The sequence below is a fragment of the Bradyrhizobium sp. WSM4873 genome (assembly GCF_055811355.1).
This window is the reverse complement of record NZ_JBVVPS010000019.1, coordinates 57,672-114,513: the sequence shown is the minus strand read 5'-3', so window position 1 is coordinate 114,513 and position 56,842 is coordinate 57,672. Positions and strand designations below refer to the sequence as shown.

50 protein-coding genes, 1 tRNA gene and 1 pseudogene (2 of these 52 only partly in view) are annotated in these 56,842 nt (G+C 64.3%); 23 read left to right on the top strand and 29 right to left on the bottom strand.

The window, feature by feature from the left end:
• The 3 genes from AC0L21_RS23925 to AC0L21_RS23915 all read right to left on the bottom strand — a co-directional run.
• Positions 1-103, bottom strand: the 5' end (the start) of a protein-coding gene (locus AC0L21_RS23925) for an EamA family transporter (RefSeq protein ID WP_473264234.1). It extends 797 nt beyond the left edge of the window; 103 of the gene's 900 nt are visible here — the first part of the coding sequence; its start codon is at positions 101-103; its stop codon lies beyond the left edge, outside the window.
• Between the two features lie 262 nt (positions 104-365).
• Positions 366-1,139, bottom strand: a complete 774-nt coding sequence (gene ubiG, locus AC0L21_RS23920) for a bifunctional 2-polyprenyl-6-hydroxyphenol methylase/3-demethylubiquinol 3-O-methyltransferase UbiG (protein ID WP_007599179.1) — start codon at positions 1,137-1,139, stop codon at positions 366-368.
• 14 nt (positions 1,140-1,153) lie between these two features.
• Positions 1,154-1,621 (bottom strand): PH domain-containing protein, encoded by a 468-nt coding sequence (locus AC0L21_RS23915; protein ID WP_035973495.1) that lies wholly within the window; start codon positions 1,619-1,621, stop codon positions 1,154-1,156.
• Between the two features lie 149 nt (positions 1,622-1,770).
• Here AC0L21_RS23915 and AC0L21_RS23910 point away from each other — a divergent pair, with 149 nt between their 5' ends.
• The 3 genes from AC0L21_RS23910 to prfA all read left to right on the top strand — a co-directional run bounded on the left by AC0L21_RS23910 (position 1,771) and on the right by prfA (position 6,710).
• On the top strand, positions 1,771-3,027 hold the full coding sequence (locus AC0L21_RS23910; RefSeq protein WP_473264233.1) for an aspartate kinase: 1,257 nt from the start codon (positions 1,771-1,773) through the stop codon (positions 3,025-3,027).
• 269 nt (positions 3,028-3,296) lie between these two features.
• Positions 3,297-5,564 (top strand): phosphoenolpyruvate--protein phosphotransferase, encoded by a 2,268-nt coding sequence (gene ptsP / locus AC0L21_RS23905; protein WP_473264232.1) that lies wholly within the window; start codon positions 3,297-3,299, stop codon positions 5,562-5,564.
• A 60-nt stretch (positions 5,565-5,624) separates the two neighbouring features.
• Positions 5,625-6,710 carry a peptide chain release factor 1 gene (gene prfA, locus AC0L21_RS23900; protein WP_473264231.1) on the top strand — a complete coding sequence of 362 codons (1,086 nt, stop codon included), beginning with the start codon at positions 5,625-5,627 and terminating at the stop codon, positions 6,708-6,710.
• A 15-nt stretch (positions 6,711-6,725) separates the two neighbouring features.
• Here the strand turns inward: prfA and AC0L21_RS23895 are convergent, their stop codons facing one another.
• Both AC0L21_RS23895 and AC0L21_RS23890 read right to left on the bottom strand, forming a co-directional pair.
• Positions 6,726-7,208, bottom strand: coding sequence for a MarR family winged helix-turn-helix transcriptional regulator (locus AC0L21_RS23895; RefSeq protein WP_027515133.1), 483 nt, complete (start codon positions 7,206-7,208; stop codon positions 6,726-6,728).
• A gap of 112 nt (positions 7,209-7,320) precedes the next feature.
• On the bottom strand, positions 7,321-7,938 hold the full coding sequence (locus tag AC0L21_RS23890; protein WP_473264230.1) for a hypothetical protein: 618 nt from the start codon (positions 7,936-7,938) through the stop codon (positions 7,321-7,323).
• A gap of 251 nt (positions 7,939-8,189) precedes the next feature.
• Between AC0L21_RS23890 and AC0L21_RS23885 the strand changes: the two genes are divergently transcribed.
• From AC0L21_RS23885 to AC0L21_RS23870, 4 genes are all read left to right on the top strand, one after another.
• Positions 8,190-9,524: a substrate-binding protein gene (locus AC0L21_RS23885; RefSeq protein ID WP_473264229.1), complete on the top strand. Its 1,335-nt coding sequence runs from the start codon at positions 8,190-8,192 to the stop codon at positions 9,522-9,524.
• Positions 9,525-9,624: 100 nt separating this feature from the next.
• Positions 9,625-10,500: a branched-chain amino acid ABC transporter permease gene (locus AC0L21_RS23880; protein WP_085348400.1), complete on the top strand. Its 876-nt coding sequence runs from the start codon at positions 9,625-9,627 to the stop codon at positions 10,498-10,500.
• 11 nt (positions 10,501-10,511) lie between these two features.
• Entirely contained in the window at positions 10,512-12,359 is a 1,848-nt protein-coding gene (locus AC0L21_RS23875) for a branched-chain amino acid ABC transporter ATP-binding protein/permease (protein ID WP_473264228.1), read from the top strand.
• Positions 12,356-13,054, top strand: coding sequence for an ABC transporter ATP-binding protein (locus AC0L21_RS23870; RefSeq protein ID WP_473264227.1), 699 nt, complete (start codon positions 12,356-12,358; stop codon positions 13,052-13,054). Before AC0L21_RS23875 ends, AC0L21_RS23870 begins: the two co-directional genes overlap by 4 nt.
• Here the strand turns inward: AC0L21_RS23870 and AC0L21_RS23865 are convergent.
• On the bottom strand, positions 13,051-13,470 hold the full coding sequence (locus AC0L21_RS23865) for an HIT family protein (RefSeq protein WP_473264226.1): 420 nt from the start codon (positions 13,468-13,470) through the stop codon (positions 13,051-13,053). The genes AC0L21_RS23870 and AC0L21_RS23865 overlap by 4 nt on opposite strands.
• A gap of 90 nt (positions 13,471-13,560) precedes the next feature.
• On the opposite strand from AC0L21_RS23865, the gene prmC reads away from it, so the two are divergent.
• Together prmC and AC0L21_RS23855 are read left to right on the top strand one after the other, a co-directional pair.
• Complete coding sequence (gene prmC / locus AC0L21_RS23860; protein ID WP_473264225.1) at positions 13,561-14,454, top strand: peptide chain release factor N(5)-glutamine methyltransferase; 894 nt, start codon at positions 13,561-13,563, stop codon at positions 14,452-14,454.
• Positions 14,455-14,916: 462 nt separating this feature from the next.
• Positions 14,917-15,708 (top strand): DUF4167 domain-containing protein, encoded by a 792-nt coding sequence (locus AC0L21_RS23855; RefSeq protein ID WP_473264224.1) that lies wholly within the window; start codon positions 14,917-14,919, stop codon positions 15,706-15,708.
• A 74-nt stretch (positions 15,709-15,782) separates the two neighbouring features.
• Here AC0L21_RS23855 and AC0L21_RS23850 read toward each other — a convergent pair whose 3' ends face one another.
• Entirely contained in the window at positions 15,783-16,529 is a 747-nt protein-coding gene (locus AC0L21_RS23850; RefSeq protein ID WP_027515124.1) for a class I SAM-dependent methyltransferase, read from the bottom strand.
• Between the two features lie 108 nt (positions 16,530-16,637).
• Between AC0L21_RS23850 and gloB the strand changes: the two genes are divergently transcribed.
• Positions 16,638-17,405, top strand: a complete 768-nt coding sequence (gene gloB / locus AC0L21_RS23845) for a hydroxyacylglutathione hydrolase (protein WP_473264223.1) — start codon at positions 16,638-16,640, stop codon at positions 17,403-17,405.
• A 37-nt stretch (positions 17,406-17,442) separates the two neighbouring features.
• On the top strand, positions 17,443-17,865 hold the full coding sequence (locus AC0L21_RS23840; RefSeq protein ID WP_473264222.1) for a cupin domain-containing protein: 423 nt from the start codon (positions 17,443-17,445) through the stop codon (positions 17,863-17,865).
• A 34-nt stretch (positions 17,866-17,899) separates the two neighbouring features.
• On the opposite strand, the gene yddG is transcribed toward AC0L21_RS23840, so the two are convergent.
• The 3 genes from yddG to AC0L21_RS23825 form a co-directional block, all read right to left on the bottom strand.
• Positions 17,900-18,769, bottom strand: a complete 870-nt coding sequence (gene yddG / locus AC0L21_RS23835; RefSeq protein ID WP_473264221.1) for an aromatic amino acid exporter YddG — start codon at positions 18,767-18,769, stop codon at positions 17,900-17,902.
• Between the two features lie 181 nt (positions 18,770-18,950).
• Complete coding sequence (gene phbB / locus AC0L21_RS23830; protein ID WP_473264220.1) at positions 18,951-19,676, bottom strand: acetoacetyl-CoA reductase; 726 nt, start codon at positions 19,674-19,676, stop codon at positions 18,951-18,953.
• Between the two features lie 241 nt (positions 19,677-19,917).
• Positions 19,918-21,096 carry an acetyl-CoA C-acetyltransferase gene (locus AC0L21_RS23825; RefSeq protein ID WP_275172698.1) on the bottom strand — a complete coding sequence of 393 codons (1,179 nt, stop codon included), beginning with the start codon at positions 21,094-21,096 and terminating at the stop codon, positions 19,918-19,920.
• A 304-nt stretch (positions 21,097-21,400) separates the two neighbouring features.
• Here AC0L21_RS23825 and phaR point away from each other — a divergent pair, with 304 nt between their 5' ends.
• Positions 21,401-21,997 carry a polyhydroxyalkanoate synthesis repressor PhaR gene (gene phaR, locus AC0L21_RS23820; protein WP_027515118.1) on the top strand — a complete coding sequence of 199 codons (597 nt, stop codon included), beginning with the start codon at positions 21,401-21,403 and terminating at the stop codon, positions 21,995-21,997.
• Positions 21,998-22,201: 204 nt separating this feature from the next.
• Here phaR and AC0L21_RS23815 read toward each other — a convergent pair whose 3' ends face one another.
• Complete coding sequence (locus AC0L21_RS23815; protein ID WP_473264219.1) at positions 22,202-23,089, bottom strand: branched-chain amino acid aminotransferase; 888 nt, start codon at positions 23,087-23,089, stop codon at positions 22,202-22,204.
• Positions 23,090-23,206: 117 nt separating this feature from the next.
• On the opposite strand from AC0L21_RS23815, the gene AC0L21_RS23810 reads away from it, so the two are divergent.
• Positions 23,207-24,142, top strand: a complete 936-nt coding sequence (locus AC0L21_RS23810; RefSeq protein WP_473264218.1) for an alpha/beta hydrolase — start codon at positions 23,207-23,209, stop codon at positions 24,140-24,142.
• Between the two features lie 48 nt (positions 24,143-24,190).
• On the opposite strand, the gene AC0L21_RS23805 is transcribed toward AC0L21_RS23810, so the two are convergent.
• Complete coding sequence (locus AC0L21_RS23805) at positions 24,191-24,436, bottom strand: hypothetical protein (RefSeq protein WP_473264217.1); 246 nt, start codon at positions 24,434-24,436, stop codon at positions 24,191-24,193.
• 277 nt (positions 24,437-24,713) lie between these two features.
• Here AC0L21_RS23805 and AC0L21_RS23800 point away from each other — a divergent pair, with 277 nt between their 5' ends.
• Complete coding sequence (locus AC0L21_RS23800) at positions 24,714-26,297, top strand: sensor domain-containing diguanylate cyclase (RefSeq protein ID WP_473264216.1); 1,584 nt, start codon at positions 24,714-24,716, stop codon at positions 26,295-26,297.
• A 13-nt stretch (positions 26,298-26,310) separates the two neighbouring features.
• On the opposite strand, the gene AC0L21_RS23795 is transcribed toward AC0L21_RS23800, so the two are convergent.
• From AC0L21_RS23795 to AC0L21_RS23785, 3 genes are all read right to left on the bottom strand, one after another.
• On the bottom strand, positions 26,311-26,871 hold the full coding sequence (locus AC0L21_RS23795) for a carboxymuconolactone decarboxylase family protein (protein ID WP_354063357.1): 561 nt from the start codon (positions 26,869-26,871) through the stop codon (positions 26,311-26,313).
• A 111-nt stretch (positions 26,872-26,982) separates the two neighbouring features.
• Positions 26,983-28,143 (bottom strand): PLP-dependent cysteine synthase family protein, encoded by a 1,161-nt coding sequence (locus AC0L21_RS23790; protein ID WP_473264259.1) that lies wholly within the window; start codon positions 28,141-28,143, stop codon positions 26,983-26,985.
• 45 nt (positions 28,144-28,188) lie between these two features.
• The gene (locus AC0L21_RS23785) at positions 28,189-28,653 is read right to left on the bottom strand and encodes an Lrp/AsnC family transcriptional regulator (protein ID WP_473264215.1); all 465 of its coding nucleotides are present in this window, start codon (positions 28,651-28,653) and stop codon (positions 28,189-28,191) included.
• Positions 28,654-28,816: 163 nt separating this feature from the next.
• Here AC0L21_RS23785 and AC0L21_RS23780 point away from each other — a divergent pair, with 163 nt between their 5' ends.
• A complete protein-coding gene (locus AC0L21_RS23780; RefSeq protein ID WP_007599136.1) occupies positions 28,817-29,830 on the top strand; it encodes a 1-aminocyclopropane-1-carboxylate deaminase in 1,014 nt (337 codons plus the stop codon).
• Positions 29,831-30,036: 206 nt separating this feature from the next.
• Here the strand turns inward: AC0L21_RS23780 and recQ are convergent, their stop codons facing one another.
• From recQ to AC0L21_RS23750, 6 genes are all read right to left on the bottom strand, one after another.
• Positions 30,037-31,902, bottom strand: a complete 1,866-nt coding sequence (recQ, locus tag AC0L21_RS23775) for a DNA helicase RecQ (protein ID WP_473264214.1) — start codon at positions 31,900-31,902, stop codon at positions 30,037-30,039.
• 122 nt (positions 31,903-32,024) lie between these two features.
• Complete coding sequence (locus AC0L21_RS23770) at positions 32,025-32,768, bottom strand: polysaccharide deacetylase family protein (protein ID WP_473264213.1); 744 nt, start codon at positions 32,766-32,768, stop codon at positions 32,025-32,027.
• 104 nt (positions 32,769-32,872) lie between these two features.
• Positions 32,873-33,874, bottom strand: coding sequence for a homoserine O-succinyltransferase MetA (gene metA / locus AC0L21_RS23765; RefSeq protein WP_473264212.1), 1,002 nt, complete (start codon positions 33,872-33,874; stop codon positions 32,873-32,875).
• A 12-nt stretch (positions 33,875-33,886) separates the two neighbouring features.
• Positions 33,887-35,188 carry an O-acetylhomoserine aminocarboxypropyltransferase/cysteine synthase family protein gene (locus AC0L21_RS23760; RefSeq protein ID WP_473264210.1) on the bottom strand — a complete coding sequence of 434 codons (1,302 nt, stop codon included), beginning with the start codon at positions 35,186-35,188 and terminating at the stop codon, positions 33,887-33,889.
• Between the two features lie 252 nt (positions 35,189-35,440).
• Complete coding sequence (locus AC0L21_RS23755) at positions 35,441-37,018, bottom strand: amidase family protein (protein WP_473264209.1); 1,578 nt, start codon at positions 37,016-37,018, stop codon at positions 35,441-35,443.
• A 347-nt stretch (positions 37,019-37,365) separates the two neighbouring features.
• A tRNA-Ser gene (locus AC0L21_RS23750) sits at positions 37,366-37,455 on the bottom strand.
• Positions 37,456-37,651: 196 nt separating this feature from the next.
• Here AC0L21_RS23750 and AC0L21_RS23745 point away from each other — a divergent pair.
• Complete coding sequence (locus AC0L21_RS23745) at positions 37,652-37,993, top strand: hypothetical protein (RefSeq protein WP_473264206.1); 342 nt, start codon at positions 37,652-37,654, stop codon at positions 37,991-37,993.
• A 50-nt stretch (positions 37,994-38,043) separates the two neighbouring features.
• On the opposite strand, the gene AC0L21_RS23740 is transcribed toward AC0L21_RS23745, so the two are convergent.
• From AC0L21_RS23740 to AC0L21_RS23730, 3 genes are all read right to left on the bottom strand, one after another.
• A complete protein-coding gene (locus AC0L21_RS23740; protein ID WP_473264204.1) occupies positions 38,044-39,507 on the bottom strand; it encodes a trehalose-6-phosphate synthase in 1,464 nt (487 codons plus the stop codon).
• A gap of 238 nt (positions 39,508-39,745) precedes the next feature.
• Positions 39,746-40,567 carry a trehalose-phosphatase gene (gene otsB / locus AC0L21_RS23735; protein ID WP_473264201.1) on the bottom strand — a complete coding sequence of 274 codons (822 nt, stop codon included), beginning with the start codon at positions 40,565-40,567 and terminating at the stop codon, positions 39,746-39,748.
• Positions 40,568-40,570: 3 nt separating this feature from the next.
• Entirely contained in the window at positions 40,571-42,070 is a 1,500-nt protein-coding gene (locus AC0L21_RS23730; RefSeq protein WP_473264199.1) for an MFS transporter, read from the bottom strand.
• A gap of 182 nt (positions 42,071-42,252) precedes the next feature.
• Here AC0L21_RS23730 and AC0L21_RS23725 point away from each other — a divergent pair.
• Positions 42,253-42,591, top strand: a pseudogene (locus tag AC0L21_RS23725) (DUF3175 domain-containing protein).
• 154 nt (positions 42,592-42,745) lie between these two features.
• On the opposite strand, the gene AC0L21_RS23720 reads toward AC0L21_RS23725, so the two are convergent.
• Together AC0L21_RS23720 and AC0L21_RS23715 are read right to left on the bottom strand one after the other, a co-directional pair.
• Positions 42,746-44,779 (bottom strand): methyl-accepting chemotaxis protein, encoded by a 2,034-nt coding sequence (locus AC0L21_RS23720; RefSeq protein WP_473264197.1) that lies wholly within the window; start codon positions 44,777-44,779, stop codon positions 42,746-42,748.
• 184 nt (positions 44,780-44,963) lie between these two features.
• Positions 44,964-47,003, bottom strand: a complete 2,040-nt coding sequence (locus tag AC0L21_RS23715; protein ID WP_473264195.1) for a methyl-accepting chemotaxis protein — start codon at positions 47,001-47,003, stop codon at positions 44,964-44,966.
• Between the two features lie 356 nt (positions 47,004-47,359).
• Between AC0L21_RS23715 and AC0L21_RS23710 the strand changes: the two genes are divergently transcribed.
• The 4 genes from AC0L21_RS23710 (at position 47,360) to AC0L21_RS23695 (ending at position 52,404) form a co-directional block, all read left to right on the top strand.
• Entirely contained in the window at positions 47,360-47,845 is a 486-nt protein-coding gene (locus AC0L21_RS23710) for a (2Fe-2S)-binding protein (RefSeq protein WP_007599059.1), read from the top strand.
• Between the two features lie 84 nt (positions 47,846-47,929).
• A complete protein-coding gene (locus tag AC0L21_RS23705) occupies positions 47,930-50,272 on the top strand; it encodes a xanthine dehydrogenase family protein molybdopterin-binding subunit (protein WP_473264194.1) in 2,343 nt (780 codons plus the stop codon).
• A 13-nt stretch (positions 50,273-50,285) separates the two neighbouring features.
• Entirely contained in the window at positions 50,286-51,086 is an 801-nt protein-coding gene (locus AC0L21_RS23700) for an FAD binding domain-containing protein (protein WP_473264193.1), read from the top strand.
• Between the two features lie 208 nt (positions 51,087-51,294).
• Entirely contained in the window at positions 51,295-52,404 is a 1,110-nt protein-coding gene (locus AC0L21_RS23695; RefSeq protein WP_473264191.1) for a CaiB/BaiF CoA transferase family protein, read from the top strand.
• Positions 52,405-52,600: 196 nt separating this feature from the next.
• On the opposite strand, the gene hppD is transcribed toward AC0L21_RS23695, so the two are convergent.
• Positions 52,601-53,716 carry a 4-hydroxyphenylpyruvate dioxygenase gene (gene hppD / locus AC0L21_RS23690; protein ID WP_473264190.1) on the bottom strand — a complete coding sequence of 372 codons (1,116 nt, stop codon included), beginning with the start codon at positions 53,714-53,716 and terminating at the stop codon, positions 52,601-52,603.
• Between the two features lie 121 nt (positions 53,717-53,837).
• On the opposite strand from hppD, the gene AC0L21_RS23685 reads away from it, so the two are divergent.
• On the top strand, positions 53,838-54,317 hold the full coding sequence (locus tag AC0L21_RS23685; protein ID WP_473264189.1) for an Lrp/AsnC family transcriptional regulator: 480 nt from the start codon (positions 53,838-53,840) through the stop codon (positions 54,315-54,317).
• Positions 54,318-54,391: 74 nt separating this feature from the next.
• Positions 54,392-54,703 carry a DUF1272 domain-containing protein gene (locus AC0L21_RS23680; protein WP_473264188.1) on the top strand — a complete coding sequence of 104 codons (312 nt, stop codon included), beginning with the start codon at positions 54,392-54,394 and terminating at the stop codon, positions 54,701-54,703.
• Between the two features lie 120 nt (positions 54,704-54,823).
• Here AC0L21_RS23680 and fahA read toward each other — a convergent pair whose 3' ends face one another.
• Together fahA and hmgA are read right to left on the bottom strand one after the other, a co-directional pair.
• The gene (gene fahA / locus AC0L21_RS23675) at positions 54,824-56,098 is read right to left on the bottom strand and encodes a fumarylacetoacetase (RefSeq protein ID WP_473264187.1); all 1,275 of its coding nucleotides are present in this window, start codon (positions 56,096-56,098) and stop codon (positions 54,824-54,826) included.
• Between the two features lie 176 nt (positions 56,099-56,274).
• Positions 56,275-56,842, bottom strand: partial view of a homogentisate 1,2-dioxygenase gene (gene hmgA, locus AC0L21_RS23670; RefSeq protein WP_473264186.1) — the final stretch only. The gene runs 779 nt beyond the window's last position; the window shows 568 of its 1,347 coding nt (coding positions 780-1,347); the start codon falls outside the window, past its right edge — the gene reads right to left on this strand; its stop codon occupies positions 56,275-56,277.

Below are 56,842 nucleotides of genomic sequence, written 5' to 3'. Positions count from 1 at the left end.
TCCCCAGCGGCTTCGTCAGCGACCGCTGCATCGCATTGCGCGCGACCTGGCCAAGCGCGGCAATGACTGTGAAGGGAATCCAGAGGCTGGCGATGGTGAACATGGGGAAATGGGTGGGAGGACCAATGATTGCGGCCAAAGTGCCGCCGGGACTCAAGCAGGTCAATCACGCCCACGTCATAGGAGCGATGCTTTCGCCACAAACTCAATCGTCGTCCTGGACAAGCGAAGCGCAGATCCAGGACCCATTACCCCAGGGAGTGATTTGGCGAAGATTCGTGGTTATCAGCCTTCGCCTAACTAGACCCTGGGGTAATGGGTCCTGGCTTTCGCCAGGACGACGAATGTTTGGATGCAGCCCGGCCTCACACCATGCCTTCCGCCACCACCATGTAGTTCACGTCCATGTCTGACGAGAGGGTCCATTTGTCGGCGAAGGGTGAGTAGACCACGCCGGTCTGCTCGGTGATGACCAAGCGGTTGTCGAGCAGGTACTTCGTCAGTTCGTCGGGGGTGACGAACTTGTTCCACTCGTGGGTACCGCGCGGCAGCCAGCGCAGGACATATTCGGCACCGACGATGGCGAGCGCAAAACTCTTCCAGTTCCTGTTCAGCGTCGAGACCACCATCAGGCCGTTCGGCTTCAGCATCGCCGCGCAGCGCTTCAGGAAAACGCCGACGTCGACGACGTGCTCGACCACCTCCATCGCCAGCACGATGTCGAAGCGCTCGCGCGGGTCGATCTCCTCAACCGTGGTGCAGCGATAGTCGATCGCGAGATGCGCCTTGTCGGCATGCAGCTTTGCGGCCGCGATGTTGCTGACCGACGGATCGACGCCGATGACCTGCGCACCCAAGCGCGACAGCGGCTCGCAGAGCAGGCCGGCGCCGCAGCCGATGTCGAGCACGCGCAGACCGCCGAGGCAGTTGAGGCTGCGCAAATTGCGCTCGAACTTGCGGCAGGCGGCATCGCGGATGTAGCCGAGCCGCAGCGGGTTGATCCGGTGCAGCGGCGCCATCTTGCCGTTGGGGTCCCACCACTCGGCTGAAAGTTTTGAGAATTTCGCGATCTCGGCGGCGTCGACGGTCGAGCCCGGCTGCGGGCTTGCGGTAGCGGAAGTATTTTGCTGCATGCTCATTGTTACGCGCGGTCCTACCGCGTGGTGATCGAACTGCGGAAGGCGAGCGGCGAGGCGATGGTCCGGATGGTTTCGCGACCTTCCCCCACGCCATTGATGGTCACGTCGCCGTAGTTGAGAATGCGTCCAAGAATGGTCTGATTCACATCGACGCTCTCGACCTTGTCCAGCGCCATCTCGAAGGTGCGGCGCTTGATGAAGCCGGTCTTGTGCACGATCCGCAAATTGGTGACGTCGGTCTCGGTCGTAAAGCGATGGAACCAGCCCTTCACGGTCCAGTACAGCGCCGCCAGAGCCACCAGGCCGGCCGCGACCAGACAGAGCAGCACGAGCCCCTCGACGATCGTTTGCCGGGACAGGACGAACAGGGCCAGCGCCACGATCCAGGCCAGGATCGCCGGCAAATAGAAGATCCAGTGCGCATTGGTCGAATACAGCACCCGCTCGCCCGGTTGCAGGATCTCGTCGATATAACGCGCCATGACCTCGATTAACCCATTGCCCGGATTGGCCCGGGCAGGAACCCGCTTGCCCCCGGCCCCGCCCCTCTGTATACGCGCGGTCGGTATCGCAGGCACCCGTCCAGCGCGGGTCACCATACTTATCCTTATGAGGGAATGCACGCGTCGTCATGAGCCGCCTCGTGATGAAATTCGGCGGCACATCCGTCGCCAACATCGAACGTATCCGCAACGTCGCACGCCATGTGAAGCGTGAGGTCGACGCCGGCCATGAAGTGGCCGTGGTCGTCTCAGCGATGTCCGGTAAAACCAACGAGCTGGTGGCCTGGTGCACCGAGGCTTCGCCGATGCACGACGCGCGCGAATACGACGCCGTGGTCGCATCGGGCGAACAGGTGACGTCCGGCCTGCTGGCCATCGTGCTTCAGGGCATGGGTATCCAGGCCCGCTCCTGGCAGGGCTGGCAGATCCCGATCACGACCAGCGACGCCCATGCCTCGGCCCGGATCGAGGGTATCGACGGCGGCGAGATCATCAAGCGCTTCAGGGAGCGCAAGGAAGTCGCCGTGATCGCCGGCTTCCAGGGCATCAACCCCGAGACCAACCGCATCACCACGCTCGGCCGCGGCGGCTCCGACACCTCGGCCGTGGCGATCGCCGCCGCCGTCAAGGCGGACCGCTGCGACATCTACACCGATGTCGACGGTGTCTACACAACCGATCCGCGAATCGTGCCGAAAGCGCGCCGGCTCGACAAGATCGCGTTCGAAGACATGCTGGAGCTGGCCTCCCAGGGCGCCAAGGTGCTCCAGGTCCGCTCAGTGGAACTCGGCATGGTCCACAACATGCCGATTTTCGTCCGCTCGAGCTTCGACAAGCCCGAGGATATCGACCCGCATGCCAACCAGCCGCCCGGCACGCTGATCTGCAGCGAGGAGGAGATCATGGAAAGCCACGTCGTCACCGGCATCGCCTTTTCGAAGGACGAGGCCCAGATCTCGGTACGCCAGATCGAGGACAAGCCCGGCGTGGCGGCGTCGATCTTCGGCCCGCTCGCGGATGCCAACATCAACGTCGACATGATCGTGCAGAACGTCTCCGAGGACGGCAAGACCACCGACCTCACCTTCACGGTGCCGGCCGCCGACTACACCAGGGCCAAGGAGACGATCACCGCGGCCAAGGGCCAGATCAATTATGCCCGGCTCGACACCGCGACCGACGTCGCCAAGATCTCGGTGATCGGCAGCGGCATGCGCAGCCATGCCGGCGTTGCCGCCCAGGCGTTCTCGGCCCTTGCAGGACGGAATATCAACATCCGGGCCATTACAACCTCCGAGATCAAATTCTCGGTCCTGATCGACACCGCCTATACCGAGCTTGCGGTGCGCACCCTGCATACGCTCTACGGTCTCGACCAAGCTTAGGCTAATTTTCTCTTAGCGGTCGCAGCAAACGCTGAGGTCTCCACACTTTCGCGTTTGGCAGGCGTTTTGCTTGGCAAAACAAGCCCCAATTCGCTATACGGCGAAGAGGGTGGGCTGCCGGAAACTGTGCCCCAGTTGAGGCGGTGCTGATTCGGCCCAGGCAACCGCCGGGGCTGGCGCCGGACGAGCAAATTTGTTGTTTTTCTGGATTTCTGGGCGAGCCGCCGCGGGTCCTTTCGGCCCCGGCAGACGGAGGAGATTGACGGTTCATGCGGAGCGCGTCGGGAGGTCCCCGCGTCTTGTTGAGACGGCTCCGCGAAACCATGGCGGAGCAGGTCTCGGCCCAGGAGCGGCTCGACAAGATCGTGGTGCTGATCGCGGCCAACATGGTGGCCGAGGTGTGCTCGGTCTATGTGCTGCGCGTCGACAACACACTCGAGCTCTATGCGACCGAAGGCCTCAATCGCGAGGCAGTGCACCACACCGTGCTCAGCGCCCATGAGGGCCTTGTCGGTCTGGTCGCCAGCGAGGCAACGCCTCTCAATTTGAGCGACGCGCAGAGCCATCCGGCCTTCTCGTTCCGCCCGGAGACCGGCGAAGAGATCTACCACTCCTTTCTCGGCGTGCCGATCCTGCGGGCCGGCAACACGCTCGGGGTGCTGGTGGTGCAGAACCGCGCCAAGCGCAACTATGTCGAGGAGGAGCTCGAGGCGCTTCAGACCACCGCGATGGTGCTGGCGGAGCTGATCGCCTCCGGCGAGCTGTCTGCGCTGGCCCAGCCGGGCCATGAGCCCGCGGCGCGTCATTCGGCGCAGAAGGTCGGCGCCATCCTGTCGGAAGGCATCGCACTCGGCCATGTCGTGCTGCACGAGCCGCGCGTCGTCATCAAGGACTACATCGCCGAGGACCTGCCGAAGGAGATCAAGCGGCTCGACACCGCGCTCGCCAAGCTACGGGCCGATCTCGACCGCATGCTGGAGCGCGGCGACGTGGCGGAAGGCGGCGAGCATCGCGAGGTGCTGGAAGCCTACCGCATGTTCGCCAACGACCAGGGCTGGTCGCACAAGCTGCACGAGGCGGTCGCCACCGGCCTCACCGCGGAAGCCGCCGTCGAGCGTGTGCAATCCGACACCCGCGCGCGCATGCTGCGCTCGACCGATCCCTATTTGCGCGACCGGCTGCATGATCTCGAGGATCTCGGCTATCGCCTGATGCGGCAGCTGGTCGGCCAGGATCACGCGCCGTCACGCGAACAATTGCCCGACAATGCCATCGTCATCGCGCGCGCGATGGGCCCGGCGGCGCTGCTCGACTACGACCGCAAGCGCCTGCGCGGCATCATATTGGAGGAAGGCACCGCCAATTCCCACGTTTCGATCGTGGCGCGCGCGCTCGGCATTCCCGCGGTCGGCGAAGTCCCGAACGCGCCCGGTATCGCGGATCCCGGCGACGCCGTCATCGTCGACGGCACCTCCGGCATGATCTATGTGCGCCCATCGCAGGAGGTCGAAGCCGCCTTCGCGGAGCGCGTGCGCTTCCGCGCCCGCCGCCAGGCGCAGTATCTGGCGCTGCGCGACCGGCCCTGCGTCACCAAAGACGGCCAGAAGGTCGAGCTGATGATCAATGCGGGTCTCGCGATCGACCTGCCGCATATCGAAGACACCGGCAGCGCCGGCATCGGCCTGTTCCGCACCGAGCTGCAATTCATGGTCGGCCAGAGCCTGCCGCGCACCAGCGACCAGCTCGCGCTCTATCGCACCGTGCTGGATGCCGCCGGCACCAAGCCCGTCACCTTCCGCACCCTCGACATCGGCGGCGACAAGGCGCTGCCTTATATGGAAGCGGTGATCGAGGAGAATCCAGCGCTCGGATGGCGCGCGATCCGTCTCGGGCTCGACCGTCCCGGCCTGTTGCGCGGCCAGATCCGCGCGCTGCTGCGCGCCGGCGGCGGACGCGCGCTGCGCATCATGTTCCCGATGATCTCGGAGGTCGGTGAATTCGATTCGGCGAAGGCGCTGGTCGAACGCGAGCTCACCTATCTGCGCCAGCACGGCCACACGCTGCCTGAAAGAATCGACATCGGCACCATGGTCGAGGTACCGGCGCTGCTCTATCAGCTCGACGAGCTCCTCAAGAAGGTCGACTTCATCTCGGTCGGCTCCAACGATCTGTTCCAGTTCCTGTTCGCGGTCGACCGCGGCAACGCAAAGGTCTCCGAGCGCTTCGACACCATGTCGGCGCCGATCCTGCGCGCGCTGCGCGACATTGCGCGCAAGTCGCAAGAGGCGAAGAAATCGCTGTCGCTCTGCGGCGAGATGGCGTCGAAGCCGATCGGCGCGCTCGCGCTGATCGCGATGGGCTATCGCTCGCTGTCGCTCTCCGCCACCGCGCTCGGCCCGGTCAAGGCGATGGTGATCGATCTCGACGCCAAGAAGGCCGAAGCGATGCTCGGCCCTTTGCTGGACGCGCCCGCCGGCAGCGTCTCGATCCGGCAGAAGCTGACGGAATTTGCCGAGGCCGAAGGCCTGGCGTTGTAGCGGGCCTGTCGCCCCCTTCCTGCCGCCTTCGCCCCTTTCCCGCATTTTGAGACTGAACCCATGTCGTCACTGCCCGAAGCCAAACTGGACGTCCTGCTCGCGCATCACGCCTCGCTCGAGGCCGAATCGCTCGGTCAGCTCGCCTCCGAACGCTATGTGCAGATCACCCGTGAACTCGCCGAGCTCACGCCGCTGATCGAAGCGGTCAAGGCCTATCGTTCGGCGGTCAAGGAGCTCGCCGACACCGAGGCACTGATCGCCGATCCCGCGACCGATGCGGAGATGCGCGCCATGGCGGAGGCCGAGCGCGGCGAGCTGACGCCGAAGATCGAGGAACTGGTCCAGAAGATCCGCGTCGCGCTGCTGCCGAAGGACGCCATGGACGACCGCAACGTGGTGCTGGAAATCCGCGCCGGCACCGGCGGCGACGAGGCTTCGCTGTTCGCCGGGGATTTGTTCCGGATGTACGAGCGCTTCGCGGCGCTGCAGGGCTGGAAGGTCGAGGTGATCTCGGCCAGCGAAGGCAGCGTCGGCGGCTACAAGGAAATCATCGCGGAGGTGCAGGGCCGCGGCGCGTTCTCCAAGCTGAAATTCGAATCCGGCGTGCACAGGGTGCAGCGCGTGCCGGACACCGAGACGCAAGGGCGCATCCACACATCCGCCGCCACCGTCGCCGTGATGCCCGAGGTCGAGGAGGTCGACGTCGAGATCAGGAACGATGATTTGCGGATCGAGACGATGCGCGCCGGAGGCGCCGGCGGCCAGCACGTCAACAAGACCGAATCGGCGATCCGCATCACCCACATCCCGACCGGCATCGTGGTGATGATGCAGGACAGCCGCTCGCAGCACAAGAATCGCGCTTCCGCCATGAACATCCTGCGTTCACGCATCTACGACGCCGAGCAGCAACGCCTCGACGCGGCGCGCTCGGCCGAGCGCAAGGAGAAGGTCGGCTCCGGCGACCGCAGCGAGCGCATCCGCACCTATAATTTTCCGCAGGGACGCGTCACCGATCACCGCATCAATTTGACGCTCTACAAGCTGCCGCAGGTGATGGCGGGCGAAGCGCTGAGCGAACTGACCGACGCGCTGACCACCGAGCACCAGGCCGCGCAGCTCGCCGCCCAAGGCGCCGCGGCGTGAGGATCTGACGTCGCGTCAGGCCCCGCTGGAGGCGCGGAACGACTTCAGGAGCCGGCTCAATGCCGGGCTCGCGGCGCGGCGGAGCTCCTCGAGGTTCTTCCGAGAAAGCGCCTGGAGCTTCTGCTCACCCTTTTTCGTCAGTTTGAGATGAACGCGTCTGGCATCTTCAGGGTCGGCAATGCGGCTGACCAGCCCGAGCTTCGCCAGGCGGTTGATCAGTTCCACGGCGGAGTGATGCCGGATCAGCAGAAATCGCGCGACATCACCGACGGTCGCAGGACCCGGACGCACAAAGCCCTTAATCCCAAGCAGCGCCTGATGCTGCGTCGGCGTCAATCCCTGCTGTGCTGCGGCTGCCTCGCTGAACGCCAGAAAGCTTCGGATCTGATAGCGGAACTGCGCCAGCCCAGCATAGTCGGAGTCGCGCATTGTGTGGCCGCGTGAAGGCCCCGCAGGCTTCGCCGCCGTGGACGGCTGCGCCTTCTTCGCCCGAACCATGCCGTGCCCCTCCGTTCTTGCCACTCGGCAACGCGGGCAGCCCAGCCAAAGTAGCAAGCAGCAGCGCGGGGACCAACCAGCGGGAACTCCGGATACACAGCTATCCGTCGATCTATTCGAAGGTGGACAGCAGGATCTTCACCAGGATGACCTGAAACGCGATCGGGATGCGAACGCTTTTCCGCCGGATCGAGCGCTGCAGCGCTCCGGCAATCTCGGAGCTGGTCAAGGTACCGGCGGATGCATTGGTAATCATCTCCGCCCACATCTGCGACAGCGAGCCGCCGGGTGGGATCACCGGCTTGATGGTCACGCCGCAGCCCTGCGCCCAGTCGATGATTTCCCTCATCGTGTGAGGACCGCAATTGCGCGCGGTCGCGAGGCGTTCGGCCGTCAGCGCAAGCAGCAATTCGCGCGAGGGCGACCAGTTCCCCTTCGGCGGCTGCTCGGCGGTGAGCTCGACCGCGAGCTCCTTGAGGACGTTCTGGGCGCGCACGCTCAGCTTCTGCATCGGACCGGGTGCGCGCTTCGCCTGAACGGGGCCGACGACGGGCCCGCGCCGGCCGGCCGGCCAGGTGCGCGGATCGGGGATGCGCGAGGCATCGCCGGACTGCGGTGTCGCCCGCTGCCCGTTCGCCTCTTCGACCGGCCACGCCGCTTCTTGCCGCTCCGCACCTTGCGGCCACGACCGTCGCTTCCGGGTACCCGCCACTGTCGTCTGCCGCGCCATTTCTCTCGCCGAACCCGCCACCCTCGTACTCACAAAGGCTAATATATATCGTGTTGCGATATGTTTTCACGAGATAATTTTCGGCGTTCGACCAAAGACGAAATTGACAGAAGGTGTTCACAAGCAATGCTTACGTCCAAGAGCTACACGCGGATGTGACGTGCCCGGCGCGGGCAGGCCCTCGAGGTCGGCTGCCGCCGGACAGGTCGTGCTTTGCCTGCAAACAAGAACGATGTTCGGAGGAAACGATCATGACTGACAATCTCATCCGCCGCGGCCTCTCGCGCCGTGGCCTGCTTCAGACCACCGCGGGCCTGATCGGCGGCGCGGTTCTGCCCGGGATGCCGGCATTTGCCGAGGACAAGCCGGCGATCGGCTCCTACCCCGCGGGGGTCTCGGGTTCCACCGCCTTCATCGGCATCTCGGTGCCGCGCACCGGCACCTATGCCGTGCAGGGTGAAGACGAGCTCAAGGGCTATCAACTCGCGATCGAGCACATCAACAGCGGACACGACCTGATCAAGAAGATCTCGCCCAAGACCAGCAAGGGCGTGCTCGGCAAGGAGCTGAAGTTCGGCGTCGCCGATTCCGCGGCCAAGCCGAACGAGGCGGTGCAGGCGCAGCAGCGCTTCATCAGCGAGAACAAGGCCATCATGATCACCGGCGGCACGTCGAGCGCCGTTGCGGTGGCGCTGAACAAACTCGCCCAGCGCGAACACGTGATTTTCGTGTGCGGCATTTCGGGCTCGAACGACACCACCGGCAAGGACTGCGTTCGCTACGGCTTCCGCCAGAACTTCTACGGCCAGACTGCGGCTGCAGCGATCGGCCCTGTGATGGTACGGGAGTTCGGCAAGGGCAAGAAGGCCGCCTATCTCACGCCTGATTACACCTACGGCCACACCGTCACGAAGTCGATGCAGGATTTCCTGGCGACCGCCGGCTGGACCACCGTGACCAACCAGGTCGCCCCGCTCGGCGCGCCGGACTATTCCTCTTACCTGCTGAACGTCGCGAACTCTGGCGCTGACGTACTCATCAACGTCAACTGGGGCCACGACGCCGTGCTGTCGACCCAGCAGGCCAAGCAGTTCGGCGTGCTCGACAAGATGAAGCTGGTCGTCCCCTACCAGGTACCTTTCATTGCGCGCGAGACCGGCGGCCTGATGCAAGGCGTCTACGCCGCCACCGACTATTGGTGGACCATCGAGGACAAGTTCCCGCTGGCCAAGATGTTCAACGAAGCATTCGAGAAGAAGTACGGCTACAAGCCGGAATGGGGCGCGGAGAACGCCTATGTCAGCTTCGCCCATTGGGCGCACATGTGCGAGCAGGCCGGCAGCTTCAGTCCGCCTGACGTGATCAAGGCCTACGAGAAGGGCGAGACGATTCCTTCTCTGGTCGGCGACGTGCATTACCGCCCCGAGGATCACCAGTGCGTTCGCCCGGTGATCATCGTCAAGGGCAAGCAGCAGAAGGACATGAAGAACAAGGAAGACTGGTACGACGTCGTCGAGATCGTCCCGGGCGAAGGCCTGATGCAGAAGCCCGACGCCTTCGGCTGCCATCTCGGCGACTACAGCTGAGACCTCGCGATCCCGTGTGACGCCGCGGACTGCACTCCGGTCCCGCGGCGTCACCCTTTTTTGGACGCGCACCCTCGCGCGCCACAACAGCGATTGTCGCATGATAAGTTGGCCCAACCTCGTTTCACAGCTTTTCAACGGGCTCGCGCTCGGCGCCCTGCTCGCGCTGATCAGCTCCGGCCTGACCATCATCTACGGCACGCTCGGCGTGCTCAACCTCGCGCACGGCGCGATGTTCATGATCGGCGGCTATGCCGGCTTCGTCGCCTACCAGTACACGGAGTCGTTCATCCTCGCGGTGATCGCGGGCTCCCTGTTCGTGATGCTGCTCGGCGTTCTCATGGAACGCGTCATCATCCGCCATTTCTATCATCGTCCGCACGAGGATCAGCTGCTCGTGACCTTCGGGCTCGGCATCTGTTTCGTCGAGCTCGTGCGCCTGATCTTCTCGAGCCAGTCGCAGCTGGTGCCGCCGCCGGCGCTATTCCAGGGCATCACCAATCTCGGCTTCATGTTCTATCCGACCTACCGCCTCGCCGTGGTCGGCATCGTCGCGATCGCGCTCGGAGCACTGTTCATCGTCCTCTACCGGACCCGGCTGGGCATGATTGTGCGCGCCGGCATCGAGGATTCGGTGATGGTCGATTCGCTCGGCATCAATGTCTATCGCGTCTTCATGGTGGTGTTCGGCATCGGCGCAATGGCCGCCGGCTTTGCCGGCATCGTCAACGCGCCGGTGGTGTCGCTGACACCGGGCATCGGTGATGACATCCTGGTCCAGACTTTCGTGGTGGTGGTGATCGGCGGCGTCGGCTCGTTCCCCGGCGCGATTCTCGGCGGCCTGATCGCCGGCGAGATCATCAGCGTCACCTCCATGTTCAACCCCGGCTATGCCTATGTGATGCTGTTTGCGGCAATGACGCTCGTACTCGTGGTACGACCGCATGGCCTGCTCGGCGTCCAGGGCCGCGAGTAAGCGATCTCCTGATGCTCAAGCAACGCCCCTTCCTGATCGAAGCCCTGACTGCGATCGGCCTGATCGCAGCCCCTTTCTTGCTCCCTCATCTCGGCTTCGCGCCGAACACCGTGAACCGGATCCTGGTATGGGGCCTGTTCGGGCTCGGCTTCGACATCCTGTTCGGCTTCACCGGCCTGCTCTCGTTCGGCCAGTCCGCCTTCTACGGCACCGGCGGCTTCGTCGCCGCCTACCTGCTGACCCGCGCGGGCTTCGGCAACGTGCTGGGCGCGCTGGTCATCGGCATGATCGCGGCCGCCGCGACCGGCTATCTGATCGGCCTGATCGCATTGCGCCGCACCGGCATCTATTTCGCGATGATCACCGTGGCGATCGCAGAGGTGTTCTTCTTCGTCGAATTCAATCCGCTCTCCGATTTCACCGGCGGCGAGAACGGCCTGCCGGGGGTGCCGACGCCGAGCTTCGATTTCGGCTTCACTTCCATTCACTTCACCAATGGCTGGTCGCTCTATCAGTTCATCGCGCTGTGCTACTTCGTCGGCGTCGTCATCGCCCTCAGGATCGTGCGCTCGCCGGTCGGCGCGATTCTGAGTGCGATCCGCGACAATCCGCTGCGCGCCACGGCCGTCGGCCATAACATTCACGGCTACAAGCTGACCGCTTTCGTGATCGCAGCCGCTTACGCGGGCTTCGCCGGCGGACTGCTCGGCGTGCTCCAGGCCTTCATGCCGCCCGACGCCTTCACCTTCGACACCTCGGGCCAGCTCGTGATGCAGACGGCCATCGGCGGCAGGGGCACGCTGTTCGGACCGCTGGTCGGCGCAACCGTTTGGCTCTTCCTTCAGGACTTCCTCCAGTCCGCGCTGGGCCTCGGCGCGGCCTGGAAGCTGGTGCTGGGTGTCGTCTTCGTGCTGCTGGTCTGCTTCCTGCGCGGCGGCATCATCGGCGGTCTTGCCGATCTCTACCGCCTCGTCTCGGGCAAGCGAAAGCGAACGGATGCGGAGATGGAGCAGGAGGCCGCTGACGGCGAGGCCGCGCAGCAACTCCCCCCCGCGCCAATGCAGGCGAAGGAGGTCGCGCATCCCGTCTATTCCGGACCGATCCTCAAAGCCACCGGCCTCACCAAGCGCTATGGCGGGCTCATCGCCAACAGCGACATCGATTTCAGCGTCAACCAGGGCGAATTGCGCGGGATCATCGGCCCCAATGGTGCCGGCAAGTCGACCTTCTTCAAGATGCTGACCTGCGAGATCGCGCCGAGCTCTGGTCAGATCGTGTTCGAGGGGCGCGACATCACGGGATTGAAGGTCACCGAGGTTTGCCAGCTCGGACTGACCAAAAGCTACCAGGTCAACCAGCTCTTCACGGGGCTGACGGTGCGGGAGAACCTGACGATCGCCGCGCTGGCCGAGCTGCGCGGGAAATTCCGGCTCGACCTGTTCCGCACGCTCGCCGGCGTCAAGGGCCTGACGGAGCAGGTGGCGCACACGCTCGCTTTGGTGAACCTGGCTCGTCGTGCCGACACGCCCGTGTCCGAGCTTGCGTATGGCGAGAAGCGCAGGCTGGAAATCGGGCTTGCGCTCGCCACGTCGCCGCGCCTGCTGCTGCTTGACGAGCCGCTCGCCGGCATGAGCCCGCGAGAGCGTGTCGAGACCGTCAAGCTGCTCAAGTCGATCGCGCGCGGCCGTACCATGATCATCATCGACCACGACATGGATTCGCTGTTCGAGTTGGTCGAGCGCGTCACCGTGCTCCAGGAAGGCCGGGTGCTGGTCTCCGGCACGCCGGAGGAAATCAAGGCCAACGCCGCCGTCCAAGAAGCCTATCTCGGCGGCGTGCACGGAGAGATCGCGGCATGAGCCTGATCGAGGTCAACGGCCTGAACAGCTATTACGGGGACTCCCACATCCTGTTCGACGTCGCCATGCACGTCGCGCGTCACGAGGTGGTGGCGCTGCTCGGCCGCAACGGCGCTGGCAAGAGCACCACGCTGAAGAGCCTGATGGGTGTCGTGACGCCGCGTAGCGGCAGCGTGAAATTCGACGGCATCGATATCGCCGGGCGCAAGAGCCACAGAATCGCGCAAGCCGGCATGCAGCTCGTGCACGAGGAGCGCCGCATTTTCGGCAGCCTGTCGGTGGAAGAGAATATCCTGCTCGCCGGGATCACGGCGCCCAAACGCTGGCCGCTCGACCGCATCTACGAGATGTTTCCGCGGCTGAAGGAGCGGCGCAACAACCGCGGCACCGAGCTCTCCGGCGGCGAGCAGCAGATGCTCGCGATCGCACGTGCGCTGGTGCGCGATCCCAAGATCGTGCTGCTGGACGAGCCGTTCGAGGGGCTCGCGCCCGTCATTGTCCACGATCTCGTCAAGGCCTGCCGCGAGCTCGCCGCCGCCGGCCAGACCATCGTGCTGGTCGAGCAGAATTTGGCGGCGACGCTGGCGCTGGCGACGCGGATCTACATCATCAACAACGGACACATCGTGCACGAGGGGCCGGCGCGGGAGCTCAAGGCCCAGCCGGAGCTGCTCCAGCGCTATCTCGGCGTCTAGAGAGCGGCGATCATTCGCCTGGCGTGAGCGGCGAGCACCGCCATGTCCTCCTTGCGTGTCTGCGCCGGTAGCAGCTCGATTCCGGCCCTCACCGGCATGACGTGCATGTGCAGGTGAAAGACCACCTGACCGCTGGCGGGCTCGCTGAACTGCTGAAGGATGATGCCCTCCGCGTCGAACGCCTTCATCGCGGCAATTGCGATGCGCTTGGCGGTTCGGGCGACCGCGGCGAGGTCGTCATCCGCGATGTCGAGGATGCCACGTGCCGGCGCCCGGGGAACGACCAGCGTGTGCCCGGGCGAGCGCGGCATGATATCGAGGAAGGCGAGGCTGTGGTCGTCCCGGAAAACCTCGAAGCAGGGGATCTCGCCACGCAGGATCTTTGCGAAGACGTTCTGATCGTCGTAGGGCGTCATGGACCCTCCTTCGTTTGCGGGGCGGGATCTGACGCGCTCCTTTCCGTTGACGCAAGCAAGCCAGCCGATCTATCCACGATGCCAGGCAGGATGGTTCCATTGGCGACAGATTTCGATCCCGGACATAGCATCGAGAGTGCGCGGCGCGCGCTTGCGGCACGGCTGCAATCGGCCGGCATCGAGCAGCCCGCCCTCGATGCGCGCCTGCTCGTCGGGGCTGCGCTAAGGCTTGATCTGACCGGCATGGTGACGCAGGCGGCCCGGCAACTCGCACCTGAAGAGGCTGCGCGGCTCGAAGCATATGCGCAACGCCGGCTCGCGCATGAGCCGGTCGCCCGCATTCTCGGCGCCCGGGAATTCTGGGGCCTGCCGTTCCAGCTATCCGAGGCGACGCTGGTGCCGCGCCCCGATACCGAGACGGTGGTCGAACTGGCACTCGAAATCTTTCGCGAGCGGCAAGCCCTCCATCGCCCGCGCATCGCCGATATCGGCACCGGCTCCGGCGCCATCCTGCTCGCGCTGCTGCACGAAATTCCCGGCGCCGTCGGCGTCGGCACCGATCTCAGTCTGACCGCGCTCAAGACCGCCAGAGACAACGCCGCGGCTCTGGGCCTCCCCGACCGCGCCAGCTTCGTCGCCTGCTCCTACGCAGCCGCGCTCAGCGGCCCGTTCGACCTCGTCGTGTCGAACCCGCCTTACATCCCGTCGGCCGAAATTCCGAAACTGAGCGTCGAGGTGCGCGAGCACGATCCGCATCTGGCGCTCGACGGCGGCAATGATGGTTACAACGCCTATCGCGCCCTGATCCCGCAGGCGGCTGAACGTCTCGCCCCAGGCGGCGCACTGATCGTCGAGGCCGGACAGGGCCAGGCCCGAAATATTGAAACCTTGATGATTGCTGCCGCGTTGGTCGTGGACAGGTCGCCCAAGGCAGATCTGGCGGGCATCCCACGGGCGGTTTCGGCCCGAAAAATGCCCCCATAAAAGCCGGATTGGGCTGCAAAAAACCTCTTGGAATATCCCTTGGGAACGACTACCTTCCGATCAACACATCGGTGCCGGCCCCGTAGACCTACGGGCGAAAGCCGGGCTCTCGGGCGAGAGCTTACTGATAATGGTTCCAAGCCGCAGGTCCTGTTGAGCGCGATGGCCTTTTGAGCTGCGCTGCTTACCGACCGCAACGTGAACGAAAGCCTGATATTGCGCTTGAAGATTTACGCAACAAAGCAGGGCTTGTTTCGGCAAGCGATATGAATGGGTTCGCTGGCGATGGATGCTGGCGGTGGGGAACGCGTCTTTTGTTGAACGCGACGGTCGACGAACATCGGCAGGGATCAATCCGCTCTTGCGTGCGGTTGCGCGCAAGCGATGTGAACCGCTGTCATCAGGTCACTCTCGGCAATCAGTAATGCGTGCAACCTTTAGGGCTGGAATTAAAGGCAGGACATGAGAAACGGTCAGAACAAGCAGCGGATGCGCAACCGCAACAATAATAATAACAATAACAACAATAATAACCGGCGCGGCCAGAACCCGATGACCCGGGTCTACGAGTCCAACGGACCCGACATCAAGATCCGCGGCACCGCTTCGCATATTGCTGAAAAGTATCTCCAACTCGCGCGCGACGCGCGCTCCTCCGGAGACCCCGTTGCGGCCGAGAACTACTACCAGCATGCCGAGCATTACTTTCGCCTGATCGCGACGGCTCAGGAACAGTTCCGGCAGAACCAGCAGCCGCGCGGCGACGAGCCCATCAGCAACAGCAGCGGTGACGACGGCGAGGACGACGGCGAGAATTTCTCCAACTTCGGCCAGGAGCCGGGTTTTGTCCCACAGCCGCCGCAGCAGCCCTTCACGCGCGACCGCGACGGCCAGCGCGATCATCAGCCGCGTGATCATCAGCCCCGCGACAACCACTATCAGCGCGACAACCAGCAGCCGCGCGAGCATCGCGAACGCGACCATCGTCCGCAGCCGCAATATCAGCCCCAGCCGCAGCCGCTGCCGCTGAACCAGCCCCAGCCCGTCGTCGCCGACGCGGTCAGCGTCGATCGTCTGCCCTCCTTCATCACCGGCCCGCAGCCGCAGGTGAGCGGCGGCGCGCCCGGCCAGGCCGGCTTCGAGGGTGGTGGTGGCGAGCGCTTTCCGCGGCGGCGCCGCCGGCCGAATGGCCCGCGCCCCGAGCGCGAAGCCGCTCCGGCTGCCTCGAGCGACGAAGTGGCCCCCGGCGAGTAAACCTTTCGCCGGACATCCTGCGCCAAATCCTGATCTGAATTGAATCGTCCCGGCATGTCCGGGACGATTTGTTTTTAGCTGCGCGTCGCCGTCGTCGAGGACGGTACCAGCACCGGCTTCGCCAGCGAGGGAATCAGCCGCGCCCGCTCGCGCTTGGCGGGGATCGCGCGGTAGACCTGCTTGGTCGCCTCGACGATGTGCACGCCGGCAAAGGGCAGCGACAGCGCCGCGCCGGCGCGCTCCCACATCTGTGCGGATTTCAGCACCCAGCCGCCGGCATAGGGCGGCATGAACAGCGCCTCGCCCCAGGCGGTCGGGGTGAACCAGGTCTGGCGCAACAGGTCGGTGATCTGCGAGCGCGAATAGGGCCTTCCGTGACCGAACGGCGTGCTGTCGGTGCGGGTCCACACCCCGCGCCGGTTCGGGATGACCGCAATCACGCGACCGGAGGGCGACAGCACACGCCATGCCTCACGGAGCAGCGCGGCCGGATCGTCCGACATTTCCAGTGCGTGGACCAGCAGGATGCGATCGACCGCGGCGTCGGGAAGCGGCAGCGAGAACTCATCCACCAGCGAGGCGAGCGCCGGCCGTCCCGTCGGCCATTTCAGGACGCCTTGGGCCGACGGCATGAAGGCGATGCAGCGCTCCGCGTCCTCGCGGAACAACCCGAGATAGGGCGTGGGATAGCCGAAGCCGAGCACCCGCTGGCCATCGACGCGCGGCCAGCGCTCCCGAATGCCGCGATTGATCATTTGCCGCGCCACAATCCCGAGGCGACGGGAGTAGAACTCGCGGAGGTCGACGACATCAATGGTCATGACCGCAATGTAACATGCACGAGGTGGCCCCCGCGCGCGGAATATTGCATTGCCTGCGCAACGTTAACGCCATATTTGTCTGACGGTGCTGAGCGCGATGGAGATGACATGGCCGCCGAAATTCGTACTTTCACCTGTTTAAACGACAATTTCGGTTATCTGATCCACGATGTGGACACCAAGGCGACCGCGTCGATCGACGCGCCGGAGGCCGGCCCCATCGTGAAGGCGCTCGAGCGCGAGGGCTGGCAGCTCACCGATATCCTGATCACCCATCATCATGGCGATCATGTCGGCGGGGTCGCCGAACTCAAGCAGAAATACAATTGCCGCGTCGTCGCGCCGCATGACAAGACGACCAAAATCGCAGACGTCGACCTGCGCGTCGCCAATGCCGAAATCGTCAAGGTCGGCAGCTTGCTGGGGCGCGTACTGGAGACGCCCGGCCACACGCTCGACCACATCTCCTACGTGTTCGACACCGAGAAAGCGCTGTTCGCCGCCGACACGCTGTTCTCGATCGGCTGCGGCCGCGTGTTCGAGGGCACCTATCCGATGATGTGGGATTCGCTTCTGAAGCTGCGTGCCCTGCCCGACGACTTCAAGCTCTATTGCGGCCATGAATACACGGCGTCCAACGTCAAGTTCGCACTGACCGTCGACCCCGACAATGCGGCGCTGCAGGCGCGCGCGGCGGAGGTCGCGAGGTTGCGGGCCGAGAACAAGCCGACCATTCCCTCGCTGCTTGGTGACGAGAAGCGGACAAACGTGTTCCTGCGCGCCGACGAACCCTCGGTCGCAGCCAGGCTACACATGAAGGGCGCGGATGCCACCGCGGTGTTCGGCGAGCTGCGCGAGCGCAAGAACAAGTCCTGAAGATCAAATCTTGAAAAGCAAATCCTGACGGGAATCGATGCCGACCGCAGCCGAGATCATCGCGCGCCTCGAACTCCGCCCGCATCCCGAGGGCGGACATTACCGCGAGACGTTTCGCGACCAGACCACGGACACCAACGGCCGTGCGCGTTCGACCCTGATCTATTTCCTGCTTGCGCGCGGCGAGCGCTCGCACTGGCATCGCATCGATGCGGTCGAGAGCTGGCACTATTACGCCGGCAGCCCGCTGATGCTGCGCATCGCCCATGACGGCTGCTCCCAGCACGAGGTGCGGCTCGGCACGGATCTGTTGAACGGCGAGCGGCCACAGGCGATCGTGCCGGCGGATGCGTGGCAGACGGCGGAGACCACCGGCGAGTGGACCCTGGTCGGCTGCACCGTGGCGCCAGCATTCGAGTTCGCCAAGTTCGAACTCGCGCCGAAGGGTTGGGAGCCTTAAGGCACCGTCGCTCCCGCTTGCACCGGCAATGACGCTATCGCTTCCGCAGCACCATGTCCTTCGCGGCGATCAGGCCGCCGCCGGCGATCAGGATCGCGGCGACGGCGATATTGGCGCTGGCATTGGCGAATCCGGCGGCGATGAGGAAGCCGGTCGAGAGCAGCGGCGTCGCGTACGACGCGGCGCCGAGCACGCGGATGTCGCCGCGCTTCATGCCGATGTCCCAGGCGTAGAACGCAGCACCGACGGGACCGATGCCGAGCGCGATGACGGAGAGCCATTGCAAGCTCGTGTCCGGCCACACCGTGGTTTCAAGCAGTCCATGCATCAGCGCGGCGAGCATCGCGGTGGCGAGGCAGAATCCCGCGACCGCATCCGTCGGCACCGCCTTCAACCGCCGCGACAATACCGAATAGATCGCCCACACGAAGGCTGCGATGAAGGCCGCGGCCAATCCCGGCAATTGTCCCTGCGTGAAGCCGGAGGTGTTCCCGGCGAACAGCAGCACGGTGCCGACGAGGCCGAGCACGGCGCCGACGACGTGATGCACGGCAAGCCGCTCGCCCGGCAGAAACGACGAGAACAGCACGATCAGGAGCGGCCACAGATAATTCAGCAGGCCGGCTTCAGCCGGCGGCGCAAAACGCAGCGCCAGGAAATACAGCGCATGATAGCCGAACAGTCCGCCGACGCCGACGGCCCACACGGCCAGCGGCTGACGCAGGCTCTTGGTCGCCTCGCCGCGGCCGATCCAGGTGAGCAGGCCGACCAGACCGCCGATCGCGAACGTCATTGCGGCCAGCTGGAAGGCCGGGATCTTTCCGGTCGCCACCGTCATCACCGACAGCAGCGACCACATCAGGATCGCCGTCAATCCGATCAGCGTCGCGGTGCGGGGAGTCATTGGCCAAATACTCTCGTCATGGCCGGGCAGAGCCGTCTGAAGGACGGCGTTGCTTCCGCTCGCCTATGTCCCGGCCATCCACATTCTTTTGTGGCGACGGATGTTGTAAGGCCGTGGATGCCCGGGACAAGCCCGGGCATGACGAGTCGTTGGCTTTACGATCGAACGTGATGCCTGCGCATCACACCATGTATTGGCCGCCGTTGACGGTCAGCGTCGAGCCGGTGATGGCACCGGCCTCATCGGCGGCAAGGAACACGACTGCGCGCGCGATTTCCTCGGGCTCACCGAGACGGCCGATTGGGATCAGCGGCAAGATGGCCTTTTCCAGCACGTCCTTCGGCACCGCCTGCACCATCTCGGTGTTGATATAGCCGGGGCAGATCGCATTGACGGTCACACCGGCCTTGGCATTCTCCAGCGCGAGCGCCTTGGTGAAGCCGATCTCGCCGGCCTTGGCCGCGGAATAGTTCACCTGACCGAACTGGCCCTTCTGCCCGTTGATCGAGGAGATGTTGATGATGCGGCCGAACTTGCGTCCGCGCATGCCCTCGATGACCTGGCGCGACATGTTGAACAGCGAGCCGAGATTGGTGCCGATCACGGCGCTCCATTGCTCGAGGCTCATCTTGTGGAAGGCGCCGTCCTTGGTGATGCCGGCATTGTTGACGAGCACGTCGATCGGGCCGACCTCGGCCTCGACCTTCTTCACGCCCTCTGCGCAGGCATCGAAACTGCTGACGTCCCATTTGTAGACGGCGATGCCGGTCTCGGCCTTGAACGTCTCCGCCGCCGCGTCGTTGCCGGCATAGCTCGCCGCCACCTTGTAGCCGGCCGCCTTCAGCGCCTTGCTGATCGCAGCTCCGATGCCCCGCGTACCACCCGTCACCAATGCAACACGTGCCATATCGTATTTCCTTCCCTTGGACTCTTCGGACGTTTCTGTGTGATCGTTTTTAACGGTGGATTATGCGGTTGGTTTGACGGACATCAAGAACAAAACGCCCGGCGTCGAGCCGGGCGTTTCTCTTTAGTCGAGGCTTGTACGGTTGCGAAGAATATTTGATTTGCAACGGCTGCCTTTTTAATCGCGTGCAACGCACTCAGTCACGTGTGCAGCGCACGCACAAATGACGCGTCAACTATTCTCAGTCGCGCGCCACACACATCGCGATTCCCATGCCGCCGCCGATGCACAGCGTGGCGAGGCCCTTCTTCGAATCCCGCTTCTGCATCTCGTGCAGCAGCGTCACCAGCACGCGCGCGCCGGAGGCACCGACCGGATGGCCGATCGCGATCGCGCCGCCGTTGACGTTGACCTTGGAAGTATCCCAGCCGAGGTCCTTGTTGACGGCACAGGCCTGCGCCGCGAAGGCTTCGTTGGCCTCGATCAGGTCGAGATCGCCGACGTTCCAGCCAGCCTTCTTCAGCGCGGCGCGCGAGGCCGGGATCGGGCCCGAGCCCATGATCTTCGGATCGACGCCCGCCTGCGCCCAGGACACGATGCGCGCGAGCGGCTTCTTGCCTTCCTTGGCGGCCTGCCTGGCCGTCATCAGCACCACGGCGGCAGCGCCGTCATTGATGCCAGAAGCAGAGCCCGCGGTGACCGTGCCGTCCTTCTCGAAGGCGGGGCGAAGCTTCGCCATCGCGTCGACCGTTGCGCCATGGCGCGGATATTCGTCGGCGCTGACGACGACATCGCCCTTGCGTCCCTTGATGGTGACGGGAACGATTTCGTCGTTGAATTTACCGGCCTTCTGCGCAGCTTCCGCCTTCTGCTGCGAGGCGACCGCGAACTCGTCCTGCTGGGCGCGGGTGATCTGCCACTGCCGCGCGACGTTCTCGGCGGTGTTGCCCATGTGATAGCCGTTGAAGGCGTCCCACAGACCGTCCTTGATCATGGTGTCGATGAATTCGACAGCACCCATCTTGACGCCGCCGCGCAGATACTGGGCGTGCGGAGCCATGCTCATGGATTCCTGGCCGCCGGCGACCACGATCTCGGAATCGCCGTTGAGCAGCGCCTGATAGCCGAGCGCAACGGTGCGCAGGCCCGAACCGCAGAGCTGGTTGACGCCCCAGGCCGGGCTCTCGACCGGAATGCCGGCATTGATCGAAGCCTGACGGGCCGGGTTCTGGCCTTGGGCGGCGGTCAGGATCTGGCCCATGATGACTTCGGAGACCCGGCCGGGCTCGATGCCGCCGCGCTCCAGCGCGGCCTTGATGGCAATGGCGCCGAGATCATGGGCGGGAAGGGTTGCGAACGCTCCGTTGAAGCTTCCGACCGGGGTGCGGGCGGCGCTGACGATGACGACATCGTCTGACATGGGCATCTCCTGGGTTGTATGGGGGCAGACGGGGCTGGGGAAACGGCTCGCCAGTCTCGGACGGCATCCTGTTAACGTCGTTGAGGCATGTCAATCGGCCGGCGGCCGAATTCATCCCGCAGCGCATTCAAAATAGCGTTCTTGGCGCTTTCGCAAGCACGTTTTTGCTGCCCGATTAACCGTGGCGCACAAAACGGTAGCGTGACCCCTTTGAAAATGCTTATTTTGTTGCGTTGCGTACTCTTCCCGCCCTGCGGCATAGCCCGTCAGGTTCCCGTTCTCCGCGTCTTGCAAGTGAGAGCCCATGGCGAAATCAGACCAACCCACCACAATCAAGAAATACGCGAACCGCCGGCTCTATAACACCGGGACGAGCACTTACGTGACGCTGGAAGACCTCGCCTCCATGGTCAAGGACGGCGAAGATTTCCTGGTCTACGACGCCAAGACCGGCGACGACATCACCCGCTCCGTGCTTGCCCAGATCATCTTCGAGCAGGAGAACAAGGCCGGCCAGAACCTGCTCCCGACCACCTTCTTGCGCCAGCTGATCCGCTTCTACGGCGACAGCATGCAGATGGTGGTGCCGAAATATCTGGAGCAGGCCATCGCGTCGCTCACGCAGGAGCAGGAGAAGTTCCGCAAGCAGATCGCCACCTCGCTGTCCGGAACCCCGTTTGCGCCGCTGGAGGAACAGGTCCGCCGCAACATGGAGCTGTTCCAGCAGACCTTCTCGATGTTCAAGCCTTTCGCGCCCGGTGCGGCCCGCCCCGCGGGCTCCGCGGAGCCGGCGCCCGAGCCGACCGCCGAAGCCCCGAAGGACAGCAACATCGACGATCTGCGCCAGCAGATGAAGGACATGCAGGAACGCCTCGAGCGGATGTCGAAGAAGGACGAGTAGGTCTCGTCATAAGGCGCGCCCCGCGCACCACGGCCGTTCGCGTTGCTCACGAACCACCACGATGTCGTCCTGGCGAAAGCCAGGACCCAAACCGCGTGATTTATCGATTGTGGGCGCTAGACGTACCGAACGACGAATCTTCGCCAAACTGCTCTCTGGGGTAATGGGTCCTGGCTTTCGCCAGGACGACGGCGGCAGCGCGAATCAAGCCGCCAGCTTCACCGCATGGGCAAAGTCCCAATAGAGCTTGCGCGCGCGGGTGTAGAGCGGGCCCGGCTTCAGCTCGCGATCGTCGATGCGGATTACCGGCGCGACCTTCGCAAAATTGCCAGTAGAGAAGATCTCGTCGGCGGCGAGGAAGTCGGCGTAACGCAGCGTCTTCTCGACCACGTTGACGCCGTCGGCGCGAAGCAGGCTGATGACGCGCTGGCGGGTGATGCCGTTGAGGAAGGTGCCGTTCGGCACCGGTGTGTAGACCACGCCGTCCCTGGCCATGAACACGTTGGAATTGCCGAACTCCGCGACGTTGCCGAGCATGTCGAGCATCAGCGCGTTCTGGAAGCCCCGCGAGGCGGCCTCGGCAAGCGCGCGCGAATTGTTCGGATAGAGACAGGCGGCCTTGGCCTCGACCGGCGCGCATTCGGCGGTGGGCCTGCGGAACGGCGACAGTGTGATCGCGTTGCCGACGGGTTTCGGCATCGGCGCCTCATAGATGCACAGGCACCAATCGGTCGTCTCGGGATCGAACAGCACGCCGCCGCCCGAGCCATTCCGCGCCCAATACATCGGACGGACGTAGAGTTCGGTATTCGGCGCGAAGCGCGCGATGCCCTCGTTTGCGAGTGTCATCCAGGTTCCGGTGTCGACCACCGGCTTCAGCCCAAAGTTGATCGCGGACTGATTGGCGCGGGCGACGTGGCGGTCGAGATCGGGCGCGACGCCTTCGAACGCACGCGCGCCGTCGAACACGACCGAGCCGAGCCAGGCCGCATGCGTGCGCGGGCCCATGATCGGCACATTGCCGTCGTGCCATTTACCTTCGAAGAAGGTCCAGCTCGGCGAATATGCGATGGGCTTTTTGATCTCGGCCATGACCGGCCCCTCCCTTGGCGTGGTGCCGCATTATAGCGCGACTATTGGGCGCAATTTCTAAATGATTCCCTGCGGGAAAATGGTGAGTTACCCTCCCGGGAGGGGAAAGGAAGCGCCATGCCGCTCGATCCGCTCGCAAAGCGTTTGTTGACCATGATGGCTGCGGCTGCGCCGCAGGCACGGAGCCGGCCCAGCGTGGAAGCGCGGCGCCAGTCATTGGCAAAGCTGATGCAGTTCGCGCGCGCCGATGCGCCTGACGTGGCGACGTTCGACGGCGTGCTGCCTGGTCCCGGCGGTGCGCTGCCCTATCGCCTCTATTCACCGGCAGGTGCCGATGATCGCGCGCCCGGCTTCGTGTTCTTTCACGGCGGCGGGCTGGTTTCCGGCAGCATCGCTACGCATGACCGCATCGCGGCGGCGTTGGCACATGCGACCGGTTGCCGCCTCATCTCGGTCGACTACCGGCTGGCGCCCGAGCACAAATTCCCCGCCGCCGTGGACGATGCGATCGCCGCCACGGAATGGGTCGCGCGCGAGGCCGCATCGCTCGGCATCGACGCCGGGCGTCTGGTGCTTGGCGGCGATTCCGCCGGTGCAACGCTCGCCGCGATCGTGTGTCAGGAGGCGGCGCAGACCGCAGGCCTTTCCATCGTCGCGCAATGCCTGATCTGCCCGGTGCTGGATTTCGAGGAGGCCTCGCCTTCGCGGCAAGCATTCGCCGAGGGCCACCTGATCGACCGCGTCACGATCGAAGCCGATCTCGCCGACTATCTGCCCGAGGCGTTGGACGCTGCCGATCCTCGCATCTCGCCCCTGCGCGGGACACGGCTTGCGGGCCTGCCGACCGCCATCATCCACACCGCCGAGTTCGACCCGATGCGCGACGAGGGCAATGCCTATGCCCGCAAGCTGCTCGCCGCAGGTGTCGCGGTCGAGCACGTCTGCCACGAGGGCATGGTCCACAATTTCCACGCCATGGGCGCAATTCTGCCGCAGGCGCAGCTCGTGCTGTCGCAGATCGGTGAGCAGGTCAGGCGGGCGGTGGGAACGTGAAGCACCTGGTGCTGCCGCCTCCCGCAATGGGAGAGGAAAGAGAATGCCTCACGCTCTCGCCTCGATGACGGAACGCGCCGCCGCGACGTAGCTTGGCCAATGCGAATCCGCATAACGCTCCGCCTGCCACGCGCAGGTGATTTCGGGCGCATGCGCAGCCGCGATCATGCGCGCAAAGCGCTCTTCGGCGACCGTCACGTCGTCGGACGCGGCCGAGGGGGCGGCTGCTGCGACGCTCGGCGCAACGGCGAGTCCCGTCAGTCCGGCGAGCAGGATGCGGCGTGACGTGTCCATGGCTGTCGTTCTCCAGTGTCCGGCCTGCACTCTGGCGGAGGATGTGTCCGTGCGGTCACGGCAACGTACCTGCGTGCATTCGCACCGTCCACCGATTGCGGACACCGCGTGACCACACGGGCGATCACAATCCATCCAGCAGGCAGTTCCGCCATCGGGTAGACGAGGGCCGGATGCGTGAACCAATTATTAGCCCTCTCGCAAAATCGCGCACCAGCTTACCCTTCTGCAAGTAAGCTTCGGGCAAACTGGGCCGCTTTCGCCTGGGAGGTTGGGAATGCCCCGCTTGGTATCGGAACGAACGTTCCTCGCCGGCCAGATCTTCTTCAACTTCGGTCAGTCGACGATCGATTGCGTCGTGCGCCGGATGTCCGAAGACGGCGCGACGCTGGAGGTGCAGAGCAGCCTCGGCGTGCCCGATCGGTTCCAGCTCCGGCTCGCAGGCCAGGAAATCCTCTCCTGCCATGTGCTCTGGCGGTCGGACCGTCAGGTCGGCATTGCGCTCGGAGCGGAAGATCATGTCGAGGCGAAGACCGTGGACGAGCAGGAGCGGCGGACCGATTCGCTGATACGCGGACAGATGCTGGCGCTTCGCGCAGCGCTTGATTTCGTCCCACTGGGCATCGTGCTGCTGGATGCCAATCTCCGCGCGCAATTGATCAATCGGGCGTTCCGGCAGATGTGGCTGTTGCCGGATGAAGTCGCCAACAGCAACCCGTCATTTGTGACGCTGATGCATCATGGCCGCGATACGCTAGCCTACGAGATTCCGCCGGCCGAGCTGGAGGCCTATGTCGCCGAGCGCGTCCGTCAAATACAGGTAGGCGATGCGTCTCCGCGCGACCTGCGCCGTACCAGCGGCGACGTCGTTCGGATGCAATGCACGCCTCTGCCCAACGGCGGGCGGATGCTGACCTATACGCCGGTCACCGACATCGTGCGCTACTCCGACGAGCTGAAATTGCTGCGCGACGCCCTCGAGAATGTCGAGGACGGCGTGTTGCTGCTTGACCGCGATCTCAATGCCAGCTTCATGAACCGGCGCATGCGGCGGTTCTGGGAGGTGAGCGAACAGGAAGCTGCCGCCCGCCCGACCTATGCATCGTTGGTCAGCCGGGTGCACCGTGCGAGCGCGCCCGATCTGCCGGCGAACGAACTGGCGAAATTTCCCGTCAAGCGCGTCGCCGAGGTCAAGGCGGGCGATCATGTGCGCGACCTCCAGACGCCGGATGCGCGGCGGATCAGGGCCCACTGCACCACGATGTCGAACGGCGGCCGCATGCTGACCTATGTCGACATTACCGATCTCACCAACAAGGCCAACATGCTGGAGCGTCTGGCCACCACCGACCCGCTCACGGGCCTCTATAACCGCCGCCATTTGCTGGGCTCGCTTGAGGCCGAATGGAGCCGCTTCCAGCGCTACTACCGCTCTGTTTCGGTCCTGATGCTCGACATCGATCATTTTAAGTCGGTCAACGACCGCTATGGTCACGCGGTCGGAGACGAGGCGATCAAGGCCGTGGCGGCCGCATGCCTCGATGGCAAGCGCAAATCGGACGTCGTCGGCCGCTTCGGCGGCGAGGAGTTCGCGATTCTGCTGCCCGAAACCAGCCTGTCGCGTGCAAGAATCGTCGCCGATCGCATCCGCAAGCGCGTGATGAGCGCACAGATCGCCGCCGATCAAATTCAGTTCGGCGTCACCGTGAGCATCGGCATTGCGGAAGCAAGTGTCAGCATGTCCGGCATCGACGCCTTGATGAGCGCGGCCGATCACGCGCTCTACCAGGCAAAGGCCGAAGGCCGCAACCGCTGCGTCGCCTGGTCGCCCCCGCCGCCCATGAACAAGGCGGCGGAGTGATCGCACCGTCGATCTATTCCGGCACCGGCACGTCGAACGTGTTCAGCGTCACCGACACCATGCAGTAAACGCCGACGAGATAGGACAGTTCGGCCGCGCCGTGCTCGCCGAATTCCTTGACCGCGGCCCGATAAGTCAGTTCCGGCAGCACGCCGCCGCTGACCAATGCGGACGCCACGTCATAGGCGACGGCTTCCTGCTTGGTGAGATCGACCGGCCGCTGTCCAGCGACGATGGTCGCGAGCTTCTCGTCGGAGAGGCCGCGCTGCTCGGCGACCAGCACATGCGCATAGAGCTCGTAGCCGGAGCGGAAATGCGAGCCGGTGACGAGGATCGCGACCTCGCGCACCGGCGCCGGCAGCAGCGGGTTCGCCGCGATCGCCTTGACCAGCTCCCACACCGGCTTGCCAAAACGCGGCTCGCGGATCCATGGATTCCAGGGCCCGAGCAGCGCGCCATCGTCGCGCATGTTCACAAAGCCCTTGAAGTGGTCCTTGATGCCCGCTCGCATGTCGTCATAGAGCGGCTTCTGTTCGGCACTCAGGTCTTTCGGATCGAGAATGGGCAGGCGCACGGCAGGTCTCCTCGTTGAGAAGGCGCGAAACTCGCCCGCACGCACGCGCAAGGCAAGTGAAGTTGCCGTGACGGCCGTGCAATTTTGCAAATGGCAGGCAGGCGCCAGCTATCAGGCGCCAGGATGTCGCAAGTTCTGCGGATTCGTTACGTCTTCGAACTCGAGCGCCAGTGGCTGCGCCGTATCGAGGAACGACGACAAGGCCGCCTCGAACGGCGCCGGATCGAGACCGCGCGCTTTGAGCCAGGCGGGCTCATAATAGGTCTGCCGGTAGCGCTCGCCGGAATCGCAGATCAGCGTCACCAGCGACCCCGTCTGATTCGCGTTTCGCATGTCCGAGGCGAGCCGGCACAGCGCCAGGAAGTTGGTGCCTGTAGAGCCCCCCACCGCGCGGCGCAGCCGACGCGACAGCACGTTCATCGCTGCGATCGTTGCCGCATCCGGGATCTTCATCATGCGGTCGACCACGCCCGGCACAAAAGAAGGTTCGCAGCGCGGCCGCCCGACACCTTCGATTAGCGAGGGGCGGTCGCAAACATGGGAGCGATCCTGCGAGCTGAAACAGTCGAAGAAAGCGGAATGCTCGACATCGGCAACGCAGAGCCGCGTCGGGTACTGGCGATAACGCAAATAGCGTCCGAGCGTGGCCGAGGTGCCACCGGTGCCCGCCCCCATCACGATCCAGTCCGGCACCGGACGCGTCTCGCCCTTCAATTGCGTGAAGATCGATTCGGCGATGTTGTTGTTGCCGCGCCAGTCGGTGGCGCGCTCGGCGAAAGTGAACTGGTCCATGTAGTGGCCGCCCAGCCGTGCGGCCAGCGCGCCGGCCTCCGCATACAGCGCGCGGCCGTCGTCGATCAGATGGCAGTTGCCGCCATAATGCTCGATCGCAGCGATTTTCTCCGCAGAGGTCGTGCGCGGCATCACGGCATAGAAGGGCACGCCGATCATCTGCGCGAAATAGGCTTCCGACACCGCGGTCGATCCCGACGAGGCCTCGACGACGGGCGTGCCTTCGCGGATGTGGCCGTTGCAGAGCGCGTAAAGGAAGAGCGAGCGCGCGAGCCGGTGCTTCAGGCTGCCGGTCGGATGCGTCGACTCATCTTTCAGGTAGATGTCGATGCCTGATAGCGCCGGCACGATCAGCCGGATCAGATGCGTGTCGGCCGTGCGGCACTGGTCGGCCTCGATCGCGGCGACCGCCTCGTCCACCCAACCGCGCCGATAGGCCGGCCCGGCCGGATTGAGGTGGCGGAAGGGGAATGACTGCATCACCTGAATCTCTCATGATGCGGATCGCGCATCAATAGCTTCCGCTCAAAACTCCAGCGGCGCGTTGTCGACGACTTCCTTCATCACGAAGAAGGTGCGGGTTTGGCGCACGCCCGGCAGCGCGATCAGCTGCTCGCCATGGATACGGTTGAAGTCCTCCATGTCGCCGACGCGGATCTTGAGGAAATAGTCGAAGTCGCCGGCGACGAGATGACAGTCGAGCACGAATTTAAGGCTGGTGATCGCCTGCTCGAAGATCGCAAAGCTCTCCGGCGTCGAACGGTCGAGCACGACCCCGACCATCACCAGCGTGCCCTTGGCCACCTTCTTAGGCGCGACCATGGCGCGGACGGCGGCGATGAAGCCGTGCTCGAACAGACGCTGGGTGCGGCGATGGCAGGTGGCGGGGCTGATGGCGACGGTTTCGGCCAGCTCCGCATTGCTGAGGCGCCCGTTATTTTGCAGCAATCGCAACATCTTAAGGTCGATACGGTCAAGACGAACCGACATGGAAGAAACTTCCGTAATTAGCATCTAGTGCGAAAGAAACACTACGTTATATGGCACTTTCCGCAAGACCGCGCGCAACAGAGGCACAATAATTGAAAGCACCTTTTTGCAGAGCGATGCTAGCGTTTTTCGAGACATTAACGCCAATCGGGATGACCTTACGATGCTCGAAAAATTCGCGCGCTATCCGCTGACCTTTGGTCCGACGCCCATCGAGAAGCTGGAGCGGCTGTCAAAGCATCTCGGCGGCAACGTCGAGGTCTACGCCAAGCGCGAGGACTGCAATTCCGGGCTCGCTTACGGCGGCAACAAGCTGCGCAAGCTCGAATACATCATCCCCGACGCGATCGCCTCGAACGCCGACACGCTGGTCTCTATCGGCGGCGTGCAGTCCAACCACACCCGCATGATCGCGGCGGTCGCGGCCAAGATCGGCATGAAATGCCGCCTGGTGCAGGAAGCCTGGGTGCCGCACGAGGACGCCGTCTATGATCGCGTCGGCAACATCATGCTGTCGCGCATCATGGGCGCCGACGTGCGCCTGGTCGACGATGGCTTCGACATCGGCATCCGCAAGAGCTGGGAGGAGGCGATCGAGGAGGTGAAGGCGGCGGGTGGCAAGCCCTATGCGATTCCCGCCGGCGCCTCCGTGCATAAATTCGGCGGCCTCGGCTATGTCGGCTTCGCCGAAGAAGTGCGCAAGCAGGAAGCCGAGCTCGGCTTCAAGTTCGACTACATCGTGGTCTGCACCGTCACCGGCTCGACCCATGCCGGCATGCTGGTCGGCTTCGCCGCCGATGGCCGCGCGCGAAAGGTGATCGGCATCGACGCGTCCTTCACCCCGGCGCAGACCAAGGCGCAGGTGCTCTCGATCGCGCAGAACACGGCCAAGCTCGTCGAGCTCGGCCAGGATCTCGTCGCCGACGACGTCGTGCTGATCGAGGATTACGCTTATCCCGCCTATGGCGTGCCGTCGGAAGAGACCAAGGAGGCGATCCGCCTCACCGCGCGTCTCGAAGCCATGATCACCGACCCCGTCTACGAGGGCAAGTCGATGCAGGGCCTGATCGACCTTACGCAGAAGGGCTATTTCGAGAAGGGCGCAAAGATCCTCTACGCCCATCTCGGCGGCGCGCCGGCGCTGAACGGCTATGGGTATGCATTCAGGAACGGCTAGCGCGTCGGTGATGTGAGGCGGCGCGCACCTCCCCACGAGTGTCGTCCTGGCGAAAGCCAGGATCCATTACCCCGACTGCCAATTGTTGAAGCACGCCGAGGCAGTCAGCGTGCCTCTTCCTACGGCCTGTGGCTATGGATCCCGGATCTGCGCTCCGCTCCGCTTCGCTTGTCCGGGATGACGACGTGAGGAGAGATGGCCGCGCCCTACCGTGTCCTGACGATCTGCAGCAGCTCGTCGCCGTAATGCTCGAGCTTCTTGTCGCCGATGCCGGGCACATTGCGCAGCTCGTCCATCGTGGTCGGCCACGCGCGCACGATGCCGTCGATGGTGGCGTCGTGCAGCACGACATACGCCGGCACGCCACGTGCGCGGGCAATCTCCGAGCGCCACGCGCGTAGCCGCGTGCGCAATTCAGGATCGACATCGCCCTGCGCCGCGTCGGCTGCCGGCGCCAGATCACCGCGGCGGGACTTGGCGCGGCTCGAACGGATCCGGGCGCCGGGCGCTTCCTCGCGCAGCCACACTTCAGTTTCGCCTCGCAGCACGCCGCGCGACGAGTCCGTCAGCTTCAGCGCGCCGAAAGCTTCGCTGTCACTCAGCAAATGCCCCATTGCCACGAGCTGCCGCAGCACCGTGCGCCACTGCTTCTCGTTGAGCTCGCGTCCGATGCCGAACACCGTGAGCTTGTCGTGGCCGAACTGCGTCACCTTCTCGGTCAGGCGTCCGATCAGCACGTCGATGAGATGCATCGCGCCGAAACGCTGCCCGGTGCGATAGGCACAGGATAGCAATTTTTGCGCCAGCACCTTGCCGTCGCGCATTTTCGGCGGCGTCAGGCAATTGTCGCAATTGCCGCAGCCCTCGCCCATCACGATCTCGCCGAAATAGGCGAGCAGCCGCCGGCGCCGGCAGTGCGGCGTTTCGGCAAGGCCAACGAGCGCATCGAGCTTGCCGATCGAGACCCGCTTGAATTCGTCGGAGCCGCTCGATTCGTCGATCATGCGGCGCTGCTGCACGATGTCCGAGAGACCATAGGCCATCCAGGCCGCCGACGGCTTGCCGTCACGGCCGGCGCGTCCTGTCTCCTGGTAATAGGCCTCGATGCTCTTGGGCAGATCGAGATGCGCGACGAAGCGCACATCGGGCTTGTCGATGCCCATGCCGAAGGCAATGGTCGCGACGATGACGATGCCGTCCTCGTTGAGGAAGCGGTCCTGGTTGCGCGAGCGAACGCTGCTGTCGAGCCCGGCGTGGTAGGGCAACGCCGCAATGCCGGCATCGTCGAGCGCGGCGGCGACCTCCTCCACCCGTTTGCGGGACAGGCAATAGACGACGCCCGCATCTCCCGCGTGACGCTCCCGGATGAAATCCTTGAGCTGCGACACCGCGTTGCGTTTGTCGACGATCTCATAACGGATGTTGGGACGATCGAAGCTGGAGACGAAGTGCGGACTGTCTGCAAGCGCAAGCCGCTCGACGATTTCCTTGCGGGTCAATTCGTCGGCAGTCGCGGTCAGCGCGATGCGCGGCACGTCGGGAAAGCGCTCGGCGATGATCGACAGGCCGACATATTCGGGGCGGAAATCATGGCCCCATTGCGAGACGCAATGCGCCTCGTCGATCGCGAACAGCGCCACTTTCGCCCGCGCGAGCAGCGCCAGGCAGCGCGGCGTCACCAGCCGTTCCGGCGCGACATAGAGCAGGTCGAGATCACCCGCGAGCAGGCGCCGCTCGATGTCTGAGGCTTCCTGCGCGGTCAGCGACGAGTTCAGCGCGGCGGCGTTGACGCCTGCTTCGAGCATGGCGGCGACCTGATCGCGCATCAGCGCAATCAAGGGCGACACCACGACACCGCAGCCTTCGCGCAGCAGCGCCGGTAATTGATAGCACAGCGACTTGCCGCCGCCGGTCGGCATCAACACCAGGCAATTGCCGCCGTCCGTGACGTGCCGGATGATCTCACCCTGCGCGCCGCGGAACCCGGGCAGGCCGAACACCGAACGCAGCACCGAGAGCGCATCGCGGCCCTGGGCCGGCGCAGACAGCGGAGCGGTGGAAGGAGAGGACATGGGCATGTCGGGCTGAGGCCGTGAGATTCGTCACAAGGCCAGTCGCATGACCGCGCAGGCGTGGCAAGACTGTTTGCGCGCAGGACGCCGCCTTCCCCCTCCCTTTGTGGGAAGAACGCTTCTTACGCCCCGATCCTTCGCAGCGCTTCCGCGACCGTCACGATCGGCATGTCGCGCTTCCCGGCGGCCTGCAGCGCATGGCGCATCAGGTCCGGCGTGCAGCCATACGGGCTCGGCGCGTTGACGACGTCATGGCCGTAGAAGATCAGCCATCCGCCGCTCTCGACCGCCTCGTCGAAATAGCGATCGACACCCGCAATATCGATCTCGCAATCGACCAGGGGCGAGGCCCGCAGGAACTGGAGATCGATGACGTCCCGATTGACGCCGGGAAGAATGCCGCGCGCCGAGCGGAAGGTCTTGGCGAGCTGCGACTTGCGCCACACCGACGCGATGCCATAGGGGTAAGCGAAATTTTCTAGCGTGATCGAGGAATCGATGCCGCGAAAATGGCTGCGGTTCCGCTCGATCTCGCGGGCCATGGCGGCCTCGTCGAGATTGACCGCACTCAGGTGCGAGAAGGTGTGGCAGGCGATCTCGTGCCCGGCCCGGTGAAGCCGCACGATGGCGTCGTTCGACAGGCCGTGCCAGTGGTCCGAGGGACGATCGACCAGGCTGCCGGCGAGATAGAACGTACCGCGGCCGCCATGCTGCTCCAGAAGCCCGGCGCCCTCGCCTGCGGCGCTATCGGGGGCATCGTCGAAGGTGAAGCTCACCATGGGCGCATGCGCGGGCAGCCGGTGCGGCGCGGCGCGGAAATGCCGGGCCAGCCGATTGCTGACGCGTCCCTGGAGTGCCGACCACACGACTCGCATTTCCTGTTTGCCCTGCCCCTCACTGAAGCATTCGTGCGCCGCTCGAGGCAAGCTTCACACTTCGTTAGTCCTAACGTCGAGCCCGTCGTCCCGACCTAACGCGCAAGCACCGACGCGTCGGTGCCCGCGCCGAGATATTGCAGCCAGTTCCGGAACAATGCCGCCGCGGTGCTACCGGCGGCGATATCGCCACGCAAATTCAGCGCCGGCAGCTCGTTGCTGAGCGCGGGGTGCCGCTGGTGCCTGGCCTGTTTCTCGAAGCGGACCAGCTTCTCTTCCGTCGCAGCGTCAAAATAGCTCACGGGCAAATGCGGATAATTGTCGCGCTCACGCGCGAGATACCGGCCGATGTCGCGCAAATATTCGCGCTGAAGCGACAGCGCGTCGTATTCCGGATGGCCCTGGAAGAACACAAAGCGGCTGGCATATTGGCGGACGAAGATATCGACGCCGGCCTTTGCCGAACGCGTCAGCACCTGATAGCCGGCCTGCGCGAGGTCGCTCTCGGCGATCTCGTTGAGGCGCGAATGCGAGACCTTGAGGGGCGCAGGCGCGGCCCGCGTCAGCGGATCGCTGGTCACGGCTTCGCAGTCGAAAATGCCGTGACATTTGGCGGGCAGCGGCCGCCGTTCGATGCGGTCGAGATGCAGCACCGCGGCATGCGCGGCGAGGCACGACCAGATCGTCGAGCGCGTGTTGACCTTGGCCCAGTCGATCAGCTCGGTGAGGTCGCGCCAGTACGGTTCCCGGTCGAGCTCGGGCGCGATCGGCTCGGCGCCGGTCACGATCAGGCCGTCGAACTTGTGACGCCTGAGCTCGGTGAGGTCCGAATATTCGCTCTCGACATGCCACTTCGCTTCCGGCGAGCGCTTCACCGAAGGCAGCGAGAAGCAGTGAAAGCGGATGCGACGCGGACCTGCTGCGGCTTGCAGCAGCTTCATGAACTGCCGCTCGGTCGCCTTCAGCGCCGGATCCGGCATGTTGTTGATCAGGCCAATCGTAAGCTCGGTCCCGCCGGACTCGCGCGCCAGATCGCCCGCGCCCGGCACCAGCGCCGGGCTCGATATGGCTTGATCCCTGTCGATCAGGATCGTCATCAGCGCGGCCGCTTACTCCGCGGCCTGGAGGCGCGCGGACGGGCAGGCCTTTTCCAGGGCCTGGTCGAGGTCCTCGATGATGTCCTGGCAATGTTCGATGCCGATCGACAAGCGGATCGTTTCCGGCAAAACACCGGCGACCCGTTGCTGCTCCGCCGACATCTGCCGGTGCGTGGTCGAGGCCGGATGGCAGGCCAGCGACTTCGCATCGCCGATATTGACGAGGCGCGTGATCAGCTTCAACGCGTCGTAGAAGGACTTGCCGCCTTCCATGCCGCCCTTGATGCCGAAGGTGAACAGCGACGAGGCGTTGCCGTCGAGATATTTCTGCACCAGCGGATAATAGGGACTATCGGGGAAGCCGGTGTAGTTGACCCAGGCCACGCGCGGATCCTTGCGCAGGAAGTCGGCGACCTTGCGGGCATTCTCGCAGTGGCGCTCCATGCGTAGCGCGACGGTCTCGATGCCCTGGAGCAGCAGGAAGGCGTTGAACGGCGACAGCACCGAACCCATGGTGCGCTGATAGATGCTGCGCGCGCGCTCGATATAGGCTGTGCGGCCGAAGCGCTCGGCATAGACGAGGCCATGATAGGAGGCGTCCGGCTTGTTGTAGCCGGGGAAGCGGTCGGCGTGCTTGGCCCAGGGGAAATTTCCGGAATCGACGATGGCGCCGCCGAGCGTGGTGCCGTGGCCGCCCAGAAACTTGGTCAGCGAATGCACGGCGATGTCGGCGCCGTAATCGAACGGCTTGAGCAGGATGGGTGTTGCAACGGTATTGTCGACGATCAGCGGCACGCCATGGGCATGGGCAATCTTCGCCAGCGCCTCGATGTCGCAGACATTGCCGGCGGGATTGCCGATGGTTTCGGCGAAAACCGCGCGGGTGTTCTCGTCGATCAGCTTTTCGATCGCCTCGGGCTTGTCGCTTTCGGCGAAGCGGCCGGTGATGCCCTGCCGCGGCAGGATGTGCGAGAGCAACGTATGCGTGGTGCCGTAGAGCTGCGGCACGGAAACGATGTTGCCGCCGTGATCGGCGACATTGACGAAGGCGAAATGCAGCGCGGCCTGCCCGGTCGCGACTGCAAGCGCGCCGACGCCGCCCTCGAGCTCGGCGATACGTTTCTCCAGCACCGCGCTGGTCGGATTGGCGATGCGGCTGTAGCGATAGCCTTCGGTCTCGAGATTGAAGAGCGCCGCGCCGTGATCGGCGCTGTCGAAGGCGTAGGCCGCGGTCTGGTAGATCGGCACGGCAACCGCGTGCGTGGTGGCTTCGGGCTCGTAGCCGGCGTGAATAGCGATCGTCTCGTTGCGCATCGTGCCACCTCCGCGTGGAGCGGGCCGCACTTATTGGCCTGTATGAGGCATGTGCGTTGTCCGCCGTCCCTCTGTTAGAGGCGGGTGGTAAAGCGGACAATAATTCGTCTAGAGATCGAGGAAGTAACCCTAATGTTTATTGGGGAATTGGCTAAAATTCGAGTCAAATTGGATTAATGAAGTTTGCGCAGCCGGCTGACTGGCTTCCTTCTCCCCTTGCGCAGGGGAGAAGGTCACACCTTCGCTGCCCTGTCAGTCCATCTGTTCCCACAGCCGATGGGAGAGCACGCCGGCCCGCTTCTCGATCGCGGCCGCCGCATCGAGCGCGAGGTCCTCGCGATAGCGTCCGGCAATGAGCTGCACGCCGATCGGCTTGCCATCGTGCAGCGTCACCGGCACCACGGCGCCGGGCAGCCCCAGCACGTTGATCGCGGAGATGAAGCGGATCTCGCCCCAGAAAATCTCGCGCACCCGCTCGGGGCTGACAGTGTCCTCGCGCGGGCTAGGCGTCGGCTTCACCGTGGTCGGTGCCAGCACCACCGGATACTCCTCGAAGAACAATTGCCAGGCGCGAATGTGGCCGTTGCGCGCCGCGGTCGCCTGCATCCAGGCCTTGAGGTCGAGCACGTTGGCCTTGGCTTTCATGCCGCCCCAGGCCTTGTGGAAGTCTTCGGACGTCACCTTCAGCATGCCGGCTTCCTGCATCACCATCGTCTCGTTGGTGATGATGTCGCACCAGGTCTGCCAGACCCCGTCGATGTCGGGCACGTCGACCTCGCTGACGCGATAGCCGGAACGCTCCAGATGATCGGCGGCCTGACGCAACGCCGCCGCGACGTGCGGATCGACGTCCATGTCCTCGGGAATCCTGGCCAGCGCGACCTTGATCGGCCTCTTCGGCTTCGGACCCACCAGCGGCGCCGGCACCCACCAGGGATCACGCGGATCACGCTGGCTCATCACCTCCAGCGCGAGCCTGACGTCGGCGACGTGGCGGGCGAGCGGCCCCTGCGCCGACATCAGATGCGCCAGCATCGGCCGCTCGGCAGTTGCGCTTGCGTTGAACGCGGGAATACGCCCCTGCGTCGGCTTGATGGTTGCGACGCCGTTGCAATGCGCCGGCCAGCGCAGCGAGCCGCCGATGTCGTTGCCGTGCGCGATGGTGCCGATGCCGGCGGCGACCGCCGAACCCGCACCGCCCGAGGAGCCCCCGCAGGTGATATTGGGATCCCAGGGATTGAGCGTCAGCCCGTGCAGGGGATTGTCGGTGAAGCCGCGGAAGGAGAATTCCGGCGTGTTGGTGAGGCCGATGACGATCGCGCCTGATTTCTTCAGGTTGCGCACGACGGGCGAATCCGACGGCGCGATGAGGTTCTTGTTGGCGGGAACGCCATTGAAATTCGGACGACCCTCGTAGTCGACATTCTCCTTGATCGTGATCGGTACGCCATGCAGAAGGCCGAGCTCGCCGCCCTTCGCGCGCCGCTTGTCGGCCGCATGGGCCGCAGCCAGCGCCTCTTCCGAGAGATCGACGACGACGGCGTTCAGCCTCGGATTGACGGCCCGCATCCGCTCGAGATGCGCCTCGACGGTCTCGACCGCGGAGATGGCGCCGGAGCGGATGGCGGCCGCGGTCTCGACCGCCGACCATTGCCAGGCCGGGCCTTTTGGGCGGCGTGGTGCTGATGATTTGCGCGGAGCTGCCTTCTTCACCGGCTTCGTTGCGGCCTTCGCGACCTTGCCCTTGCGAATGGCGCTTTTCTTGCTGGAGGTCTTCGCTGCTTTCTTCGCAGCAGTTTTCTTCCTGGTCGCCGTCTTCTTCTTCGCCACGTCGCATCTCCTCACATTGCGCCGCGGAAGTTATGGAGGTCACACGACCGTGTACAGGCGCGTTTCTGCATGGCGCGCGATCGCGACGCGTTGTCGCGGCCGAAGGCGCGCGAGAGACGCTCATGCACCTTTGGGTCTTTTCCCACGACGCATGTACTGGCTGAATGATGGACTAAACTGCCGCCAGATTGCGGCATCGCGACCGGGTTTTGAGGCCGCCATTTGGACAGCGACAAATTGGAGCATTTGCCTGCAGCCGCATCGCCATGTCGGCAGCGATCGCCGATGGAAGGGCGTCGCGGACGGGCGAGAGGAACGGAAGGTATGGGTTGGCCGGACGGGGCTGATGGCGGAGAGAGTGGGATTCGAACCCACGGTACGGTTTCCCGCACACACGCTTTCCAAGCGTGCGCCTTAAGCCACTCGGCCATCTCTCCGGAGCGCACTCTCTTGAAGGGGCGCCGATGATTTTGCAAGGGATCGCGGGGAAATCGGGTGATTTTTCCGTAAGATATTGTATTTTCTAGACAATATCAGGCGCTGCGGCAACGCTCGGAACCGCCTGCCGGCTGAACCGGCGGCGGGTTTGGTGCGACGATTCACTCAAGACCGTCAAACAAGACCGGGGGCCCTATGATCATCCGCAACACCATCGCCGCGATGAGCCTGATTTCGGCTGTGGCCGCCGCCTTTGCTGGGCCGGCCGCCGCGCAGGTCTGCACCCGGCAAGGGCTCGACGTCAGCTGTGACGACGGACGGCGCGGGATGCTTTCCGGCGATACCATCCTCTGGCCCGACGGCACGCGCTCGAGCGCGACGCCGCATCAGAGCGTCATCATCGGCAACAAGAGCTCGGTGCATGTCGGGCCCGGCGTGTTCGTCGGCCAGGGCAAGGGCATGGTGCCGCTCGACGATCCGAACGCGCCGAACAAGCGGCAGTGCGCGATTCTGGAAGGCGTGTCGTATTGCTATTGAGGCTCTCGTCTTCGCCCGTACCCTCCCCGTAAGGAACGGTGAGAAGAAGACTAGATCAACCGCACGCCTGAGATCGCCGACTTCAGCCAGCGCAGCGCTTGCGGCGGCTGGTTGGCGAGCGGCGCGACCGCGGCCTTCTCCGTCCGGCATTTCTCCAGTTCAGCGACGAAATCCGCCGACCATTGCTGGATGGTGTGGCCGCGCAGCTTCTTCATCATCGCATCCCAGCGCATCTTACGCTCGGTGAGCGGCATCGCGGCCGCGACCGCGATCGCGCGCGCCATGCCGTCGATGTCGTGCGGATTGACCAGCAGGGCGGCGTCGAGCTCGTTGGCCGCGCCGGCGAATTTCGACAGCACCAGCACGCCGGGATCGGCCGGGTTTTGAGCGGCGACGTATTCCTTGGCGACAAGGTTCATGCCGTCGTGCAGCGGCGTCACCACGCCGATCTGTGCGGTGCGGTAGAGACCCGCGAGCACGGCCTGGCTGAAGCCCTTGTTGAGATAGCGGATCGGTGTCCAGTCCGCCTCGCCGTGGCGGCCGTTGACGTCGGACACGAGCCGCGCGACCTCGTTCTGCAAATTGCCATAGGCTTCGATGGCACCGCGCGAGGGATTTGCGATCTGCAACAGCGAGATGCTGCGCGCAAACTGCGGATGCTCGGTCCAGAGCCGATCGAACGCGCTGATGCGGTTGACGAGGCCCTTGGAATAGTCGAGCCGGTCGACGCCGATCGCGAGCCGCTCACCGTTGAGGCTGCGGCGCAGCCGCGACACGTCCGGATGCGACGCCGATTTCGCCGCGTATTGCGCGAACTTCTCGGCGTCGATGCCGATCGGAAAGACTTCGCAGCGCGTTCGGCCATGCTGCGAGATCGCCACGCCGTCTTCGACGGCGAGGCCGAGTTCGCCCGCGACATAGCCTAGAAAATTCTGGCAGTCGTCATTGGTCTGGAAGCCGATCAGATCGTAGGCCAGCATCGCCGTGATCAGCTCGCGATGATTGGGAACGCCCTGCATCACCGCGGCGACGGGCCATGGCGTATGGAGGAAGAAGCCGATCGGATCGTCGACGCCGAGATCCCGCAGTTCCGCACCGAGCGCGAGGAAATGATAGTCCTGTACCCAGAACGCAGTTTGCGCTTTCCGGAAGCGCATCAAGGCACGCGCCATGAAGGCGTTGACCTCGCGATAGCTGACATAGTCATCGCGCGAGACGCGGATCAGATCGCTGCGCGAGTGCAGCGCCGGCCACAGCGCCGAATTGGCGAAGCCTTCGTAATAGCCGCCATAGTGCGCCGCCGGCAGATCCAGCGTCGCGATCGCACCCGAACCCAGTGCTTCGATTTCTGCGAACGGCTCCTTTTGATGACCATCACGCACACGGCCCGAGGACCCCACCCAAATCGCGCCCGAATGTTCCACGACGGGTAACAACGCCGCCGCGAGACCGCCCGTCATGGGCTCATTGGGCTTGCCGCGCGCGACGCGATTTGAAACGACGACTAAATTCACAGGTCGTCCCCTCCTGTTTCATTCCACCCCATTTAACTGCCGTTCATCAATATGGTTCCTGATCATCCTTTGCACCAATTGAAACCAAAATCGGGCGGGCGCGTTGGAACCGGTTTACCTCCGCGGAACCTGACGATTTCGCTACATAAAGTCGGTTTCGGAACCGCAGCGCGCGCAGCATGAAGCGGACGCGCTGGGGAGCTACGCGCGCGATATGTGGCTGCGAGATGTCGGCGCCCTATTCCAACCTTGAGTCGTCGAGCAGCCGCGCAAGGAACGCGCGCACGTCGTTCGGCGCGTCGAAGTGCCCGTTGACGCCCATGGCGCGGCGGCCGACCGAGAAGGCGAGCCCGTTCATGTCGGGCATGATCGCGAACACGGTCTCGTCGGTAACATCGTCGCCGATGAAGATCGGACGGCGTCCCTTGAAAGGCTCGTGCTTCATCAATTCGCGCACGCCGGTCGCCTTGGTGAAACCGGAATGCTTGATCTCGCAAACGAACTTGCCAGGCAGCACCTCGATCGGCGCATTGGGCAGGTCGGCGCGGATCAGCGAAACGGATTCATAGATCGCCTTCTCCGCATGCGGCGCAAGGCGGTAATGCAGCGCCAGCGAATAGCCCTTGTCTTCGAGCAGAATGCCGGGACTGAGCTTGGCGACCGCCGCGAGCCGCCGCTTCAACTCCTTGTCCAGCGGCGGCGCGCTGACGGCATCGGCTTCGTTGTCCACCGAAAGCCGCATCTCCGCGCCGTGGCCGGCAACGGCGCGAAAGACATCGGGCGCGAAGATCAGGTCGATGTCGTTGAGCGAACGGCCGCTGACCATCGCCAGCGCGCCCGAGGTGCGCTCCGTCAACCGGTTCAGCGTTTCCGACAGGCCTGGCGGCACCCACACCTCACGCGGCGTCGGCATCAGGTCGAGCAGCGTCCCGTCGATGTCGAGCAGGATCGCTGTTTCGTTGAGATGCGGCACGAGTGCGTGAGGCACCGGCACCGCATCGGGCGCTTCATCGTCGACCATGGTACGCTTTAGATCCAATTCAGCCAGTTCCGATTTCATAGTCTACTCCATGGACGCAAGCGGCCGCGCGATTTCTTCGAGCGATTTGCGTTCCGCCGAGACGGCATAGCGCCACGCCACGATCGCAGCCGCGATCATCAGAAAGGCCCCCAGCAAATAACCTGCGAATACGCTCGTGCGTGATCCCGTGTCGATCAGCGCCCCGAACAATGCGGGGCCGATCACGCCGCCGATGCCGGTGCCGACCGCATAGAACACCGCGATCGCGAGCGCACGGACTTCCAAGGGAAAAGTCTCGCTGACGGTGAGATAGGCCGCGCTCGCGGCGGGCGAGGCAAAGAAGAAGATCACCATCCAGGCGATGGTCTGCCCCTGCGCGCTCAAGGCGCCAATCGAGAACAGATAACCCGACAGCGCCAGCAACAGGCCCGACACGCCATAGGTGAACATGATCATGGTCCGGCGGCCGAGCGTATCGAACAGGCGGCCGAGCAGCAGCGGACCGAGGAAATTGCCGGCAGCGAAGGGAAGCAGATACCAGCCGACATGATCGGCGCTGATCCCGTAAAAATCGGTCAACACCAGCGCAAAGGTGAAGAAGATGGCGTTGTAGAAGAAGGCCTGCGCGATCATCAGCACGAGGCCGACCATCGCCCGCTGGCGATAGACCGAGAACAGCGTGTGCACGACCTCGCGGATCGGCGTGTGGCTCCGCATTTTCAGGCGAATCTTGGCGAAGCGCCCGTCGCTCGTGTCCTGGTCGTGTCCGATCACCGAGCGCTCGATCTCGCCAACGATGGCGTGGGCCTGGTCGGGACGACCGTGGATCATCAGCCAGCGCGGACTCTCCGGGATCCACATCCGCATCAAGAGCACGACGAGGCCAATGGCCGCGCCGATGAGATAAGCGAGGCGCCAGCCGAGATCGGGGCCGATCACCGCGGGATCGAGCAGCACGATGGCCGCCACCGCGCCCATCGCGGCGCCGATCCAGAAGCTGCCGTTGATGACGAGATCGGTCCAGCCGCGATAGCGCGCCGGCACCAATTCCTGGATGGTCGAATTGATCGCCGTATATTCGCCGCCGATGCCGGCGCCGGTGAGGAAGCGAAACAGTGCGTAGCTCGCGACATTCCATGACAGAGCGGTCGCGGCCGTTGCCGAGAGATAGAGTGCGAGCGTGATGAAGAACAGCTTCTTGCGGCCGATGCGATCGGTCAGCCAGCCGAAACCGAGCGCGCCGAGCACCGCGCCCGCGAGATAGGCGGAATTGGCAATGCCGAGATCGAGATTGGAGAAATGCAGGGAGGGGCTTTGCTTCAGCGCGCCGGAGAGCGCGCCGGCCAATGTCACCTCGAGGCCATCCAGAATCCAGGTGATGCCGAGCGCGAGCACGACCCGGGTGTGAAACCCGCTCCACGGCAGCGCGTCAAGCCGTGCGGGAATGCTGGTTTCGATGATGCGATCGGCCGCGTGGGCCTTCGCGACCGCCTTGGAGACCACAGGTCCATCGTTCGGCGCTGGGCTTCGCTGCAATTCCATCGCGTTGTTGCATCTGACCAATGGACATGGCCCGGTTCACATGGCGTGGACGGGGGCGATCCGATCAAGGGGGTGCGGCATTCCGCCTGCCACCCTGCGACAACGTCTGCGGCGAGGCCAGGTTCCCGCAGGAACGACCGCTCGCGCCGCTGGTTTTCGGTGGAGCCGCAAGGAGTTGACGCATGGCTCATGCCAGAAAGACGACACATTCTCGCAAAACAGCGGCGCGCAAGAGCACCCACCGCGCCGCACCGAAGCGCTGGTCACAGCGCGTGACGAAGTAGAGCAACGCGCTCGTCCTCAAACAAGGCGTGTTCAAGCTGACCAGCGCGAAGAAGATCGCGACTTCGTTGAAGCGCTCGGCCGAGCACAGCGCGCGTCGCAAGACCGGCGCGTACCGCTCGGCGCTGTCGATGCTGACGTTCTACATCAACCGCGCCGGCAAGACGCTACCGCAGACGCAGCGCACGCGGCTGGAGCGGGCAAAGGTGGAGCTGAAGCGGGCATTCGGGAGGGAGTGAGCGCCGGGTCGTCCTGGACAAGCGCAGCGCCGATCCAGGACCTATTACCCCAGGGAGCAGTTTGGCGATGACTTGGAGTTAGCAGTCGCCCGGCAACTCTGCCTTGGGGTAATGGGTCCTGGCTTTCGCCAGGACGACATTGGCGCGGGTGCCCCTACGCCGCCCGGATGTTCCCCATGAAGCGGTCGAGCTCGGCGCGCAGGCGGGTGCTTTCGGATGACAGCGTCTTGGCCGAGTGCAGCACCTCTTCCGAAGCCGAGCCGGTTTCGGCGGCGCCGCGGTTGACCTGGCCGATGTCGGTGGCGGCGGTCTGAGTGCCCTGCGCGACGGTCTGGACGCTGCGCGCGATTTCCTGCGTCGCCGCGCCTTGCTGCTCGACCGCGCTCGCAATCGAGGTCGAGATCGACGAGATCTGGCCGATGGTGGCGCCGATCTCCTTGATCGCCGCAACCGACTCGGCGGTGGCGCCCTGCATGCCCGTGATGTGCGAGGAGATCTCGTCGGTGGCCTTCGCGGTCTGGCTCGCCAGCGACTTCACTTCGCTGGCGACCACTGCAAAGCCGCGGCCGGCTTCACCGGCGCGTGCCGCCTCGATGGTCGCATTCAGAGCGAGAAGATTGGTCTGCTCGGCGATCGCCGTGATCAGCTTGACGACTTCGCCGATCTGCTGGGCGGCATGCGAGAGCTTGCCGATGCGATTATCGGTCTCCTTTGCCTGCACCACGGCGGCTTCGGCAATGCGGCTGGAATCGCGGACCTGGCGGCCGATCTCCTCGACCGAGGCCGAGAGCTCTTCGGTCGCGGTCGCCACCGACTGCATGTTGCTGGAGGCCTGCTCGGAGACGTCGGCGACCTGGCTCGACAGGCTCTGCGTGGTCTCGGCGGTGCGGGTCAGCGTCGAGGCCGCCGATTCCAGCTGCACGGCGGAAGCCGAGACGTTGGAGACGATGGCACCGACCGCGCTCTCGAAATCGTCGGCGAAGCGAATCAGTTCGGAGCGGCGGCTTGCGGCCTGCTCCCTGTTCTGAAGTTCGTTCGCGGCGGCGTCGCGCTCGGCCTTGGCCACGGCCTGCACCTTGAATTCCTCGACCGCGCCGGCCATCTCGCCGATCTCGTCCCTGCGCCCCAGGCCCGGCAGCACGACATCGAAATTGCCCGAGGCAAGCTCGCGCATCGCCTTGCACATCGCGATCATCGGACGCGAAATGCCGTTGCCCAGCATCAGGGCGAGCACAGCCCCGACGGCAAGGCCGCCCAGCGCCATCATCAGCATCAGCCGCTCGGTCTCGCCGATGGTGGCATTGGCGTTGACCTCGATGCGCTGCTGATCCGCCGTCAGCTCCGACCGCAGCTCACCCGAGAGCTTGAGAATGGAGGCAGCCGTCTTGGTCATGTCGCCGTTCAGCTTGACGATGACCTTCACGTTCTCGGTCAACTTTGAAAAGGAGGTGCGGTACTGCTTGAGGAGGTTGCTGATCTCGGTGACGCGGTCGGTGATCTTCTGGTCGTTGGCATAGATCGAGACCAGCAAGGTCTCCAGGAATTTGATGCGGGCGATCACGCCGTCGGCGGTCTTCGGCTCCGGCTTGGCGACGAAGGCGCTGACCGAGGTGGAGACCGCAAGGTATTGCGATGTGATGTCCTTGGCCGTGCTCTGAACCGAGTTCAGGCCCGCCAGTGCCGCGGTATCGGCGAGATCGTCGAACTTGAACCGGATCTTGTTGCCGACGCTGTTGAGCTCATCGGTCGCGATCTTGCCGTTCTCGCGCGTCAAAACGATGATCTCGCCGAACACCTTGGTAAAGCTCTTGAAGTCGGCCTCGAGCCTGCCGACCTGCTCGCGGCGCGCTACGCCGGTGGTGGCCGCCGCCGACTTGGCGATCGCGGCCCTCAGATTCTCTTCGGCTGCTTTGGCCGCGGTCTCATCATCCGCCGCGCCGGTCAGCGTGTAGGCCCGCGCCAGCCCCTGGTAGGCAATCAGCTCGCGATCGACCGTCCGCGCAAGGTCCGCTTCGGCGACGCTGGAGCGATAGGAGGCCACGGCGGCCTGGATCCGCTCGAAGCCGAAATACGCGAAAGCCATGCTGACGGCGAGGATGGCGAGCACCGCCACGAAGCCGAGGATGATTTTTGCGCGAAAACGCAAGGTGAGCAGCTTCGATATGGTCGGCTTCGACTTGACGGGCATTCCCCACCCCATTCCATTCGCGGAAAACCAGGCGCAGCCCGGAAGCAGCCCGCTTCCTGACGCGTGAGCACGGTAAATGGCAAAGGATAAGCTGCGGTAAATTTGTGGCGCCGCAACCGGCGGTTACGTGACGCAGGGTCTCGTCGTCCTGGCTTTCGCCAGGACGACATTGACGGGAATGCCCCTACGCTGCCCGGATATTGCCCATGAAGCGGTCGAGCTCGGCGCGCAGGCGGGTGCTTTCGGATGACAGCGTCTTGGCCGAGTGCAGCACCTCTTCCGAAGCCGAGCCGGTTTCGGCGGCGCCGCGGTTGACCTGGCCGATGTCGGTGGCGGCGGTCTGAGTGCCCTGCGCGACGGTCTGGACGCTGCGCGCGATTTCCTGCGTCGCCGCGCCTTGCTGCTCGACCGCGCTCGCAATCGAGGTCGAGATCGACGAGATCTGGCCGATGGTGGCGCCGATCTCCTTGATCGCCGCAACCGACTCGGCGGTGGCGCCCTGCATGCCCGTGATGTGCGAGGAGATCTCGTCGGTGGCCTTCGCGGTCTGGCTCGCCAGCGACTTCACTTCGCTGGCGACCACTGCAAAGCCGCGGCCGGCTTCACCGGCGCGTGCCGCCTCGATGGTCGCATTCAGAGCGAGAAGATTGGTCTGCTCGGCGATCGCCGTGATCAGCTTGACGACTTCGCCGATCTGCTGGGCGGCATGCGAGAGCTTGCCGATGCGATTATCGGTCTCCTTTGCCTGCACCACGGCGGCTTCGGCAATGCGGCTGGAATCGCGGACCTGGCGGCCGATCTCCTCGACCGAGGCCGAGAGCTCTTCGGTCGCGGTCGCCACCGACTGCATGTTGCTGGAGGCCTGCTCGGAGACGTCGGCGACCTGGCTCGACAGGCTCTGCGTGGTCTCGGCGGTGCGGGTCAGCGTCGAGGCCGCCGATTCCAGCTGCACGGCGGAAGCCGAGACGTTGGAGACGATGGCACCGACCGCGCTCTCGAAATCGTCGGCGAAGCGAATCAGTTCGGAGCGGCGGCTTGCGGCCTGCTCCCTGTTCTGAAGTTCGTTCGCGGCGGCGTCGCGCTCGGCCTTGGCCACGGCCTGCACCTTGAATTCCTCGACCGCGCCGGCCATCTCGCCGATCTCGTCCCTGCGCCCCAGGCCCGGCAGCACGACATCGAAATTGCCCGAGGCAAGCTCGCGCATCGCCTTGCACATCGCGATCATCGGACGCGAAATGCCGGTGCCGAGCAGGAAGGCGAGGACCGCGCCGAGCAGCGTGCCGCCGACGGCCAGCATCAACACCAGCTGCTCGGTCTTCCCGATGGTCGCTTCCGATTCGGACTCCAACCGCTGCTGTTCGGCAACGAGGTCCGCCTTCATGGCGGTAGCACCCTGAAGGATCGCGCCGGCCGAGCCGCTCATCTCGGTGACGAGATCGTCGATCATCTTGGCATTGGCGATCAGCTTCTCCAGCGATTCCCGATAGGCACCGAGCAATCCCTTGGCGTCCTTCAGGCCGGCGACGATCTTGTCGTCCATGGAATAGACCGCGTTGAGGGAGTTCTCGACGAATTTCAGCCGCGCCAGCGCGCTGGTCGCGATCGCCTGGTCGGACGTCAGCACGAAATTGGTCGCCGCCGCGTTCGCGGTCTGGAATTGAGCATTGACCTGCTTGGTCCCGAACTCGATCGCCTGCGCCTCGGAATCGGAGGCATTGTTACCGATGTCGTCGAGCTTGTATTTCAGGAGGTTGGCGTTGCGCGAGAGCTGGTTCTGCACCAGCAGCGCGCTGTCACGCTTGGCCTGGAGGACTTTTGCGAAGGTCGCTGAGAAGTTGGAGAACTCCTTGGCGAGCTTGCCCAGGCTCTCCTGGCGCGCCGGCTTCTTGGCGCTCTTGACCGCCTGGTCGATGGCGCTCTTCAGGCCGGTCTCCGCGTCCAGCGCCGTCTTGGCGTCGTCCTCCTTGCCGGTGACGACGAAATATTTGACGGCCGAGCGATAGGCGAGCAGCTCCCGGTCGATATTGCGGGCGAGATCGGCCTCGGTGACGCTGCTGCGGTAGGACCCGACCCCGGACGAGACCCGCTCGAAGCCAAAATAGGAGAAAGCCATGCTGCCGGCGGAGATCACCAGCACGGCGGCAAAGCCCAGAATGATCTTGGCGCGGAACCTGAGGGTCGGCATTATTGTGCGCTTCGACGACGACGCGATACGCCTGGACATTCCCACCCCCATTTTCATTCAGCCGCGATCCGGTGGCGTCCCGCCCCCTGACCTGGCTGAGCAAAACTAAGGCAGAATCGATAAGGGGCGGTAAATTCGGTGCGCCCGCGGAGTTTCCGGCTCTATCGGCCAAGGCGAACTGAAAAGGCGAACTGCATAGGGATATGGAGGCTGGCATCCCAGCTGCGCCCCGGGGCCGTGCCCCCATCCGGTCGACTCGGCCACCCCCACCAATGCTGGCCATTCCGGATCAATGACTTTTCCATGACGCGGGCGACCAAAATCGTAGTTGCAAAGTTCCGGGTCGCTGTCTCTAATTAGAAACAATCAAAATCGACCCCGGGGAGGATTCAACCGTGTCTACAGTCAAACTGACGGTGAACGGCAAGGCTGTTGCCGTCGACGTCGAGGACCGTACGCTGCTGGTTCAGCTGCTGCGCGACCACCTCAACCTCACCGGAACCCATGTCGGCTGCGACACCAGCCAGTGCGGCGCCTGCGTCGTCCATATGGACGGCAAGGCCGTCAAATCCTGCACCATGCTCGCGGGCCAGGCCGATGGCGCCAGCATCACCACGATCGAAGGCATCGCCAAGGGCGACGAGCTGCACCCGATGCAGGCCGCCTTCCGCGACAATCACGGCCTGCAGTGCGGCTATTGTACGCCGGGCATGATCATGTCGGCCATCGACATCGTGCACCGCTATGGTGGCCAGCTCGACGAGGCCACCGTCCGCCACGAGCTCGAAGGCAATATTTGCCGCTGCACCGGGTACCACAACATCGTCAAAGCCGTACTGGACGCGGCCGGACGCATGAAGGTCTCGCAGGCGGCCGAGTAAACGGCGCGCGTCGAAATAAGAACCACTGCCGCCGCTTTCGAGGGAAAGCGCGGTCAAGTCAAATTCCGGTCGGGAGGACCAGACATGGGTGTTGAAGGCATTGGCGCGCGCGTCGTGCGCAAGGAAGACAAGCGTTTCATTACCGGCAAGGGCCGCTACGTCGACGACATCAAATTGCAGGGCATGACCCATGCCCATTTCATCCGCAGCCCGCACGCGCATGCCAAGGTGAAGGGGATCGATTCCTCCGCCGCGCTGAAGATGCCGGGCGTGGTCGCGGTGCTGACGGGACAGGAGATCGTCGACGACAAGGTCGGCAACCTGATCTGCGGCTGGGCCATCACCTCCAAGGACGGCAGCCCGATGAAAATGGGCGCATGGCCGGCAATGGCGCCGGAGACGGTGCGCTTCGTCGGTCAGGCGGTCGCAGTCGTGATCGCCGAGACCAAAAATCTCGCACGCGATGCGGCCGAAGCCGTGGTCGTGAACTACGAAGAGCTGCCCGCGGTCGCCGACGTCCACGCCGCGATCAAGTCCGGCGCGCCGCAGCTGCATCCCGAAGCTCCCGGCAACCAGGTTTATGACTGGGTGATCGGCGACGAGGGCGCCGCCGATGCCGCCTTCGCCAAGGCCGCTAACGTGGTGAAGCTCGACGTCACCAACAACCGCCTCGCGCCGAACGCAATGGAGCCGCGTGCCGCGATTGCCAATTACGATGCGGCGGAAGAGCATTTCACGCTCTACACGACGTCGCAGAATCCGCACGTGGCCCGCCTGGTGCTGTCGGCGTTCTACAACATCGCACCCGAGCACAAGCTGCGCGTGATCGCCCCCGACGTCGGCGGCGGCTTCGGCTCGAAGATCTTCATCTATCCCGAAGAGATGGTGGCGCTGTGGGCCTCGAAGAAAGTCGGCCGTCCCGTCAAATGGACCGGCGACCGCACCGAAGCCTTCCTCACGGACGCACATGGCCGCGACCACGTCACTCATGCCGAGATGGCGTTCGACGCCAACAACAAGATCACCGGGTTGAAGGTGAAGACCTACGCCAATTTCGGCGCCTACATGTCGCTGTTCTCGTCGTCGGTGCCGACCTATCTCTACGCGACGCTGCTGTCGGGCCAGTACAACATCCCGGCGATCCATGCCGAGGTGGTCGGGGTCTACACCAACACCACGCCGGTCGATGCCTACCGCGGCGCCGGCCGCCCCGAGGCGAGCTATCTGATCGAGCGTCTGATGGAGACGGCGGCGCGGCAATTGAAGGTCGATCCGGCCACGCTGCGCCGGACCAACTTCATCACCCAGTTCCCGCACCAGACGCCGGTGATCATGGCCTATGACACCGGCGACTTTAACGCCTCGCTGGATGCCGCGATGAAGGCGATCGACTATGCCGGCTTTGCCGGGCGCAAGGCCAAGGCGAAAGCCGACGGCAAGCTGCGCGGTATCGGCGTCTCCTGCTACATCGAGGCCTGCGGCATCGCGCCGTCGAAGGCGGTCGGCAGCCTGGGCGCCGGCGTCGGCCTTTGGGAATCCGCCGAGGTCCGCGTCAATCCGGTCGGCACCATCGAGGTCCTGACGGGATCGCACAGCCACGGCCAGGGTCACGAGACCACGTTCTGCCAGCTCGTCGCGGAGCGCCTCGGCATTCCCATCAGCCAGGTCTCGATCGTCCATGGCGACACTGACAAGGTGCAGTTCGGCATGGGCACCTACGGCTCGCGCTCGGCGGCCGTCGGCCTCACCGCGATCCTGAAGGCAATGGAGAAGATGGAATCCAAGGCCAAGAAGATCGCCGCGCACGCGCTGGAAGCCTCGGAAGGCGACATCGTCATCGAGAACGGCGAGTTCAAGGTGGCCGGGACCGACAAGGCGATCGCCTTCCCGATGGTCGCGCTCGCGGCCTACACCGCGCACAATCTGCCCGACGGGATGGAGCCGGGCCTGAAGGAAAGCGCCTTCTACGACCCGACCAACTTCACCTTCCCGGCCGGCACGTATATCTGCGAGCTCGAGGTCGATCCCGGCACCGGCAAGACCTCTTTCGTCAACTTCGTCGCCGCCGACGATTTCGGCCGGCTGATCAACCCGATGATCGTCGAAGGCCAGGTCCATGGCGGTCTTGTGCAAGGCATCGGACAAGCGTTGCTCGAGCACGCGATCTACGACGCCAACGGCCAGCCGGTCACGGCCTCGTTCATGGACTACGCCATGCCGCGCGCCGACGACGTTCCCTCGTTCAATCTCTCCCACACCACAACGCTGTGCCCGGGCAATCCCTTGGGCATCAAGGGTTGCGGCGAGGCCGGCGCGATCGGGGCGTCAGCGGCCGTGATCAATGCGATCACGGACGCGATCGGCAAGAACAATCTGGAAATGCCCGCAACCCCCGACAGGGTGTGGCGCACGATCCACGCGGCTTAAGGGAGGAACGAAGATGTACCAGACCGTTTATCATCGCGCGTCCTCGGTTGACGAAGCCGTCTCCCTGTTCTCCAAAAGCAGCGAAGCAAAATTCCTCGCCGGCGGGCAGACGCTGCTGCCGGTGATGAAGCAACGCCTCGCCAGTCCGTCCGACGTCATCGACCTCGGCAAGATCAAGGAGCTGCAGGGCGTCGAACTCTCGGGCGACGTCCTGACCGTCAAGGCCGGCACGACCTATTTCGACATCATGCAGAATGCCGATGTGAAGAAGGCGATTCCCGCAATCGCCTATCTGACCTCGGTGCTCGGCGACCCCGCGGTGCGCTATCGCGGCACGATCGGCGGCTCGATCGCCAACAACGATCCCGCCGCGGATTATCCCGCCGCGCTGCTCGCGCTCGGCGCCACCGTGAAGACCAACAAGCGGTCGATTGCGGCGGACGACTTCTTCCAGGGCCTGTTCACGACGGCGCTGGAAGACGGCGAAATCATCACCGCCGTGTCGTTCCCGGTCCCGGCGAAGGCAGGCTACGAAAAAATGCGTCACCCGGCGTCTCGCTTCGCGCTGACCGGCGTGTTCGTCGCGCAGACGAAGTCCGGCGAGATTCGGGTGGCCGCCACCGGCGCCTCGCAAAGCGGCGTGATGCGGGTCCCGGCCATCGAAACGGCGCTGAAGGCGAATTGGTCACCTTCGGCGATCGACGGCGTGAGCATTTCGGCGAGCAATCTGCTGGCCGACATCCACGGCACGGCGGAGTACCGGGCCAACCTGATCAAGGTAATGGCGCAGCGCGCGGTGGCTGCCGCTCGCTGATCGTGGCGCCTTAGCGCCTCAACACAAATTTTCCGCGGCGCGCACTTCGGTGCGCGCCGTTTTATTTTAGCCACGCGACATGAAAACCGCTTGCCTCGCTGGCGTGAAGGCGAGAAAAGTTAATCAGCCAATTAACTCGCCCACAGAGGAATGTCCGAGGCGATTGCCGAACAATCGGCATCCGCCCGCGACCCGAGGAAACAACAAATTGCTCGACAAATCAGCCCCCACTTCCTCCGTTCGCGCCGCCGGCCCGCTTGCAGGCTTCCGCATCGTCGAATTCGCCGGCATTGGGCCCGGTCCGTTCGCCTGCATGCTGCTGGCCGACATGGGTGCCGATGTCGTCACGCTCGATCGGGTCGGCGCCAGGAAGAACATGAAGTCGGTCGCGGGCCGCGGCCGCAAGGTGGTTGAGCTCGATCTCAAGGACAAGGCGGCGATCGCGGAGGTGCTTGATCTGCTTGCGAACGCCGACGCACTGGTCGAGGGTTTCCGTCCCGGCGTGATGGAGCGGCTCGGCCTCGGGCCTGACGTGGTGCTCGCGTGCAATCCAAAGCTGGTCTACGGCCGCATGACCGGCTGGGGCCAGCAAGGTCCGCTCGCCAATGCCGCCGGCCACGACATCAACTACATCTCCATCACCGGCGCGCTCGCCGCGATCGGCACGAAGGAAGCGCCGGTGCCGCCGCTCAATTTGGTCGGCGATTTCGGCGGCGGCGCGCTCTATCTCGTTGTCGGCGTGCTCGCGGCGCTGCTGGAGGCCTCGCGGTCAGGCAAGGGGCAGGTCGTCGACTCCGCGATGTGCGACGGCGCGGCATCGCTGATGTCGTTCTTCTTCGACATGACCACGCTCGGCCGCTGGACCGAAGGCCGTAACGAGAACTTCCTCGACGGCGGCGCGCATTTCTACGGCGTCTACGAATGTGCCTGCGGCCATTTCGTCTCGATCGGCTCGATCGAGCCGCAGTTCTACGCGCTGCTGCGCGAGCACGCCGGCCTGACCGACGCCGATTTCGACGCGCAGATGGACCGCAAGGCATGGCCCGCGCTGAAGGAAAAACTGAAGACGGTGTTCAAGAGCAAGACGCGCGAGGACTGGTGCAAGATCATGGAAGGCACCGACATCTGCTTTGCGCCGGTGCTGACCATGTCGGAGGCGACCGAGCATCCGCACATGGTCGCCCGCAACGTCTTCGTCGAGCGCCACGGCGTGAAACAGCCGGCACCGGCGCCACGCTTTTCGCGGACGCCATCGGCGGTGCGCGAGCCGGAAGTGGCGGAGATCGGCGCGGTGACGAAGGCGTGGGCGGAGCGTTAGGAGCGGCAAGATCTCCGCTGCCGCACCACACTCCGCCGTCGTCCTGGCGAAAGCCAGGACCCATAGCCACCAAACGTGGTTTGACGAAGACTCGGAGTTATCAGTCAACCCAACAACCGCTCCCTGGGGTAATGGGTCCTGGCTTTCGCCAGGACGACGGCTGTGTTTGACGCCGCGGCGTGCCTAAATAGCGCGCCTACGCCGCATCCACCTTCAACACCCCACGCCGGATCTGATCCTCCTCGATCGACTCGAATAGCGCCTTGAAGTTACCTTCGCCGAAGCCGTCATCGCCCTTGCGCTGGATGAACTCGAAGAAGATCGGGCCGATTGCATTGGCCGAGAAGATCTGCAGCAGCACCTTGGTCTGGCCGCCGTCGACCACGCCTTCGCCGTCGATCAGGATCCCGTTTTTCTGCAGCCGCGCGAGGTCCTCGCCATGCTTCGGCAACCGCGCGTCGATCCGCTCGAAATAGGTCGCGGGCGGCGCCGGCATGAAGGGCAGGCCCGCTTGGCGCAAGTCCTCGATGGTGCGGTAGATGTCGCGGCAGCCGCAGGCGATGTGCTGGATGCCTTCGCCGCGATAGATATTGAGATATTCCTCGATCTGGCCGGAATCGCCGGCATCCTCGTTGATCGGAATCCGGATCTTGCCGTCGGGGCTCGTCAGCGCCCGCGAGAACAGGCCGGAGGCGCGGCCCTCGATGTCGAAGAAGCGGATCTGGCGGAAGTTGAAGAGCTTCTCGTAGAAGCCGGTCCAGACGTCCATGCGGCCGCGGTGGACGTTATGGGTGAGGTGATCGAGATAGAACAGGCCGGCGCCAGCGGGACGCGGATCGCGCGCACCGAGCCATTCGAACTCGCTGTCATAGGCCGATCCCTTGGCGCCATAGCGATCGACGAAGTAGAGCAGGCTGCCGCCGATGCCCTTGATCGCGGGGACATCGAGCGTCTTCTGCGCGGAGGACACATCGGCAGGTTCGGCGCCGAGCGAAATCGCGCGGCCATAGGCCGCCTTCGCATCGACGACGCGGAACGCCATCGACGGCGCGCACGGGCCGTGCGCGGCGACGAAGTCAAAGCCGTGGGTGCCGGGCTCCTCGTTGACGAGATAGTTGATGTCGCCCTGGCGATAGACCGTGATGGACTTGGTCCTGTGACGCGCGACGGGCGCATAGCCCATCAGCTTGAACAGCGCGTGCAACTCTTTCGGATCGGGATGCGCATATTCGACGAACTCGAACCCGTCGGTGCCCATCGGATTGTCGGCGCTGATCGTGGCCGGCGGTGCATCGTGCGGAAACGGACCCATGGCGCTCTCCCAAATTGCTGCTGGGATGAATTATCCTTCACGGGGCCCGCAATGAACGTGCAAATGAGGCGCAATTTCATTATCTTGCGCACGATCTGTGCATAGAAGGGGAAAATGGCGCATGACTTCGGTAGACGCCTTCGACCTCAAGATCCTCGGCGCGCTCCAGGATGATGGCCGCCTCACCAACCAGGAACTCGCCGACCTCGCGGGGCTCTCGGCCTCGCAATGCTCGCGCCGGCGGATGCGGCTGGAGGAGGAGAAGGTGATATCGGGCTATCACGCCGATCTCTCCAGCGAGGCACTGGGCTTTGGCGTGGTCGCCTTCATCCAGGTGACGCTCGCGACCCACTCGCCGGACAACTCGAAACGCTTCCGTGCGCTGGTCAATCGAATCGACGAGATCCAGGAGGCCTATTCGCTCACGGGCGACGCCGACTATGTGCTGAAAGCCGTGCTGCGCGACCTGAAGGGTCTCTCCAATCTCGTCAACGACGTTCTGATGCCACACCAGAGTGTCGCGCATGTGCGCTCATCGATCGTGCTCGACAGGCTGAAGGAAAGCTCGAAGCTGCCGCTGAAGGATTTGAAGGCTGGCTGAAATCGAGGGAACTACGCCATTCGCGCTTCGCACGCCGTCTGCGATGATCCGGGTCAATCTGCGGAGATTCAACCATGGCCCTCCAGCTTCGACCGAACTGCGAATATTGCGACCGCGACCTGCCGCCGAATGCAACCGATGCGCGGATCTGCTCCTATGAATGCACCTTCTGTGCGGACTGCGTGGAGACGAAACTCTCCAATGTCTGCCCGAACTGCGGCGGCGGTCTTACGCCGCGCCCGATCAGGCCAACGCAGGAATGGCGACCGGGCGTGTGCACGACGAAGCAGGCGCCGTCGGACAAGCGAGTGCATCTGAAGTACAGCCTGGAGGATGTCGCCGCGCATTGCGCGCGGGTCAAGGACGTACCGCCTGAAAGGCGATGAACTCTCTCCACGTCATTGCGAGGAGCCCTTGCGACGAAGCAATCCAGACTGCCTCGGCGGAAAGATTCTGGATTGCTTCGCTACGCTCGCAATGACGGAGTTTGTGGAAGCGGCGGCGCCCTACTCCGCCGCCAAAATCGTCCCTTCGACCTCACCAAAACCGACGCGATAGCCCTTGCCCTGGCACCAGCCGCGCATGACGAGGCTGTCGCCGTCCTCAAGGAACGACCGCTTGATGCCGCCGGGTAATTCGGCCGGCTCGGTGCCGTTCCAGCTGATCTCCAGCAGGCTGCCGCGCTGGTTCTTCTCCGGGCCGGAAATGGTGCCGCTGCCGAGGAGGTCGCCGACATTCATGGCGCAGCCGGAGGAGGCGTGGTGCATCAGCTGCTGCACCGAGGACCAGTACATGTATTTGAAATTGGTGCGGCTGATGGCGGCGGGCGCGTTGGCTCCGGCGGCACGCAAGGAGACGTCGAGTTCGAGATCGTAGTTCTGCGGCTTGCCCTGTTTGAGGTAATCGAGCGGCACCGGCTCCTGCTCCGGCCCCTTCAGGCGAAACGGCTCCAGCGCCTCGCGCGTCACCACCCACGGGCTGATCGAGGTCGCGAACGCCTTGGCGAGGAACGGCCCAAGCGGCACATATTCCCATTGCTGGATATCGCGCGCGCTCCAGTCGTTGAGCAGCACGAAGCCGAAGATCATCTCCTCGGCCTGTTGCTCCCCAAGCATCCCGCCCATCGGCGAGGGCTGCCCGACCACGACGCCCATCTCCAGTTCGAAGTCGAGCCGCTTGCAGGGGCCGAAGCTCGGCACCTCCACATTCGGCGGCTTGAGCTGCCCGCGCGGACGCTTCACCTTTGTGCCCGAGACCACGACGGTCGAGGCACGGCCGTTATAGGCGATCGGCATATGCAGCCAGTTCGGCTGCAGCGCATTGTCCTTGCCACGGAACATGACGCCGACATTGGTGGCGTGTTCCTTCGATGAATAGAAATCGGTGTAGCCGGAGACCGCGAATGGCAGATGCAGTTTCGCATCGCGCATCGGCACCAGCGCTTGCTTGCGCAGCTCCTCATTGTCGCGCAGCTCGGGATGATCGGCGCGCAGGAGCTCGCTGATCCGCGCCCGCGTCTTGGCCCAGACCTTTGGCCCCAGCGCCATGAAAGCATTGAGCGACGGCGTCGAGAACACGCCGAGCGGGCCGACGTCGAGCCGCGAATCCTGCTCGAGTTCCCAGAGATCGAGCACATAGTCGCCGATCGCCGCGCCGACGCGCGGCGTCGGGTTGGCCGTGGTCGAGAACACACCGTAAGGCAGGTTCTGGATCGGGAAGTCGGAGGCGGGATCGACGTCGATGAAGGAGCGGAGGCTGGGGTCGTTCGGGTGGGTTGTCACTTTTCGCCAGTCCTTTTTCCTTCTCCCCTTGCGGGAGAAGGTGGCGCGAAGCGCCGGATGAGGGGTTGTATCTGCGTGTCCGAATGAGAGAGGCTTGTTCGCGGAGACAGACCCCTCACCCGCCTCGCCGTTACGCGGCGAGCCACCCTCTCCCACAAGGGGAGAGGGGAAGAACGCTACGGCTTGCTCGGATCGAACCTCTTTTCCAGGCCCTTCCAGCAATCCGCGTAGTCGTCCTGCAACGTCGCGGAATTCGCGGCGTGCGCGGTGACTCGCTGCGCATAGCGGGTCTCGAACATGAAGGCCATCGTGCCGGTCAGCTTGACCGGCTTCAGCTCGCCGTTGCTGGCGTGCTCGAAGGCATCGCGATCGGGGCCGTGCGGCAGCATGCAATTGTGCAGGCTCATGCCGCCCGGCACGAAACCTTGCGGCTTGGCGTCGTAGACGCCGTAGATCAGGCCCATGAACTCGCTCATGATGTTCATGTGATACCACGGCGGGCGGAAAGTGTTGTCGGCGACCATCCAGCGCTCGGGGAAGATCACAAAGTCGATGTTCGCAGTGCCTGCTGTCTCCGACGGCGAGGTCAGCACGGTGAAGATCGAGGGATCGGGATGATCGAAGCCGATCGCGCCTACGGGAGAGAAGCTGCGCAGATCATATTTGTACGGCGCGTAATTACCGTGCCAGGCGACGACGTCGATCGGCGAGTGGGGCAGCGTGGTCTTGAACAGAGCGCCGCCC

Excerpts from the sequence above, each read along its gene's own strand:
- AC0L21_RS23815 (WP_473264219.1), bottom strand. The coding sequence starts at position 23,089 with ATGGCCGAGATCAAAAAGCCCATCGCATATTCGCCGAGCTGGACCTTC.
- recQ (WP_473264214.1), bottom strand. The coding sequence starts at position 31,902 with ATGTCCTCTCCTTCCACCGCTCCGCTGTCTGCGCCGGCCCAGGGCCGC.
- phbB (WP_473264220.1), bottom strand. The coding sequence starts at position 19,676 with ATGGCACGTGTTGCATTGGTGACGGGTGGTACGCGGGGCATCGGAGCT.
- hppD (WP_473264190.1), bottom strand. The coding sequence starts at position 53,716 with ATGGGTCCGTTTCCGCACGATGCACCGCCGGCCACGATCAGCGCCGAC.
- ptsP (WP_473264232.1), top strand. The coding sequence starts at position 3,297 with ATGCGGAGCGCGTCGGGAGGTCCCCGCGTCTTGTTGAGACGGCTCCGC.
- AC0L21_RS23700 (WP_473264193.1), top strand. The coding sequence starts at position 50,286 with ATGTACCAGACCGTTTATCATCGCGCGTCCTCGGTTGACGAAGCCGTC.
- yddG (WP_473264221.1), bottom strand. The coding sequence starts at position 18,769 with ATGACTCCCCGCACCGCGACGCTGATCGGATTGACGGCGATCCTGATG.
- AC0L21_RS23850 (WP_027515124.1), bottom strand. The coding sequence starts at position 16,529 with ATGACCATTGATGTCGTCGACCTCCGCGAGTTCTACTCCCGTCGCCTC.
- otsB (WP_473264201.1), bottom strand. The coding sequence starts at position 40,567 with ATGAAATCGGAACTGGCTGAATTGGATCTAAAGCGTACCATGGTCGAC.
- ubiG (WP_007599179.1), bottom strand. The coding sequence starts at position 1,139 with ATGAGCATGCAGCAAAATACTTCCGCTACCGCAAGCCCGCAGCCGGGC.
- AC0L21_RS23875 (WP_473264228.1), top strand. The coding sequence starts at position 10,512 with ATGCTCAAGCAACGCCCCTTCCTGATCGAAGCCCTGACTGCGATCGGC.
- AC0L21_RS23890 (WP_473264230.1), bottom strand. The coding sequence starts at position 7,938 with ATGGCGCGGCAGACGACAGTGGCGGGTACCCGGAAGCGACGGTCGTGG.
- AC0L21_RS23910 (WP_473264233.1), top strand. The coding sequence starts at position 1,771 with ATGAGCCGCCTCGTGATGAAATTCGGCGGCACATCCGTCGCCAACATC.
- AC0L21_RS23880 (WP_085348400.1), top strand. The coding sequence starts at position 9,625 with ATGATAAGTTGGCCCAACCTCGTTTCACAGCTTTTCAACGGGCTCGCG.
- prmC (WP_473264225.1), top strand. The coding sequence starts at position 13,561 with ATGGTTCCATTGGCGACAGATTTCGATCCCGGACATAGCATCGAGAGT.
- AC0L21_RS23825 (WP_275172698.1), bottom strand. The coding sequence starts at position 21,096 with ATGTCAGACGATGTCGTCATCGTCAGCGCCGCCCGCACCCCGGTCGGA.
- AC0L21_RS23745 (WP_473264206.1), top strand. The coding sequence starts at position 37,652 with ATGATCATCCGCAACACCATCGCCGCGATGAGCCTGATTTCGGCTGTG.
- AC0L21_RS23685 (WP_473264189.1), top strand. The coding sequence starts at position 53,838 with ATGACTTCGGTAGACGCCTTCGACCTCAAGATCCTCGGCGCGCTCCAG.
- gloB (WP_473264223.1), top strand. The coding sequence starts at position 16,638 with ATGGCCGCCGAAATTCGTACTTTCACCTGTTTAAACGACAATTTCGGT.
- AC0L21_RS23840 (WP_473264222.1), top strand. The coding sequence starts at position 17,443 with ATGCCGACCGCAGCCGAGATCATCGCGCGCCTCGAACTCCGCCCGCAT.
- AC0L21_RS23810 (WP_473264218.1), top strand. The coding sequence starts at position 23,207 with ATGCCGCTCGATCCGCTCGCAAAGCGTTTGTTGACCATGATGGCTGCG.
- AC0L21_RS23885 (WP_473264229.1), top strand. The coding sequence starts at position 8,190 with ATGACTGACAATCTCATCCGCCGCGGCCTCTCGCGCCGTGGCCTGCTT.
- AC0L21_RS23790 (WP_473264259.1), bottom strand. The coding sequence starts at position 28,143 with ATGCAGTCATTCCCCTTCCGCCACCTCAATCCGGCCGGGCCGGCCTAT.
- AC0L21_RS23805 (WP_473264217.1), bottom strand. The coding sequence starts at position 24,436 with ATGGACACGTCACGCCGCATCCTGCTCGCCGGACTGACGGGACTCGCC.
- AC0L21_RS23715 (WP_473264195.1), bottom strand. The coding sequence starts at position 47,003 with ATGTCCAGGCGTATCGCGTCGTCGTCGAAGCGCACAATAATGCCGACC.
- AC0L21_RS23855 (WP_473264224.1), top strand. The coding sequence starts at position 14,917 with ATGAGAAACGGTCAGAACAAGCAGCGGATGCGCAACCGCAACAATAAT.
- AC0L21_RS23705 (WP_473264194.1), top strand. The coding sequence starts at position 47,930 with ATGGGTGTTGAAGGCATTGGCGCGCGCGTCGTGCGCAAGGAAGACAAG.
- AC0L21_RS23760 (WP_473264210.1), bottom strand. The coding sequence starts at position 35,188 with ATGCGCAACGAGACGATCGCTATTCACGCCGGCTACGAGCCCGAAGCC.
- AC0L21_RS23785 (WP_473264215.1), bottom strand. The coding sequence starts at position 28,653 with ATGTCGGTTCGTCTTGACCGTATCGACCTTAAGATGTTGCGATTGCTG.
- AC0L21_RS23730 (WP_473264199.1), bottom strand. The coding sequence starts at position 42,070 with ATGGAATTGCAGCGAAGCCCAGCGCCGAACGATGGACCTGTGGTCTCC.
- prfA (WP_473264231.1), top strand. The coding sequence starts at position 5,625 with ATGTCGTCACTGCCCGAAGCCAAACTGGACGTCCTGCTCGCGCATCAC.
- AC0L21_RS23865 (WP_473264226.1), bottom strand. The coding sequence starts at position 13,470 with ATGACGCCCTACGACGATCAGAACGTCTTCGCAAAGATCCTGCGTGGC.
- AC0L21_RS23720 (WP_473264197.1), bottom strand. The coding sequence starts at position 44,779 with ATGCCCGTCAAGTCGAAGCCGACCATATCGAAGCTGCTCACCTTGCGT.
- AC0L21_RS23870 (WP_473264227.1), top strand. The coding sequence starts at position 12,356 with ATGAGCCTGATCGAGGTCAACGGCCTGAACAGCTATTACGGGGACTCC.
- AC0L21_RS23800 (WP_473264216.1), top strand. The coding sequence starts at position 24,714 with ATGCCCCGCTTGGTATCGGAACGAACGTTCCTCGCCGGCCAGATCTTC.
- AC0L21_RS23780 (WP_007599136.1), top strand. The coding sequence starts at position 28,817 with ATGCTCGAAAAATTCGCGCGCTATCCGCTGACCTTTGGTCCGACGCCC.
- metA (WP_473264212.1), bottom strand. The coding sequence starts at position 33,874 with ATGACGATCCTGATCGACAGGGATCAAGCCATATCGAGCCCGGCGCTG.
- AC0L21_RS23895 (WP_027515133.1), bottom strand. The coding sequence starts at position 7,208 with ATGGTTCGGGCGAAGAAGGCGCAGCCGTCCACGGCGGCGAAGCCTGCG.
- AC0L21_RS23680 (WP_473264188.1), top strand. The coding sequence starts at position 54,392 with ATGGCCCTCCAGCTTCGACCGAACTGCGAATATTGCGACCGCGACCTG.
- phaR (WP_027515118.1), top strand. The coding sequence starts at position 21,401 with ATGGCGAAATCAGACCAACCCACCACAATCAAGAAATACGCGAACCGC.
- AC0L21_RS23915 (WP_035973495.1), bottom strand. The coding sequence starts at position 1,621 with ATGGCGCGTTATATCGACGAGATCCTGCAACCGGGCGAGCGGGTGCTG.